We start from the raw sequence: 55,146 nt of genomic DNA on the forward strand, positions 1-55,146 counted from the left end.
CGCAGGTGGTCAATCTCTTGATAGAACTGCAGCAGGAACTGGGCCTGTCCTATCTCTTCATCAGCCACGACATGGGCGTCGTCGAGCGCACCAGCCACCGCGTCGCCGTCATGCGCCACGGCAAAATCGTCGAAACGGGCACGCGCGCGCAGATTTTCGAAGCGCCAAAACACGCCTACACCAAAGCGCTCATCGCCGCTGTTCCCGTCGCCGACGCGACCCGAGGTCGTTCAAGATCAGCAGGAGTGCGAAAGCTTCTTCCCGCGTGAAATCTGACAACGTCTGCTCGCCCAAAAACGTGGCCAAACACGAATGTCCGTGGTTGAGCACGCTCTCCTTGAAGCTGCCGCAGGTCATCTTGAGATAAGGTCGAATTGTCGCTTTGGAATTCTAGAGGACTAAGCCCAAACGGATGGAAATTTCCGCCAGGGCCCCATGCGGATCCGTTTTGGCAGTGTCTATGATAAAGCGGTCGGTTTCCCAGGGAACATAGTCCATCGTTTCTACCCTCTCCCACGTTGGGTGCTGATGACCAACGATCTCCGCGGGTCTCGTCTCAACACGTCGACGATGCTCTTGCTTGTTGCTGCACACGACCTCGATATCAAAGGCAATAGCGTTGGCGTCTTTAGCCGCGGCGTGCCAGCCGTGTCGACTTTCCAACACGGGATTGACGCTATCCGCGACAACCAGATTTCCCAGCAGGAGATTTGAACGGGCAATTGCGAACGATATCACATATCCCATAGGGCCAATATCATTGTCAGGGTATGTGCTCCGCAGTGCATTTTCGATCTCATCGACGCGGATGTAGACAGCAGAATGCTTTTCCGCAAATGCCTTCGCAATTGTAGATTTCCCGGTCCCCGGTAATCCGCTGAAGATCAATAACATGCCATGCCCTCCGAGTGCTTTCATGTTAGCTATCGGGCCAACTCAGCGTTTGGCTAGTGCCTGTGCACTTCCTGAGGGAAGTCCTCTAGCCACTGTAAAACTTGCCGCCGCGTTTCGTATTTTGTCTCGCGCGCATACTCGCCGCAGCCAAAAAAGTTTCTCGATAAATCGCGCATCTTTGTCGCATTTTTCAGAAACCGGGGCTGGCGGGCTTGCCGTTGCTTCTTCGGAATTCACCCGGAGATTGAATCATGCAAAGCAAGACCAGCCTTTCAAGGCGCCATCTGCTCAAGTGGGCAGGGGCGGGCACAACGGTGGCGATCGCGAGTGCCGTGTTGCCCAATTTCGGTATCAGTGCCGCACTGGCCGCCGAATTGGGCGATGGCGACATCGGCGTTCTCAACTATGCCTATGCGCTCGAACAGCTCGAGGCCGCCTTCTACACTCAGGCGCTCGAAAACCCGTTCGGCAATATGCAGGTCAACGACCAGCGCATCCTTCAGCAAATTCGCGACCACGAAATCGCGCATCGCGATTTCCTCAAGCGCGCACTCGGCTCCAACGCCATTCCAGCGCTTGAAGTCGATTTCTCGGCCGTCGATTTCTCAAGCCGTGCCAGCGTGCTTGGAACGGCAGATGTTTTCGAGAACCTGGGTGTCGCGGCCTATAACGGCGCGGGCCAGCTCATCTCAACGCCGGATTATCTTGTGGCCGCCGGTTCGATCGTATCGGTCGAAGCCCGCCACGCAGCCGCTATTGCCGACCTCCTGAGACCGTTCAGCGCCGAGGCCGCTGGTCGAGGCAATGTCGACCACAAGGGGCTCGATAAGGCCTTGCTGCCATCGATGGTTCTGCCCAAGGCTGCCCCCTTCATTGTGACCGAAGTCACCGCTGCAACTCTGCCATAAGGAATTCGATCATGAGCAATGATAACACCATTCTCGGCGCCATCGAGCCTGAGCTGGCAGATACGATCGTCAGCAGCCGTCGTGACGTTTTCGCCCGCTACGCCAAAGCGGCCGGGATCATGACCAGTGCCCCACTCGTGCTGGCGCTCGCGTCCAACCAGGCATTTGGCCAGAGCCTGCCGCAACAGATCACCGATACGCTCAATTTCGCGTTGACGCTCGAATATCTGGAAGCAGCCTTTTACGATCAAGGGAACAAGTCGGGCATTATTCCATCGCAATACCGCTCGGTCTTCCGCACCATCGGTCAGCACGAAAATGCCCACGTGAAGCTCTTGAAGGGCGTGTTGGGTTCGGCTGCGGTCAAAGCCCCGGGCGTCGATTTTACCGCCGGCGGCAAATATGCCGACGTTTGGGAAAATTTCGACACGTTCCTTACCCTTAGCCAGACCTTCGAAGATCTTGGCGTGGCCGCTTACAAAGGGCAGGCGGGCAATCTCATGGGCTCGAAGGAAGTCCTCACGGTCGCTTTGCAGATCCATTCGGTGGAAGCCCGTCACGCCTCCGAAGTCCGCCGTATTGGCCTCAAGTTCGGTTGGGATGGCGCATTCGACAAGCCGCTCAGCAAGAAAGCCGTGCTGGCAGCAGCGACGCCGTTCCTGGCCTAGAGTGTTCGGACGATTTTGGTGACGCGTTGGCCCTTGAGCTCATCTAGCCCAGGGGCCAATTTTTCCGTCACGTCAATTAGCGGGGCGTTGTCGTCTCAGAGCCGTTCTGAGTTGTCCTACTGGATCATACGGCGGAGGGCGCTGATGAGATTGTCGGGATCGTAGGGTTTTGGGACAAACTCGGCTTCTGCGGGGATCTGGTCGCGCCGGACATGCTTATAGCCCGATGTGACGACGATCTTGATGGGGGGCCATCTGTCGCGAACGGCGGCCGCAAGCTTCAAGCCATCCATGCTGCCGGGCATGTCGACATCAGTAAAGACCAGCCTGATATCGAGGTTTTTTGCAAGGATCGCGAGTGCCTCGTCAGCATTGGCGGCTTCGAGCACCAGGAAACCTTCATTCTCAAGGCGGTCGACGATGGCCATTCTGACCAGCGATTCATCCTCAACCACGAGGACTGTGAGCTTTGAGTGCGCCATATGACTCAGCCTTTTTTGCTGGGTGTTTTAGACGCGGTGACGCTAGCCGCATCGGTTTCCAAGACACATCGAACGCCTTGCGGGGCGTAATCGATGCCAACTTGACCGCCGAAATCGGACGCCAACACCTTTGTGATTAATCTTGAGCCAAATCCTGTTCGGCTCGGTTCGCTGACCTGCGGCCCGCCGCTCTCGGCCCAGGTGAAAACGAACTTGCGCTCGTCGGCCAAACCGGAAAAGTCCCAGGAAATAGAAACACTGCCATAGGGGGCAGAGAGCGCCCCGTATTTTGCCGCATTGGTGGCAAGCTCGTGGATCGCGAGAGCCATCGACAGGGCCTGCTTGGGATTAAGGTCGATATCCCGGCCTTGGACGCTGACGCGGTTCTCGCTGGGCAAATGGGGGAGGAGGGCGCCATCTACGACTTCACGCAACGAAGCCGTCGTCCATGTGCTGTTGGTGAGAATGTCATGGGCAGTCGCCAAGGCGCTCAGACGTGAATTAAAGAGCAGCCGTCGATCAGCAATGTCTTCTCCACGCAGGGTCTGCGCGGCGATCGCGGCGACCATGGCGAGGCTGTTCTTGATGCGATGCTGCAATTCGCCGGCGAGGACTTCCTGAGTCGCGATCGACTCCATCAGCGCCAGTTCCGCCTTCTTGATATCCGTGACGTCTCCACCTTCAACGAAGATGCCGCTGATCTCACCGGCCTCATCATACATCGGCTGATATATGAAATTGAGATAGCCATTCTCGACGGGCCCGCCTGGCGTGTGCTGAAGTTCGATCTTCATGCCGCGCCCGACGAAGATTTCGCCTGTCGTAAACACCTTGTCCAGCAGCTCATAAAAGCCCTGGCCCTCAATATCGGGCAGAGCTTCGCGCACGGTTTTTCCGATGATGTCGCGATGTCCAATGAGCTGTCTATAGGCAGCATTGGTGATTTCGAAGCGGTGCTCCGGCCCGGTGAGCACGGCCATGAAGCTCGGCGCTTGTTCCAACAGCGTCCTGAGGCGGTCGAGCTCCTGCCGCCGATGGCGGCCCGCAATCACTTCAGAGGTGATTTCAAGAGCGGTGCAGAACATGCCCGCGACCTGATCGGTCTCATCATGAACAGGCGTATAGCCGAACGAGAAGTGCGTCTCGGTCGGTCGACCGTTTCGCGTCATCTGGAATTCGATATCGTCCATATAGGTTGGGGTGCCGGCATAGGCCGCATCCATGATCGGGCCAACATCCTGGATGATGTCCGACCACACCTCTGCAAACGGCTTGCCCAAGGCCCATGGATGACGGTTGGTGCACATGGGCGCATAACCGTCATTATAAAGCATGGTGCGTTCGGGCCCCCAGGCGATGAACATGGGTTGCTGCGATGTGAGCATGACCTGGACGAGGGTCCGGAGGCTTCCCGGCCAAGTCGACGGAACGCCCAAAGGCGTCGACGCCCAATCGTAACTGCGGATCAGTTCGCCAAGCGCACCACCTCCGGCGAGGAAAGCGGTATTGGAGACGACCCTATGCGCAGCATCTGCGGTCATGACTGTGGTCCAGATTGAAGCAGTGGTCGCTTGTTTGGGAATGCATGGCTTCCGTCAAGCCAAACTTCTTCGGCAAGGCCAATTCTTACGTCTCGTGATCTGGGGCCGGGCGTACTCGCTTACCTGTCCGAAAAGGTGGTCTTTAGAATGGGTGAACGCCAGACCGAGATACTGGGCTTTGCCGAGGTGTGAGCCGTCAGCGATCTATGCTGGTTGTTGTTCAGGTCAACGAGGTTAGAAACGTCGATCGCATTACCTTTAAAAACCTAAAATTAGCGGCAGAATTGGCGGGGTCGCCAGTACGACAATTGCGCCGTACCTCGATATATCCCGAGCATCTGCACAAATTCTGCAAGCCGGATCGTCAGGTTCAGCGTCATGCGCAATCCTGATCGTTCTTCGCCAAGATCCGCCACTGAACTTCCCAGCAGCGTCGTCAATGACGGCTGGTGGCTGGTGGCCGAGTTCCCCATCCCATGCAAGCCGGAGCGACGGCGGTCAGGTTGTGCCTTTCATGTCATTGCTGGAGGCAAGGCCAATGCTGAACACGACAACACCGCTATCGAGACGATCAAGCACCATAATTTGGGTTACGAGCGCGACAGTGCTTCTGGTGACGCTGAGTGATGCTCTACTGTTCGATGTGGATGCTGGGCTCAATGTCTTCTTAGTCTCCTTCGCCATTGCTTCAGCGATCATGGCATTGGCGTGGCGCAAGCGGCGATTTCGGGAGGGGGTAATCGGTTGGGTCACAGCGCTCGTCCTCTCGGTGCCGCTGCTTGAATCAGTCACGCTGATCAGCCTGGCTTTATCGGCGTGCGGCATTGGCCTTACGGCACTGATTGCCGGGCGGCTCGTGCCCCAAAATCTCGAGCGTTTCCCACTTTTGCTGTTGCGCTTCGCTGTACCGGCGCCGATCAGCCTTGCCAAAGATGCCGTGGCCTTGCGTCCGGCGGTTAGCCTGCTAGGAGGACGGAAGACTGCGCGCTGGCTCATCGCCTGGTTCGTGCCGCTCGGTCTCGGCGCCGTCTTTCTCTATCTTTTTGCGGCAGCCAATCCGCTGATCGAGACCTTGCTTTCTGCTGTCCAGCCACACAACTTCTTCAGTCTGTTCAATCCGATCCGCATCATGTTCTAGATCGCCCTTGCGGCAGGGATCTGGGCGGTGTTGCGGCCGAGGCTACTATGCATGCGGCAGCGGCGGGCGCCAGTAGAAAACGTCGTGCCCAGCAACTCGACGTGGTTCGGCAGCGCTGCGATTTTCCGTTCTCTCCTCGTCTTCAATGCGCTTTTTGCCACTCAGACAGGCATGGACCTAGTCTATCTCTGGGGTGGCGCCGCCTTGCCTGACGGGATGAGCCATGCCGAGTATGCGCATCGCGGCGCTTATCTGTTGATCGTGACGGCTCTGCTTGCCGGCGCTTTCGTGCTGTTGGCCATGCGCCGGCGTGGTCCCGTGCGTGACGATCGGGTCATCAAGGCACTGGTCTATCTCTTCATCGCGCAGAATGTGCTACTCTGCCTTTGCGCCATGCTTCGGCTCGAACTTTATGTCGAAGTATATTCCCTGACAGCGCTGCGGCTGGCGGCAGGCATATGGATGGGGTTGGTCGCGGTCGGGCTCGTCCTGATCCTCGCCCGGATCTGGTTGCGAAAGTCGAATGGATTTCTTATCGCCACCAATCTTTTGTCCCTGACGCTCGTGCTCTAAGCGTCATCTACGGTCGATCTTTCGAGCTACATTGCACGCTTCAATGTCGAGCATAGCCTCGAATTGACCGGGGAGGGCATGTCGGCCGATCTCGGTTATCTTCGCGATCTTGGGCCGAGCGCACTACTTGCCCTTGATCGGCTCATTCCGCGGCTGATGCCCGGAACAAATATTTGGGCGCGAGCCATAGCGATCCGCTCGGCACTGGCGGCGCAGTTGCTTTCCATGCAGGGCGATTGGCGTAGCTGGTCCTGGCGCACGCAGCGCCTCAAAGATTACCTGGCAATGGAAGAGGTTGTTTCCGCGCCGCCGACGCGGCACAACGATACGGTTTCCGGCAGAGAAGTGTCATGAGCCGCCGCATCTTAGTCGTCGATGACGAGCCTCATATTCGCGATGTCATCACCTTTGCGCTCGAGCGTGCCGGCATGGCCGTGACCTCAGCGCGCGATGGAGGCGAAGCGCTAGTCGCCTGGCGGCGCTACGCCCCGACCTCATCGTACTGGACATCGGCATGCCGGAGCGCGATGGCCTCGATGTCTGCCGCACCATCCGCAAAACCTCGGATGTGCCTATCCTGTTCCTCTCAGCCCGTGACGAGGAGGTTGACCGCATTATCGGGCTCGAGATCGGCGGCGATGATTATATCAGTAAGCCATTTAGCCCACGCGAACTGGTGGCGCGGGTCAAGGCGATCCTCAAGCGGAAAAGTGCCAGTCTACCGACGGCAGATACTATGCTGGCGAGGGGCGGATTACGGATCGATCGCAGCTCCCATAACGTAATGTGGGACATGGTGCCGGTATCGCTAACGCCGCTTGAGTTTGCGGTGCTGGCGGCGTTGCTCGCTCGGCCGGACATGGTTTTCTCACGCGAGGTTCTGATGGCTGCTGCATATGGCGGTGATGTGCATGTGTCGGACAGAACGATCGACAGCCATATTCGCAACATTCGCGCCAAGTTTATCGCAGCGGGTTGCGCCACTATCGTTGCAACGATCCATGGCGTGGGGTTCAGGCTAGGCTCGCTCGAGACCTCGTCGTGACCGCGCCGCGTGTTCCTGCCAAATGGCGTCCATCCTTGGCTTTGGTCATCTAAGGCGTCCTGCTTGCGATACTCGGTCTTCCATCGGGACTGATCATTTTTGTGCGCCTTCTTGGTGGGCGCAGTCTCTCGAACCTCGAGATCGGCGTACTGGTCGCTTCGCTCATCGCTACGCTCGTGATTGCCTATGTGCTGACGCGCGGTGGCGCGGCCGATCGAGGCGCTGATCGGACGCACACATGAAATTGCATCTGGCGGAAGAAGCGGGATCCGGCCGCCCGATGCCTATGGAACCGCGGAACTGGCGACGCTTTCCCAGGCGTTTCTGGACCTGGCGTCGCGCCTGATGGACCGCACCGAATATATGCGGTCCTTTGCGGCTCACGTCTCGCATGAGCTTAAATCTCCGCTGACGGCGATCCGCGGCTCGGCGGAATTGATGCGTGACGAAGGCGAGGACATGACGCCGGCCGAACGGCGGAAATTTCTGGATAATATCCTGCAAGATACAGACCGGCTCACGCGGCTCGTGGCGCGGCTTCGCGAGTTGGCGCAGGCAGAAATGCCGATCGTGCCGGGAGCGACAAGCCTAGCAGAGACATTAGGGCGGCTGCGCAGTCGGTTCGGTGGGCTCGACATCAGGTTGGTGGGCGAGGACGTGGTCGTGCCTCTTCCCGCAGAAACGTTCGATATCGTCTTTGGGCACCTCTTCGATAATTCGCTGCAGCATGGCGCGACCCGGATTACTCTAGCGACGGTTCGCGAGGAGCAAGGCCTGGGTTTTACCGTCGCCGATAATGGCGCAGGGATTTCCGAGGCCAATCGGGCGCGGATTTTCGAGCCATTCTTTACGACGCGGCGCGATGCTGGGGGCACTGGTATGGGGCTCGATATCGTCCGAGCGCTGCTGCGGGCGCAACATGCCGACATTACTCTTGAGAGCGGGGAAGGCGGGACGACGTTTCTGATCATCGCGCGTGATGGGCAGGGTGGACCGGTCGTCTAGCGTTTACCTATTGCGTTAGGGGGTAGGTAGGTCGATCTCGGTTGGTGGTGGCGGCTCACGCCCTTAAGACCGATTAGCCTGCCCTTTGTGCATTGACCATCAGTTCCACTCCCTGAATTTCAGCCCACCCGGCAGCTTCCAGCGTTCGACCATAAGCCGTTCATCGGTGGAATTTGTTCCGTGGGTGGAACGGTGCGTCCAAATTCATCGTCTCCCGCCCACCTGAGCAACGCCATACCTTGTTCATGTCAACAGGAGAACGACATGACCAACCGCGCAATGACCCTTACCGAATTCGGCGGAAAAGACGCTATCACCCTCTCGACGACGCAGATGCCGGTGGCATTGCCGGGCGTCGCCATCGTCCGCGTCAAGGCCGCAGGTATCAACGGCCTCGACTGGAAAATCCGCGAAGGCTATCTCCGCGACGTCATGCCCGTGCAGTTCCCGACCGTCCTTGGCCTTGAACTCGCCGGCGAGATCGTAGCGACCGGCGCGGATAGCCGCTTCAAAATCGGCGATCGCGTTTTTGGCCTCGCAGCGCCAGGACAAGGCGCTTATGCGGACCAAGTTGCGGTGCCCGGGGCCCTCCTCGCGCCTATTCCTCCAGGCCTGAGCGATGTGCTGGCGGCAGCCTTGCCCGTGGCTAGCCTCACCGCCTGGCAGATGTTGCATGCCGCCGGCGTGCCCAGGGCGGGCCAGACCATTATCGTTCACGGCGCCTCCGGCGGCGTCGGTACGGTGCTGGTGCAATTGGCCAAGAACCTTGGTCTCAAGGTCGTCGCAACCGCCTCAGCCGATAGCCGCATGCATCTTCAAGCACTCGGCGTCGACACCATCATCGATCGCAAGACCGAGTCGTTCGAAAATCTCGTCTCCGATGTTGACCTGGTGATCGATCTCGCTGGGGCTGATGCGCCCGACCGCTCCTGGGCCGTTTTGCGCGAGGGCGGGACGTTGGTCAGCGCCGCCCGCTTCGATGTTGGTGCGCCACGGGCCGACGGGCGCAAGGGCGTCGCCTTCATGATGCAGCCCGATAGCGCCCGGCTCGACGCCATCGCTCAAGCGGCAGCGGCGGGCGAGATCAAGGTCGTCATTGCCGAAACGGTGTCACCCGCCGGCGTGCCCGATGCCATCGAGCGTAACCGCATCGGCCACGCTCCCGGCAAGACCGTCGCCGACTTCACCCGCGCCTGATTTTCAAGCCAAAGGACAAGGACCAAGAAGAAAATGACCGAACAGATTTCCACTCTTCCCGCCGATGACCTGACCCGCACCGCCACCGTTGTTCATGCCGATGATCAAGGGCTCCTGCATCTCGGCATCGGCAACGGCACCTATACCGTGCTGGTTTCGGGCGAGCAGACCGGCGGCCGCTACACCATGATCGATATGCTGATGCCCGCCGGTGGCCCACCGCCGCACCGTCATGATTTCGAAGAGATCTTTTATATTCTAGAAGGCGAGCTCGAAATCACCTTCCGCGATGAAGTCCATCTCGTCGGACCCGGCCAAACGATCAATATTCCTGCCAATGCTCCACACGGCTTCCGTGTCGCCTCGTCAACCCCGGCTCGGTTCCTTTGCATCTGCCTGCCCGCAGGCCAGGACGACTATTTCAAGCTCGTTGGCGAAGTGCTGCCGACCCGCACCACGCCGCCAACACCGCCGACCCCTAACGTGATCGCCGAACGCCGTACGATCATGCTGGCCAATGCAGCGCGCTTCCACAGCGAGTTCCTGCCGCCAAAAGCGTAGAGCGGGACTATCGAAGTCCAACGCCCCCAGGCGGCCGTTGCGCCACGCGCAGCGGCCGCTTTGCCGTTCTATCGCGCCACATAGGCCGCAAGTTCGTCCGGACTACCCTTGGGAAAGGCCTGGCGCAGATGCTCGAGAAATGCCGCAACGCGCGCGCTCAAAAGTCGACGGGATGGATAGAGCGCCCACAGCACGATCTCGGGCGCATCAACCTCGCCCCACGACACCAGCCGGCCAGCGGCGATATCGTGGCTGACGAGTGAAATCGGCAGCCGTCCGACGCCCACGCCTGCCAAGACAGCATCGCGAACCATCGGCAAGGACGCTAGATGCAGGATAGGGTCGACCGCGATCGTCGATTTCCGCTCAGCGCCAACAAGCGTCCACGCAGTCGTCCTGTCGTTGGTGCCCCGGACAATCGCGGACACGGCTTTTCCAACAGAGGGCTGCGCAAGGCCGGGGCTCGCCACAACCACCAGTCGATCGCGCAGAAAAGCTCGTCCGACAAGGCTTTCATCGGTAGCAGGATTGACCCGGATTACCAAGTCGTAGGCCTCTTCGACCATGTCCACCGTGCGATCTTCGGTCGTCACCTCAAGCCGCACGTCGGGATATTTTTTAGAAAACTCCGCCGCCAGTTTCCCCATCGCGGTCTGGGAGAAAAGAAGTGGCGCACTAATCCGCAGGCGGCCCTGAGGTTTCTCGCCGCCCGAAGCAATCGCGGTGGCCGTTTCGTCCAGTTCGGTTAGAAGGGCGCCGGTGCGTTCGTGTAGGGCCCGGCCTTCTTCCGTCAGCTTGAGTGTCCTGCCGCCACGTTCAAAAAGCCGCAGCTGCAAGCTGGCTTCGAGTTCGCTTACCCGGCGGGACAGGGTCGCCTTTGGTCGGCCCGTCTCTCGCGCGGCTTTGCCAAATCCGCCATGTCGGGCAACGAGATTAAAATCGACAAGGGCGAGAAGATCCATCTGTTCAACCTCAGCGGGTGCCCACACATTGATCGGGAGGCGCCCTGACTGAACGCGGTTTGTGCGCTCACAGCCGCCTTCTACCACGGTCTAGATCGCGTCGGCATCCTTGCGTGGAGGCGCGCCGAAGAAGCGTATGTATTCTCGGCCGAATTGGGATGCCCTTTCATACCCCATAGCTAAACCCACGGTTGCCGCTTTGGCCTGGTCCGACACCAATCGCTGCCGCGCCTCATGCAGTCGAATATGCTTCTGGTATTGCAAGAGGCGCGGCCTTCGAGCGGCCCAAGACCAAGATTGGTCGTTATCAGACCGGCAGTGCGGTTCCATTAGCGTCGAACAGGACGACCTTACTGGCCTCGGGGGTGAGGTGCAGGGTGGCGCCGTGGGTTACGGGGAAGTCGCCGTCGAGGGCTGCGACGATGGCTTTGCCGGATGGCAGGCGCAGACTGACGATGGTTTCGTTGCCGAGGTGCTCGACGAGGGCCACCGTCGCGGTGATGGGGCCATGATCGGCTGCCTGCATTTGGTGGGGGCGAGTGCCGAGCGTCAAAGCGGCGCCGACTTTGAGGCCATCGGTGGCGACCGGGATGGATACCGGCTTCATATCCGGACCGGAGACTGTCACCACGCCTGATCCGATTTCGTCGATCGTAACGTCGAGGAAGTTCATCTTGGGCGAGCCGATGAAGCCGGCGACGAAGAGGTTGGCGGGGCGATGATAGAGTTCGAGCGGCGAACCGACCTGTTGGACGACGCCGGCATTGAGGACGACGATCTTGTCGGCCAGGGTCATGGCCTCGACCTGATCATGCGTCACATAGATCATGGTAGCGCCCAGATCCTGATGAAGTTTTGAGATCTCCATGCGCATGTCCATGCGCAGCGACGCATCGAGATTGGAGAGTGGTTCGTCGAAGAGGAACACTTCAGGCTGACGCACGATAGCGCGCCCGATGGCGACGCGCTGGCGCTGGCCGCCCGAGAGCTGGGCTGGCTTGCGATCGAGAAGGTGCTCCATCTGGAGAATACGCGCGGCTTCGCGGATTTTTGCGTCGCGCTCGTCCTTGGGGGTCTTCTTGATGCGAAGCCCGAAGCCGACATTGTCGTAGACTGTCATATGCGGATAGAGCGCATAGGACTGGAACACCATGGCGACGCCGCGGTCGCGCGGCTGCATGGCATTGACCACCTGGCCGCCGATGCTGAGTTCGCCGCCGGTGATATCTTCGAGCCCCGCAATCATGCGGAGCAGGGTGGATTTGCCACAGCCGGACGGGCCGACGAACACGACGAATTCGCCATGTTCGATCTCAAGGTTGACGCCCTTGATGACCTCGACCTTGCCATAGGTCTTCTGGAGGTTTTGCAGGCTCAGTCCAGCCATGATGTTCTCTCCGTTTTCGCTTAGACCTTGGCGCCCGGGGGCAGCTTGTCGAGTTCGGTGTGGAGGAGCCCGTCGGCATCGACGCGCACCGGGATCGGGTCGGACACCTGGCCGATGAAGGAGCCATCGGCGGCGTCGTGGAGGAAGCCCATGAAGACGAGGCCATTGTCGGTTTCGACGATCTTGCCGGCATAGCGGCTGCCCTGGGCCCCATCGAAGAATGGACCGGGCGCAACTTCCCATGGGCCCTGCGGATCATCGGCCATCAGATAGTGCGAGCCGCGGACCGGCGTTTCCGGGTTGAACTTTTTGTAAGCCTCGGACCAGTGCGAGCCGTCGGTGCAGAACAGCATGTACCACTTGCCGTTCACTGCGAAGACCTGCGGCACTTCCATCTGGCCGAACATGCCGCCCTTATAAACGGGGGGCTGCAGCGTCCAGCTATTGAGATCGGGCGAGGTGGCAAAGCCAACGGTGCCACCGGCATTGGGCTCGGTCGTGCCGGGCTGGCGCGCGACCATATACATGATCCAGCCATCGCCACTGGGGTTCTTCATCACCCATGGATCGCGGAAGGCGCGGTCGTGCCAGTGGCCGGGGGTGTATTCTTCGTAATCGGGGCCGGAAATGTCGAGCGCGAGGCCATTGCCGACGCGCGTCCAGTTGTGGCCATCGGTCGAGGTGGCGTGGCCGATGCGCTGCTTCATGCCGTCTTCGGCGTGCTCGGTACCGGTGTAAAAGAGGTGCCAGAGACCGGTGTCATCACGCAGGGTCGAGCCGGTCCAGGTGGTCCAATCGTCCCATGCGGTCGGAGCGGCAGGTGCAAAGGTCGTGCCGAGATGGGTCCAGTTGATCAGGTCTTTGGAAACCGCGTGGCCCTGGGTGACATTGCGGTGGCGCATGTCTGGATGGGCGAGGGTGTTGTCGGCCTGGAGGAAATAGATGTGGTAGTCGTCCCCATCGCGATAGGTCCAGAAATCCCAAATCCATTTGTCTTTAAGTGCGAGAACCAATGTCGTGTCTTTCTAGCTGGAGACGCTCTAACCCTTGATGCCGGTTGAGGCGATCGAGGTGATGAAGGCGCGCTGGAGGAAAAGGTAGAAGGCGAGGACCGGCAGGGTGATCATGGAGAGGTAGGCCATGACCTCGCCCCAGGCGGTGTTGAGCTGGAAGAAGTATTGGAGACCAACCATGACCGGTCGGAACTGCTCGGATTGGGTGACCATGAGCGGCCAGAGATACTGGTTGTACATGGCGAGGAATTTGAGGATGGCGGCCGTTGCAAAGACCGGGCCGGCGATCGGCACGATGACCATGGAATAGACCTGGAACCAGCTTGCCCCATCGAGACGCGCCGCTTCGACCAATTCCTTGGGCAGATCGCGGAAGAACTGGACGAAGAGGAAGATTGTCAGCGCATCGGCGAGAAAGGGGACGATCTGGACGTGATAGGTATTGAGCCAGCCCCAGGTGACGCCATTGCCGCCGATCCAGGGGAGCGAATTGACCACCATCAGCATCGGCACGGCAATGGTTTCGAAGGGCACGATGAGCGTCGCAATTATGATCGAAAGGACGATCTCCTTGCCGCGGAATTCGAGGAAGACGAAGGCGAACGCTGCCATCGAGCAGAGGAAGAGCGAGCCGACGACGGTCAGCGACGTCACGAGGATGGAGTTGAAGACAAAGAGCCCCACCGGCGCACGGCGGAACGCGGCGAAGTAATTGTCGAGCGAGATATCTCCGATCGGCAGGAAAGCGTTGAACGAGGATGTGTCGCGCAGCAATTGCAGGTCGGGCTTGAACGAGCTCACCACCATGAAGACGATGGGGAAGACGAAGACCAGGGCGACAAGGATCAGCAGCAGATATTTGAGGCTGATCTTGAGGCGTTGATTGGGCGAGGTGACAGCAGCCATGTTCTAGCGCTCCCGGGTGAGGTAGCGCTGGACCAGCGAGATCGTGAGCACCATGAGGAACAGCAGCACCGAGATGGCAGAGCCACCGGCAATATTCTGTTGCTCATAACCGCGCTGCACGGCCTGGAAGACCAGCGTCTGGGTGGAATCGAGCGGCCCGCCATTGGTCATGACGTCGATCTGCGAAAAGAGCGCGAAGGCCTGCATGGTGATGACCACAAGGATCAGGACCGCGGTATTGCGCAGGCCTGGCCAGGTGACGAAGCGGAATTTTTGCCAGCTTGAAGCGCCTTCGATATCGGCGGCTTCATAAAGCGTCAGCGGGATGTTCTGGAGGCCCGCCAGCCAGATCACCATATGGAAGCCAACCGCCTGCCAGATCGACATGACGATGATGGCCCACATGGCCGTATCGGGATTGCCCAGCCAATCGACCGGCTGGAAATGGCCGAAGGAGAGGAACTGGAGGAGATTGTTGAGGAGCCCGCTGCGCCCGTCATAGATGAAGCGCCAGAGGAGCGAGACGACGACGATCGAGACGACGACCGGCATAAAATAGACGGTGCGGAAGACGTTTATGCCGCGCAGCTTCTGATTGATCATCAGCGCCAAAAGGAGCGCGATAATGGATTGGAGGGGCGCGACGATGGCGACGAAGAAGAGGGTATTGGTCAGCGCCTTCATGAAGACGAGGTCGCGGGCGAGGACCAGAACCTTGGAATTGCCCCAGTCCCAGCCGAACCATTCGCGCATGCCGTTGAGATGCTGGAAATCGGGATTGTTGCGGGTGAATTCGCGGACGCGCGGATAGCTCAACTCGCCGCTATAGCTGACGATAAGGCTACCGTCTTCGGCCTTTTCCGGCTCCAGCACCAGAGTGCCAACGCCGAGCAATTGCTCGAAATTCGAGGTGCCGACGAATTGGGTCGGATTGGGCGAAATCAGCCGCTGGTTGGTGAAGGAAAACCAGAAGGCCAGAAGAAACGGCACGATCAGGAAAAGCGTGATCAGCAGCAGCGCAGGGCCGCTCATCAGCCATCCGGCGAGCGTATTGGATTGCAGCGATTTGGTCTGTTTGGGGCGCATGTGCGACTGCCTTGAAGACGTGCCGGGAGGCCGGCCCAGAAAAAATCCGGGCCGACCGTGCTCGGGAGGGAGAGGTTACTGCGCGGCAGCGTAATTGTTGTTGCGCGCGATATCGGCGTTGATGGCGTCGGTTGCCGCGTCGAGCGCGTCGACGACGTCAGCGCCATTGGCGATGTCCGAGAGCGCCTTGCGGAATTCGAGCGCTTCGAACACATAGCCCGGGGTCACCGGACGCAGCATGGCCTGCTTTTCAGAGAGCGCGTAGAAGCTTTCGAGCGCGCCGCCGGGAGCGTAGTTCTTGGTGAACGCCGCGGCTTCAGCGGTTGCCGGGATCAGGCCGATGCCATCGGAGAAGGCGGCGAGGTACTTTGGCTGCAGGGCGAACTCGATGAAGGCGCTGGCGCCATCGGGGTGCGCAGAGGTCGCCGACACACCGAACTGCCAGGAAGCGCCGCCGATCTTGGGGCCATTGCCAAAGTCTGGCGCAGGAAGGAAGAGCACGTCGTCGCCGAGGGCTTCGAGCGTCTTGACCGCCACCCAATTGCCGTTCCACTGCAGGGCATAGTCGCCATCGATGAAGCCGGTTTCGTGGCTGGCCATGTCCTGGCTCGTGCCGGGCACATAATTGTTGGTGAAAAGGCTCTGCCACCATTCGCCGAACGCGACGGCGGCATCGCCATTGAGCGCGCCTTCGGCGGTTTCATAGGAGGTGCGATCGACGAGATCGCCGCCGAAGCTCCAGAGGAAGGGCGCGAAGGCATAAGGATACCATTCGCCCTGATCGGCCATGCCGAGGTTGAGCGGATAGTCGAATTCGCCCGAAGCCTTGAGGGTTTCAAGGATGCCGTTGAACTCTTCGCCGGTCCATGGCTGTTCGAGGGTCGGAATGCGGATGTTGAACTTCTCGAGCGTCGACTTGCGGGCATACATGGCGACCGCAGCGTCCCAGAGGCCGACCGAATAGACCTGATCGTTATACTTGCCGATCGCGCCGGGCAGGAAACCATTGAGCGCGCCTTCGGAAAGCTGGAGCGGCTGCATATAGCCGGCCCAGGCCCAGTTCGGCATCACGGGACCATCGACGTCGATGATGTCGGGCAGATTGCCGGCAACGGCGGCGGCGACGACGGAGTCGTTGTAAGCGGCCTGCGGGAATTCCTGCAGCGAGACTTTCCAATCGGTCTGCGAACCGTTGAAATCGGTGATGATGCCGTTGATCAGGTCACGTTCCACCGTGCTGCCGGCGCCATGGTACCACATGGTCAGGTTGGTCTGGGCGAACGCGGCGCCGCCGAAGGCGGTGCTGAAGGCCAGCGTTGCAGCGAGAAGCTTCAGGGATTTCATATGTCTTTCCTCCTGGTCGATAATTGGGTGATGGTTGTGTCGCGCGGCTGGACGCTGTCGCGCCAAGCGACGGGGCCAGAGACCAGCTCCTGGGCTGGCTCGGCCGGGCGTTGCGTGCCGGCGATGAGACGCAAAAGCTTGTCGGCAGCGCGGGCGCCCATGGCGGCATAGGGCAATTGGGCGCTGGTCAGGCCGGGATGCAGGTGCTCCGCGATCATGCGATAATCGTCGTAACCGGCGACCGAGATATCGCGCGGGATGGCCATGCCGCGTTCGCGCAGGAGGCCATAGACCCGCATTGCCATCTTGTCGTTGGCGCAGCAGATCACCGTCGGCTCGGCGCGGAGGACACGGTCGAGTGCATCCCAGAGCAGATCGAATTCGTGCGCGGCATTGGCGAGGGCGCCGACCTGAACAAGTTGCTCGTTGAAGGCGATGCCGTTGCTCGCAAGCGCGCGCCGATAGCCATCCATGCGGAGGCCCGAGGCAATCTGCTGCTCGGGCAGGGTGAGGAAACCGATGCGGCGATGGCCCCGCTTGATCAACCCATCGACCAGGGTGAACTGGCCACCCGCGTCATCGGGCAGAACGGCCGGCGTCTCGTCGGCATCAAAGCAATTGACGAGCACCATGGGCCGATCGCGCAGATTGGCCGGCAGGCTGACTTCGCGGTGATATTCGGCGACGTAAAGCACGCCCTCGACGCGGTGCTCGCGGAAGGTCTGCAAAAGGGCGGGGATGCGATCGACCTGGCCGCCGCTATCGGCGATGAGCAGGGTACGATTGCTCTGGGCGATGACGCGCTGCGCGCCCTGCACGAGATAGATTTCGGGAAGGCCAGTATCTTCGAAATGGTGTGTGGTGCTGATGGCGCCGGTGATCATGCCGATCAGCCCGGAGCGCTGGGAGCGCATGGTGCGGGCGGCGCTCGAGGGCACATAGTTGAGCGAGAGCATGGCTGCTTCGACGACTTCGCGCGTCTTTTCGTTGACGGGCGCGTCCCCGTTCATGACGCGACTGACCGTCTTGGGCGATACACCCGCAACTTTCGCGACGTCATAGATTGTGGCCAAGCGATCCTCCCTTGGTTGGACTGATCCGGCACACCGCGCTGCCAACCAATCCACCCTCGACGTCTCCCCGGTGATTATGACACCGATGTCATGACATCGGTGTCATATATGCATCTTGTGTTTATTCGGTCAATCCCTGTTGCTGAAGGTCTGTTGCGAGCACATCCTAAGCGCCGATTTTTGGGCGATGTTGCAACCAAAAATGCCAACCAACTCCGGTTGACGCCTTCGAGGCGGAGGAGTATCTCGGTTCTCAGGACATCTCGCCCTAACGCGAGACCATAGGCCTGGGAGGGCCGCTAGAGAATGGCTGATACGCCCCTGACCGCACCGGCGGTAAAACCGGCTAATCCAAATTTTTCGTCGGGTCCATGTGCCAAGCGTCCAGGCTGGACGGTTGAGGTGCTTGCTGGCGCGCTGACTGGCCGCTCGCACCGCGCCAAGCCTGCCAAGGCGCGCATTCAGCAGGCTATCGACCTGACGCGCGAACTTCTCGAAGTCCCTGCCGACTATCGGATCGGCATTGTTCCCGCGTCCGATACGGGTGCGGTCGAAATGTTCCTATGGAGCGCGCTTGGTGCTCGGGGCGTCGATATGCTGGCTTGGGAATCGTTTGGTGCCGGTTGGGTAACCGACGTGCAGAAGCAGCTCAAACTTGCTGATTGCCGCGTTCTGGAAGCGCCCTATGGCGAACTGCCTGATCTGACGCAGGTCGATTTCAACCGCGATGTGGTGTTCACCTGGAATGGAACGACTTCGGGCGTGCGCGTGCCGAATGCGGACTGGATCCCGGCTGACCGCGAAGGCCTGACCATCTGCGACGCGACCTCGGCGGCCTTTGCGCAGAAGCTCGATTTTGCGAAGCTCGATGTCGTCACCTTCTCCTGGCAGAAGGCTCTGGGCGGTGAAGCCGCGCATGGTATTCTCATTCTTTCGCCGCGCGCGGTCGAACGTCTCGAAACGTTCAAGCCTGATCGCCCGCTGCCCAAGATTTTCCGCATGACCAAGGGCGGCAAGCTGATCGAAGGGATTTTCAAGGCGGAAACGATCAACACTGTCTCGATGCTCTGCATCGAAGACGCGATCGACGCGATGCAGTGGGGTCTGCAGGTTGGCGGTTTGCAGGCCATGCAGGCTCGTGCCGATGCCAATTATGGGGTATTGGCCGATTGGGTGGAACAGACCGATTGGGTCGATTTCCTCGCCAAGAAGTCCGAACAACGTTCGAACACCTCCGTGTGCCTCTCGATTGTCGATCCGGACATCACCGCGCTCGATGACGATGGTCAGGCCGCTTTTGCCAAGGCGATCGTGGCGCGGCTGGACAAGCTCGGCGTGGGTTATGATTTCGGCTCCTATAAGGACGCGCCCGCTGGCCTGCGTATCTGGGCTGGCTCGACGGTGGAAGCATCCGATCTCGCGGCACTGACGCCGTGGCTCGACTGGGCTTTTGCCGAGGAAAAGGCCGCGCTCAAGGCTGCTGCCTGATTTTTGGCCCCGCCAGCTGGCGGGGGTACACCCCTACATTCACGCGATTCACGCGGCGCTGATCGACCTGCTGCCGCATCCAAATTGGAAAAGCCCAAGCAAATGCCAAAAGTTCTCGTTTCCGACAAACTGAGCCCGACCGCCGTCCAGATCTTCAAGGACAATGGCGTCGAAGTCGACTACCTGCCCGATCTCGGCAAGGACAAGGAAAAGTTCCTCGAAGCCATCGGCCAGTATGATGGCCTTGCCATCCGTTCGGCCTCGAAGGTGACTGAAAAGATCATCGCTGCCGCGACCAATCTGAAGGTTATCGGCCGCGCCGGTATCGGTGTCGACAATGTCGATATTCCGGCGGCGACGAAGAAGGGCATCATCGTGATGAACACGCCCTTCGGCAATTCGATCACGACGGCCGAGCATGCCATCGCCATGATGTTTGCGCTGGCGCGCCAGTTGCCCGAGGCTGACGCTTCGACCCGTGCCTCGAAGTGGGAAAAGAACCGCTTCATGGGTGTGGAAGTCACCAACAAGACGCTTGGCCTGATCGGCGCCGGTAATATCGGTTCGATCGTTGCCGACCGCGCCATTGGTCTGCGGATGAAGGTCATTGCCTTCGATCCGTTCCTGACGCCGGAACGCGCCCAGACGCTGGGTGTCGAAAAGGTCGAGCTCGACGATCTGCTGGCCCGCGCCGATTTCATCACGCTGCACACGCCTTTGATCGATGCGACGCGCAATATTCTCAATGCCGAAAACCTCGCCAAGACCAAGAAGGGCGTGCGCATCATCAATTGCGCCCGTGGCGGTCTGATCGATGAAGAGGCTCTCTACAATGCGCTGAAGTCGGGCCATGTCGCTGGCGCAGCGCTCGACGTGTTCCTCGTCGAGCCCGCGGAAAACAATCCGCTGTTCGAGCTGCCCAACGTCATCTGCACACCGCACCTTGGCGCCTCGACGACAGAAGCGCAGGAGAATGTGGCACTGCAGGTTGCCGAGCAGATTTCGGCTTACCTGATGACCGGCGAGATCACCAATGCGCTCAACTTCCCGTCGATTTCGGCGGAAGAAGCCCCGATCATCACGCCTTGGGTGAAGCTTGCCGAAGCGCTGGGCTCCTTTGCGGGCCAGCTCACGGAAACAGCCATTACCGGCATCAAGATCGAGTTTGAAGGTACGCCGGCTGGGCTCAACACCCGTCCCATGGTCGCTGCCGCCATCAATGGCGTGCTAAAACCGTCGCTTGGGGACATCAACATGGTTTCGGCGCCGCAGATCGCCAAGGATCGCGGTATCACAGTGGAGACCACGACCCGCGACCAGCAAGGTGCCTATGAAGGTTATGTCCGCCTGACCGTGACCACCGAACAGCAGACCCGCGCCGTTGCCGGCACGATTTTCGCCAATGGCAAGTCGCGCGTTATCCAGGTCAAGGACATCAACATGGAAGCGGAACTCACCCCGTCCATGCTCTATGTCACCAATGAGGACAAGCCGGGTCACATCGGTCGCCTCGGTACACTGCTCGGCACGCTTGGCATCAATATCGCCAATTTCAACCTCGGTCGTGCCGACGTTGGTGGCGATGCCATCGCGCTTGTCTCCATCGACGGGACGCTGACTGAAGAGCAATTGGCCAAGATCGCGGCGCTTGAAGGCGTCAAGCAGGCCAAGGCCGTACGCTTCTAAGACAAGTTCAATTATTGACAATTGGCCCCGCCGGCATGCTGGCGGGGCTTTCTTTTTGGGCGTGCGACGCGCTACTCTCCGGCGTCCCCTGCGCCGGCTTCTGGCGCCAATCCCAAAAATTTCGAGGTTCTGATGAAGACCTTCAAGGTGCCCCACACCGATCTGACCGTGTCGAGCGTCGTGCTTGGCTTGATGCGTATCGCCAAGATGAGCGACAGCGAAATCCAGGCGCTGTTTGGCGCGGCGATGGATGCCGGCGTCACGGTTTATGACCATGCCGATATCTATGGCGGCGAGCGTCATCGTTGCGAGGAGCGATTTGGCGAAGCCATCACGCTCACCGCCGCCGATCGCGAAAAGATCCTGATCCAGTCTAAGGTCGGCATCCGCAAAGGATTTTTCGATTTTTCGTCCGAGCATATTTTGCAGACGGTCGATGAATCATTGGCGGCGCTTCGCACCGATTATCTCGATGTGCTGCTGCTGCATCGGCCCGACACCCTGGTCGAGCCCGAAGATGTCGCTGCCGCCTTCGACAAGCTCGCAGCCTCGGGCAAGGTGCGCCATTTCGGCGTTTCCAACCATACGCCCGGCCAGATCGAAGTGCTGAAGACGGCGGTGAAACAGCCGCTGCTGTTCAATCAGGTCCAGCTCAGCGTCACCCATGCCAATCTCTTCGCGCAGGGTGTCGCGGCCAATATGAATGGGCTCGACCAATCGATCAGCCGCGACAATGGCCTGCTCGATTATTCTCGTCTCAAGGGCATGATGCTGCAGGCCTGGTCGCCGTTCCAGAAGGGGTTCTTCGACGGCGTTTTTGTTGGCGATCGGGAAGAGTTTCCCGAACTCAATGAGGCGCTCGATGAGCTGGCTGAGAAATACAGCGTAACGCCGACAGGCATTGCGGTGGCCTGGATCACGCGCCACCCGGCCAATGTCCAGGTGGTTCTTGGTACGACCAAACCTTCGCGCGTTACGGAATGCGCGGCGGGATCATCCGTGCCGCTAACGCGAGAGGAATGGTATCGTCTGTTCCGCACGGCGGGGCATACGCTGCCGTAAGCATGCGTCTAGGCGGCGCTTTTCCGCGCCGCCCACTCCGCCAGGATGATGCCGGTGATGATTATGGCGGCGGCCAGGAAGTGATAGGCCTCAAGGTGCTCGCCTAAAATGATCACCGAGCCCAGCGTGCCGAAAACCGGAATGAGATTGTGGCTCGGTGCGGCACGATTGGCGCCGACCAGTTCGACGCCGCGGGCATAGGCGATCTGGCTGAACATGGATGGGAAGGTCGCGACATAGGCGATGACCAGCCAGACAGTCGGGGACATTTGCGGCAACGTCGCCACCGTTCCGAGCCCGCCGCCGAACAGCGCCAGCATAATCACCGCTGCGGTTGCCGCGCCGAAAAACGATACGGCCATGAAGCTGAAGACATGGACCTTTGGACGAAAGCGCAAAGCAAGCGTATAGGCAGTGTAGGCGAGGCAGGCGAGGATGACGAAACCATCGCCGAGATTGATGTCCATGCGCAGAATCCGCGATGGATCGCCGTGCGTCGCCGTCAGAATGACGCCGAAAATTGCGAGCAGCACGCCAAAAATCTGCAGCCATCTGGCGCGCACGCGAAAAATCAAAAAGTTGGCGCCCAGAATCAGCATGGGCAGTGACGCCTGCTCGATCGCCGAATTGACCGCCGTGGTCATGGTGAGGCCGACGTAAAGCAGCGCATTGAAGAGCGCGTAGCCGATAATGCCGTAGCTCATCAGCACCGGCCACGAGCGTTTCACTTCATCCCAATCGGCGCGCAAATGATGCCAGGAAAAGGGGAGAATGAACAGCGTCGCCAGGACACACCGGCAGGCGAGCAGCAGGAATGGGCTGATTTCGCCGACTACAAGCTTGGCGGCGATGACATTGCCGCCCCAGAAAAGCGGCGCCAGAACCAGCAAAAGATAGGGCTGATCGAGAATTCTGGCGGTTATGCTGCGATTTTCGATGGTCTGCGGCTTTGTCATCGGCGCTTGGGTGATGTAAGGACAGTCGGACTTATCAGTTATTCGGCTGCATTCAAACCCGACACCGGGCGCGGCCGAAAGGACGAATGTCCGCCACTTGGGTAAGGGTGCAGCCTTTCTGGCCGGCCCGATTTCTGTCGTGCCGGGCCTTGGCACGCCTTAAGTTAAGGAAGACTGGACTATGGCGAATGTGGTTGTCGTCGGCTCTCAATGGGGTGACGAGGGCAAGGGCAAGATCGTGGATTGGCTCTCGGAACGCGCCGACGTCGTCGTGCGCTTCCATGGTGGTCACAATGCCGGCCATACCCTTGTGATCGATGGCGTGAGCTACAAGCTCGCGCTGCTACCCTCGGGCCTTGTCCAGGGCAAGCTCTCGGTCATCGGCAATGGCGTCGTCGTCGATCCCCACCATTTCGTCCAGGAAATGGCCAAGCTGCGCGGGCAGGGGGTCGAGATTACCCCGCAGATCCTGCGTATTGCCGATAATGCGCCGCTCATCCTGTCGCTCCATCGCGAGCTCGACGGTATTCGCGAAGACGCCAATTCCGGCCTCAAGATCGGCACCACACGCCGCGGCATTGGCCCAGCTTACGAAGATAAGGTCGGCCGTCGCGCCATCCGCCTTATCGATTTGTCCGAACCCGATACGCTCATGCCCAAGATCGAGCGTCTCCTGTCGCACCATAATGCGCTCCGGCGCGGCATGGGTCTTGGCGAGATCGACGCACAGACGATCTATGACGAGCTGACGTCCATCGCCGGCGAAATCCTGCCCTTCATGGATCAGGTCTGGCGCGTGCTCGATGACAAGCGCCGCGAAGGCGCGCGGATTCTTTTCGAAGGTGCGCAGGGTGCGCTCCTCGATAATGATCATGGCACCTATCCTTTCGTGACCTCGTCCAACACCGTTGCCGGTCAGGCCGCCGCCGGTTCAGGCCTTGGGCCAACGGCGATCGGCTATGTCCTGGGGATCACCAAGGCCTATACGACGCGTGTCGGCAAAGGCCCGTTCCCCTGCGAGCTCGATGATGAAATCGGCCGCCACCTCGCGACGGTCGGCAAGGAAGTCGGCGTCAATACGGGCCGTCCGCGCCGCTGCGGCTGGTTTGATGCGGTCCTCGTCCGCCAGACGGTCAAAACCTCGGGTATTACCGGGATCGCTTTGACCAAGCTCGACGTTCTCGATGGTCTGAAAGAGATCAAGGTCTGCGTCGGCTATGAGCTTGATGGATCACGCATTGATTATTTGCCCGCCTCAATGGGGGCACAAGCCCGCGTTAAGCCTATTTATGAGACGCTTGAGGGCTGGTCCGAAACGACTGCCGGCGCGCGTTCATGGGCCGAGCTGCCGGCCCAAGCCGTCAAATATGTTCGCTATATCGAAGAGCTGATCGGGGCCCCGGTCGCATTGTTGTCCACTAGTCCCGAACGCGCAGATACCATCTTGGTAGTTGACCCGTTCCAAGACTGATAAAACTTGCTAAAAGACGTCGCTGCAATTGTGAGTACCCAGTAGCCAATGGCGGACTATAAGGAGCTGTTGCGCCGAGCAATCTCGGCGCTGCCGGAGAACAATGGAGCTGCGCGCCGCGCAGTTTACGAAAAGGCACGCGCCGCCCTTGTCGGGCAGTTGCGGTCTATCCAGCCTCCTTTGCCGGCTCGCGAAATCACCCAGCACCGCCTGCAGCTCGAAGACTGCATCCGTCAGGTCGAGCAGGAAGCGAGCGAAGCCGTCATCAGCCTTGGGCGCGACGCCATGCTCGCGCCCAAACCGGCAGCGGCGGCTCCTCAGCCCGCGCCACAACCCGCCGAGCCCGATCCAGTCGCGGTCATCAGCCCACGACCAACTGCACCCGAACCGCGCCCTGCACAAAGTTTCGTGCCGCCGCAAGCCGTCGAGCGCCCAGCGCCGCAGCCGGTTTTCGTTCAGTCGGAGCCCGAACCTGAACCAGAGCCGGAATATGTTCCGGAGCCTGAGCCAGAACCGATTGTTGAGGCGGTCGACGAACCTGCCGATGACGATACGCTCACGCAAAGCCCGATGGATGAAACCCTCTCGATCGAGGAAATCATTAGCCAGGCTGCCGATGCGGGTGGCGCCAAGGTCCAGTCCTCGACGCTGCCGTTCGAGCTGCGTCCGGCCGAACGTCCGGGCGTCGCAAAATCCGATGAGCCCGATTTTGTGCCGCCGCCCGCGGTTGCGCCGGTTCCGCTCAAGCGCCCCGATTTCACGCCGCGCCGCGACGTTGCGGCCATTGGTGCCGCTGCTGCTGTCGGATTTGGTGGCACCGCGTCTGCTGTTGCCCGCGTTGAGCCCTCGCTCGGCGGCAGCGCCGCTTTGGCGCGCCAGCCGGTCATCGAGCCCGAGATCACCGTTGTCGAGCGCCCGGTCGAAACCGCGCTCTCGAGCGTGCGCGAAGTCGAGATCGATGACGGCGCCAAGGAAGCCGAAGGCGCCATCGAGCGTGCCATCGAGACGCTTGATCGCGAAGCACGCGGCGAAGTATCGGAAACGACGGCGAGTGGAGAGACTCCAGCTCTCGCCGATGCCGGCCTTGCCGAAGACAATGCCGATCCGAGTGCCTTTGACACGGCTGGCAGCCAGCGTCGCCAGGGTGCAGGTCTGACCATTTTCCTCATCGTCTTTGCCTTGCTGCTCGCGGGTGCCGGTGGCGCCGGTTTCTGGGCGTGGCGCGAAGGTTATGTCGACCTCGACCAGATGTTCGGCCGCGCCGCAGCACCGGTGACCCAGACGGCGGATACACCCATCGCAACGACGCCAACGCTCGATGCGCCGAGCGTCAACGAGACGACGACAGGCCCCGGCAATACGGCGACGACCCCGACGATCGAACCGACAACGTCGATCGACGGCACCGAAGATCGCTTGGAGCCGACACCAGAAGCGGTTACGCCTAATGGCACTGAAACAGCCTTGCCCTCGCTCAATGGCGGTGAGGTCAAGACCGAAGAGCGCCTCTCGGGCGCCGATACCAGCATCGCCGCAACCAACGATCCCGCGAATAGCGTCGATCCGGCCGTGCTCGCTGGCAGCCAGTCGCTGCTGCTTGAGGCCTCGTCCGATGGCCGCACTGGCGCCGTGCCCTTCTCTGGTACCGTCGATTGGGCCAAGGGCGAAGATGAACTCGGTCAGCCGACCCTCGTTGGCAAGGCGAGCATTCCGGCACGTGCGCTCAATGTCTCGGTGACGATCCGCCGGAATACCGATCCAAGCCTGCCGGCCAGCCACCTGATGGAAGTCAATTTCGACGTCAGCGATACCTTTGTCGGCGGCTCGATTTCCAGCCTTCCAGGCGTTCTCCTAAAGAACGAAGAACTTGTGCCCGGCACGCCGCTCGTCGGCGCCTCGGCGCGTATCGTAGGCAATAGCTTCCTCTTTGCCTTGAGTTCATCGCCAGATGACGAGACGGCCAACGTCAACCTTCTCGAAAACCGGCGCTGGCTCGATCTGGCGATCGTCTACGGGACGGGCCGCAACGCCATCCTGACGCTCGAAAAAGACAGCGAGGCGGACGCGCTTTTCAAGGAAGTGTTCGCCGCCTGGGCACAGTAATCAAAAGGCCGCTGGGTGAAACCAGCGGCCTTTTTTTTAGGCCTCGCGAAGACTACCATTCTCTAGTCGATAACGCCGCTGCGCCAGCGCAGTGATGTCATCCTCGTGATGGCTGACGAGGATGGTGTGCCATCCCTCGCTTTTTGTTAGTTCTCCAACCAATGCCCGAATGCCGTGCCGCGTGTCGTCGTCGAGCGCGGAAAACGGCTCGTCGAGGAGAAGAGCCGGCCGGTCGCGTAGCAGCGTTCGCGCCAGAGCTATACGTTGCTTCTGGCCGCCGGAGAGGGTGGCTGCCGTCTGATCGGCAAGGCTTTCAAGCCCCATGCGCTTCAGCACGGCGTCCACGCGCTCGCGCGTTTCCGTCTTGCCGACATTGCGTGCTAGGCCCAAAGCGACATTCTCACGCGCTGAAAGATGTTCGAAGAGATTGTCGGACTGCAGCAGCAGTGAGATGGGGCGCGTCTCCGGCGAGAGCGGCAGAAGATTTTGTCCGTCGAGATCGAGGCTCCCACCTTTTGGGTTCAAGAAACCAGCCAGAAGATCGAACAGCGTCGATTTGCCCGAGCCGCTGGCGCCTGAGATCGCAGTCACGGCGCCAGCTTCAGCCGCAAAGCTGAAATCATAGGTTTGCGTGTCAGCGCCATAGGCGAAGGCGAGGTGGTCAGCGCGAAGCATGGGCTAGTCTTTCGAAAAGGCGGGGCAGAGCCACGAAGGCGATAATGGTGCCGACGAGCAGGATTGCAGCGATGGCCGCAGCATCATTGTTGCGATAGGCGCCAAGCGCGCGGAACATCATCAGCGGCAGCGTTTGAAAATCCTGCGTGCCGAACAGCGCGATGACGCCGAGATCGCCGAGCGAGAAGCAGAAGGCCAGCGCCAGCATCAGGCCGATATCCTTGCCCAGCAGCGGATATTCCACCAGCCGGAACTGCTGCCAGCCGGAAAGGCCCAGAGACCGGATGAGCTTTCCGCGTGACCGCGCGACCGCATCGAGTGGCGGGCCGAGCGTCGCGACGGCGAAGGGCAGGGCAAGGAGGCTGTTGGCGATGATGACGACAACCGGCGCGGCTTGCGCCGGCGCTACGCCGAGATTGCGCACGATCAGGAAAAAGCCGAGCGAGAGCACGACGGCCGGAACAGCGAGATAGGCAAAACTCGGCGTGCCCAGCAGCGTTCGCGCGGCGCGTGACCCGCTAGCAGCGCGGCCCAAGGTCAGCGCCAGAGCCAGAACCAGCGTCAGGGCCGCGGAGGCGCTGCCGATCACGAGGCTCGTGCTCAGCGCCCACCAGAATGTCGCTTGGGCCAACACACGGAGGAGGCCGAAGCCGAGCCCGTCAATCAGCACGGAGACAAGCGGCAGGGCGAAGCCAACGGTGGCGAGAGCCAATATCAGCCCCTGCAGGACGCGCGCGCCAAAACCATCGCGCCAAGTTGGCGGCAGCGAGCGGCCTTGGACGCTGACGACGGGCGTCGTGCTTGATGCGAGGAGGATGACGAGCGCGCAGACCCCGATCTGGGTCAGGGCCAGTCGCACGGCGCCGACAAGATCGAAATCGAGCCGCACCGCCGAATAGATGGCCACCTCTAGCGTTTGGTTTGCTGGTCCGCCGCCGAGCAGCAGCACGATCGGGAAGCTCGTAAAGGCGAGGAGAAAGATGATGGCGCCGAGGCCTGGCAGGCTGGTGCGCATGGCGGGCCAATCGATCAGCCGAAACCGTTGTCTCGCTGATAGGGCCAGCGATTGCCCGACCTTGAGCTTGCTTTGCGGAATGGCATCGAGTCGTGCGAGAAGAATGCGCGCGGCAAAGGCGCCGTCGAGAATGACATGAGCCAACAGAATGCCTGAAAGCCCAAAGGCCGGATTGCCGATCGAAAAGCCGAATAGCGTTTCGCTCGCTTGGTTGATCCAGCCATTGCGGCCCCAGATGGAAAGTAGACCAAACGCGACGACCATGCCGGGCGTAACGATGGCGGCGGCAAAGAGCCCGACCACCAGGTCGCGCCCCAGAAAGCGCAAGCGATTGAGCGCCCAGGCGAGGGCCGTGCCGACGGAGAGCGACAGGATGGTGGTAAAACCCGCCTGGATGGCGGTCATCCGCAGGAGGTGCGGAATATCGACGCGCGAGGAGCCGCTGGCGTCGGTGGCGGCGGAGAAGATGGCCCAGAGCACGGAGGCGATGAGGCCGGCAATGGCAAGGGCGAGGGCTTCGGAGATGGCGATGCGGGTGGGGCGGTGGGGGAGGGTCAGCATGAGTGGCCACACGCACTGAACGGCACCCTCCCCCTTGCGGGGAGGGTTGGGGAGGGGGGAGTGAGCCACAATAGCGTTGTGGCTGCCGACACCCCCTCCCAACCTCCCTCGTCAAGGGGGATGTGCCATATCGAGTTTGTGCAGAGCATTTATTATTGCACCGCTGCCAGCATCTCGTCGATCCACTCGGACGAATGCGCCAGGATATCCTCGTCGCTCAACCGCAAGGTCTTTTCAGGCTGCGGCAAGCTGGCAAAGGCTGGGTTCAGATCAGCTCCAAGATCGACCACCGGGAACATCCAATTGGTCGTCGGGATGATCTTCTGACCCTCCGGCGAAGCGAACCATTCAAGGAACTGCTTGGCGAGCTCCTGATGCTTGGAGGATTTCAAAATCCCGGCGACTTCGATCTGCGGATAATGCCCTTCCTCGAACAGCGCCGCTTTGATCGTGTCGTCGTTTTCTTCGATGATGTGGTAGGCGGGCGAGGTCGTATAGGAGAGCGCCATGTCGGCCTCGCCATCGAGGAAGAGCGAATAGCTCTCGCTCCATTCGCGCGTTACGGTCAGGATATGGGGTTTCAGACCGGCCCAGATTTCCGGCGCGCGGTCGCCATAGGCGGCCTTGATCCAGAGGACGAGCCCAAGGCCCGGCGTTGCCGAACGCGGGTCCTGGATGGCGATCTTGAAATCGTCCGGCATGGCGATGAGCTCTTCAAAGCTCTTGGGCGGGGTCGCGGTCCGGTCGGTGTCATACATGAAGGCGAAATGCGAATAGTCGAACGGCACGAATTGCGCATCCGTCCAGGCTTCCGGCAGGTCGAGCTTGTCGAGCGTCAGGCCATGATCGGCAAAAAGCCCGGTGGCGCGGGCTTCGCCGGCAATGGCGGTGTCGAGCCCGACAATGAGGTCGGCCTCGGTCGTGGCGCCTTCAAGCTGCACGCGGCGGAGGGTGCCGATGGAGGAGTCGGCGGCGACCCAATTGAGCTTGCAGCCGCAGACGGGTTCGAAGGCTGCGGAAAGCTGCAGGCCGGGACCCCATTCGGCCGCAAAGCCGTCATAGGTGTAGATGGTGAGCGTGGGTACATCCTGCGCATGGGCAGAAACGGCAGACAATCCAAAAAGGACCGCAAGCGCGAGGCAAGTGGATTTGACCATTGGGTCATCCCTTCAACGGTTGCGGCCATGGGAGAAGGGATAAGTCAATGGAGAGGACGCGAAGAGACGCCCTTGCCATCTCGAACTTCCTCCGCCAGCATGACCTGGTTCAGGTTCTATGGGTAACTCTCAGCTCCGGACATGATCCGGAACACCCCAGCGAGACGGCTCGGACCATATTGAGAGAATTGTGACAGTGCAAGTGACTTCAGGAAGCGGCGCAGGCGCAGTGCCGCTGGTCTTTCAACGGCCTATGGCCATTGTCGGGGGCGGTGCCGTCGATATCGCGCTTTTGCAGGATCTGGCCGCGCGCGGCATTGCGCTGGTCGGTGCCGATGGCGGCGGCGACGCGATTGGCGCGGCGGGCCTGACGCCCGATGCGATCATCGGCGATCTCGATTCTCTATCCGATCGAGCCGGGTGGGAGCAGCGCACGCGCGTCATCCATATCCCCGAGCAGATCACCACCGATTTCCAAAAGGCGCTCTATTCGACCAGTGCCCCGGTGACCCTTGCCCTTGGGATGACCGGTAAACGCCTCGACCATACGCTCGCCGCGCTCAGCGCGGTCCTCCAATATGCGCAGATGCGCAAATTACTGCTGGTCGATGAAACCGATGTCGCGCTCGCAGTGACCGGCTGCATCGCTTTCGACGCGGCGCAGAAAGAACGTGTGTCGATCCACCCGCTGGTGCAGATCCAGTTCCGCCGATCGACCGGGCTTTATTACCCCATGGATGGCCTCATGCTCGAGCCGGGAGGCCTCATCGGCACATCGAACGAAGGCACAGGTGGAGAGGTGGTGGTCGAGCCTGAGGACGACACGCCGTGGCTCCTTATTCTCGGCAAGGAGCGCCTTTGGGATCTGATCGAAGAGGCGCGCAAGAGTGCGTAGGCGCAGCGTGCTTGCAGGTCTCGCCGCCACTCCGCTTCTGACAGGCGGAGGATTTGCCATGAGCAGTTTTACGCAAGCGATCGCGGCTTCGCTGCCGCCCGGCATGGAACTACCAGAAGCCTTCGTCACCACGATCGACTGGCTCGACGCCAACAATTTTGTCCGCGATGGCAGCATGGCCTTTGTCAAACCGGCCGATGCCCAACTCACCAGTGAAACCGGCTTCAAGCCGGTCGATCCTGGCCATGTCGATGCCTGGCTTGGTACGGATGACAAAGCCTACACCGAGCGCCTTGCGCCCATTATCCCGACCGGCGGCGAAGGCTCCTACGCTGCGCTGTGGCGTCGTGACGATGGCGGTCTCTCCATCGTCCACATGGGCTCAGGGTCCGGGTCCGTGCTGATGGCAACGCTAACCGAGAATCCCGTCGATATGCTGCGGCTTATGGCAATCGGCTATGGCGAACTGTGCTGGCCGGAATATTTTGGCATTACCCCGGAAGAAGAGCATGCCAATCTCGTGGCCGCCGTCGGCGCGGAAAACGTGCCGCCCTACAGCCCGCCAGCCGAGTTCCGGCAATTCGTCAGCAAGACATTTGCCGTCACCATCCCGCGTACGGCGTCGGAAATTCTTGGGCCTCTCGAAAATGCTCCGGCGGACGATCCGTTCACGCTCTGGCTGGCGTCCATTCCTGAAAACTAAAAAGGCGGGCACTTGGCCCGCCTTCGTCATCTCATGATGTCGTCGATCAGTGCGGACGAGCCGCTTCCTTGACCGCTTCCTGAACCTTTTCAAAGGCGCGGACTTCGATCTGGCGGATGCGCTCGCGGCTGACGTCATATTGCTGCGCCAGCTCTTCGAGCGTCGACGGATTGTCCTGCAGGCGGCGAGCCTGGAAGATGGCGCGCTCGCGTTCGTTGAGCACGTCCATAGCCTGGGTAAGAAGGCCCATGCGCTCGTCGAACTCCTGCGTTTCGCCGAGGCTCGTTTCCTGGTCCGGCGTGTCGTCGACGAGCCAATCCTGCCATTCCGACGAGCCTTCGTCAGCCCGCATGGGCGAGTTCAGCGAGGCATCACCCGAAAGGCGAGCGTTCATCGACACGACATCGGCTTCGGTCACCTTGAGCGTCGTCGCGATCTGCTTGATCTGGTCGGGATGAAGGCTGCCCTCTTCCAAAGCCGCGATCTGGCCCTTCACCTTACGCAGGTTGAAGAACAGACGCTTCTGAGCGGCAGTCGTGCCGATTTTGACGAGGCTCCACGAGCGCAGGACATATTCCTGAATCGCGGCGCGGATCCACCACATGGCATAGGTCGCAAGGCGGAAGCCTTTTTCAGGCTCGAAGCGCTTGACCGCATGCATGAGGCCGACATTGCCTTCCGAAATGACTTCGGAAATCGGCAGGCCATAACCGCGATAGCCCATGGCAATCTTGGCGACCAGACGCAGATGGCTGGTGATCAGCTTCTGCGCCGCGCCGGGATCGGCATGTTCCTTGTAGCGCTTGGCAAGCATGTATTCTTCATCGGGTTCCAGCATGGGAAACCGGCGTATTTCCTGAAGGTAACGGCTAAGTCCGCCCTCAGACGAGAGGACAGGCAGATTCGTTTGGGCCATTGTGCACCCCCTTTCGTGATTCCCCCGCATGGCGCGGGCGGAAAATCTCCTCTTGTCCTTGCGGCACAAGACGAGACGCACCGCCATATATAGGCGGCAGTTTGGCGAATTTAAGAGGCAAAAGACGTCCGAACGTTACAATTCGGATAAGGTTCCTGCCAGCATTCGAACTGCCTGATAGGTATACGCCTCAGGTCCCCAGGCAGTTCGATCACCCTTGGGTGAGCGACGCCGCCAACCGCGCGATATTATCGGGCGAATGCCTTGTCGAATGGCTCAAGCGCATCTTCGAGTGCCTGCAGATCATCGGGCAAATCGGCCTCGAAGGTCATCTCTTCGCCGGTGACGGGATGCTCGAAACCGAGTTCGGCAGCGTGCAGCGCCTGCCGGCCCAAAGCCCGGACGGCATCGGCCAATTCTTCGGGCAGGCGATTGAGCTTTGTCGCAAAACCAGACGCGTATACCTGGTCGGCGACCAGTGGATGGCCAATATGAGCCATGTGCACGCGGATCTGGTGCGTGCGTCCGGTTTCGAGCTGGCACTGGATGCGAGTGATATCCCAGCGCTCGTCGCCATAGCGCGCCTCGACCGCATAATGGGTGATTGCCTCGCGTCCATCCTTGCGTACCGCCTGTTTCAAGCGATTGCCGGGGTCGCGGCCGAGGGGCGCATCGACCGTACCGAGCGCGCTTTGCGTCGTGCCCCAGGCAAAGGCAGTATAGGCGCGATGGAGGGGACCGGTGCGACCGTGATCAGCAAACTGGGCCGAAAGGTGCTTATGCGCCCGATCGGTCTTCGCCGCGACCATGACGCCTGACGTGTCGCGGTCGAGCCGATGGACGATGCCCGGCCGCTTTACGCCACCGATGCCTTTGAGGCTTTCGCCGCAATGGTAGATCAGCGCATTGACCAAGGTGCCATTGGGCGAGCCGGGTGCGGGGTGAACCACCATGCCGACGGGCTTGTTGATCACGATGAGTTCGTCATCCTCGTAAAGGATGTCGAGCGGGATATTTTCCGCCACCGGTTCAGGATCTTCCGGGGGTGGGGCAAGAAGGACGATTGTCTCGCCCGCCTTCAGCCGGTATTTGGGTTCGCTGACGGTCTTGCCGTCGATCGTGACAGCGCCTTCAAGGATCAGGTCCTTGATCCGGCTACGGCTCAGGACATCGTGTTCCTTGGCGAGAACGGCATCGAGCCGTCCGCCGGCCACTGTTTCATCGACGACAAGCTCGATCGGCTCGCCCTCGAATTCGGAAATGGTTTCGTCTGCCATGAGTGATCCTGACAAGTCCGGCAATACGCCCTTTCCTGACGAGAGGGAGCTCACGCCGGAGGCTAATGCCGCTATTGGAAAAGCACGCCGCTCGGCGGGTTTCGCCATGGGCATCATGTTGCTCGGCTTTATGGCGGTTGGCTTTGCGATTGTCTATCGCGTCATGCGCGATGCCCCGCCGCCCACGATCGCCGAAACCGTCAGCGTCCCTGCCGGCGCCGAAGTGCTCTCGGCACTCAGTGTCGATGGCACGATCCAGGTGACCTATCAGGCCGGCGGCGCGGTAATGCTCTCAGTCTTTGACGCGAGCACCGGTGAACTGCGGCAGACGACAGCGATTTCGGCGGAGTAGGGCCATGGGCTTTCGCCCCTAGCGCCCCTGAATTTCCCGCAGGGCCTGCAGGCGGTCCGACACCGACCCACGACGCGGACCTTCGCTCGGCGGGGGCTCGAGCGTGCCCATGGATTCACCATCGTCGGCAAAGCGCTGGACGCGGTCAAAGAGGCTTTCTTCGACCTCGTCCTGTAGCGGCGCGTCATTGTCGACCGCATAGACGAGCTTGCTGACGCTAGCTGCGATATCGTTGAGCCGCTCGCGCAGATGGGCCTCTTCCATCCGCTCGGTGTCCCAATCGGCCAGAATGAAGGATTCCACATTAGCGACCTTCTTGCGCAGCTTTTCGACCTCGTCTTCGAGGTTGAGCTTGTCGGCTAGAAGCTGCTCGGCGCGGCCATTGCTTTGTGCAACCGCCTCGCTGCTTTCGGCGAGCAGGGCGTTGAGGCGGTTTTCGGCGCTGGCAATCCGCGCCTCTGCTGCCGTCAACGCCTCGGCGCTTTCTTCCTGATCGGCGTCGCGGCGGGCGAGGGCATTGCGCATGGCGGCAATCGCGGCAGTCGATTCCGTCGAGCGGCGATCGGAATTTTCGAGGCGTTCGATGAGGCTGCGGGCCTGATCTTCCAGGAAAGCCGCGCGCTTGCGCTCGACGGCCAGCGCCGTCATCAGGCGCTCCATGTCTTCTTCATAATCGCCGAGAAGACCGATCTCCTGCGCCATGGTCGAAGCAGGGAGGCCACCACGCAGATTGCTGCGCAGATTTTCGATTTCGCCCTGCCGCGCTTCGGCATCGCGTTCGCGCATGCGCAACCGCTGGGCAAGGTCGGTGCCTTCCTTTTCGAGCTCGAGAATGCGCGCCCGCAGTTCTTCCTGCCGCGCTTCGAGTTCGGTGACGACGGAGAGGTGCTTGTCGCGTTCGGCCTTGAGCGCGCCGAGATCGGTGCGCTTCTGATTGACGTCGCTGAGCTGTTCGGCAAGGCGCTTGCGCAGAGCCTCGACATTCATTTCGAGCCGACGGGTCGAGAGCGCGAATTCGGCGCGCAACTGGTCCTTGTCGGCGCGGAATTCTGAAAGGGTAATCGGGGTCGCTGCCTCGATGCGGCGCTTGGTGAGGCGCACGGCGCGCTTCCACACCGCGGGCATGATGATGAGCGCGATCAACCCCGCAGCTAAGAGGCCCAGCGCAAAATACATCATGTTTTCGATCAGCATCGCGCATACTCCGGCTGCACCGGCAGACCCAACGGATTAATAAGCCGGACCGGTCTAGCCTGACCATCTTTGCCGAAGATTAACCCTAACGGCTTTGGGGCTCACCGTCACGAAAAAGCCGGGGAAAGTGCCCCGGCTTGCCTACACGTTTTATCGCTTGAACCGATCAGAAGGGGTTCCAGGTAGGCTCGTTGGTGAAGTTGAGATAGCCGACATTGATCCCGAGACGCGCGCCGACGCCCGAGCGGATGGGCACCACGACGACATTGCCGCGCTTCGTCACTGTCATGCCGAAGCCGCCGAGCACATAGGCCGAGCCATCAACACCGGGGTAGCGGCCAAGGATTTCCTGGATGGCGTTGAGATTATAGACCAGCATCATGACCTTTGAGCCATCGCCGCCAACGTCGAAGCCGATGCTCGGACCCTGCCAATAGATTGAATATTCTCCCGCATTGCGGGTGAAAAGCTTGCCCTCGCCGTACTTGGCCCCGATGAACAGGGCGCCGCCGGCTTCCTCGCCGAGAATATAGCCATTGGGCAAGCCGAACTGGCTCACGGCCTTTTCAACGACAGAGGCAAGGCCCTGGGAGGCGGAACCGAAAAACTGGTGTCCGCTCTCGACCAGTTCTTGGCCGGAATAGGTATCGCTCAATGAGCCTTGCGCGAAAGCGGGGGCGGCCGCAGGCATGGCGAGCGCCAGAATGAGGGCGCCAATCTTGGCGAGGCGTTTGAACATGGTCTGCTCCCTTGGCGGCTCAGCGTGGTTACGAAGACATTAAGGTCTTTGCGGCACATTTGCCGTCGACGTCGTGCCGTTCCTGAGCCAGATCATGAAGCAAACCTCTAAACAAATCTTAACCATGTTTGCCGTGCTTCTGCCGCTTTTCGGGCCGGTTTCGGCCCAGTTCAGCCCGGCAGTCGCCCAATCGGTCGTGAGCTATATCACCACCGATCCCCTGACCGGCATCGCCATCGGCGGCATGGATCCGGTATCCTATTTCACCGATCCGGCACCGCTGCCCGGCAAGCCCGAGTTCGAATTCTCCTGGAAAGGCGCGCCTTGGCACTTTGCCAACGAGGCCAATATGGAGGTTTTCAAAAAACATCCGGAAATTTATGCGCCTCAATATGGCGGCCATGGGGCCATGAGCATGGCGCGTGGCTTTGTGTCGGATTCCGATCCGCGGATGTACACCGTTTTCAAGGAACGGCTTTTTCTCTTTTATTCCGCCTCCAACCGCGAGGCATTTCTCCTCGCGCCCGATGCTGCGGCGCGCAACGGCGCCAAGAACTGGCCCACTTTATCCAAAACACTGTCGACGCAGTAGTGCTCGGCAACGCTCCCCACTATCCTTTCGCAACACTGATTCCCCTCTGCCTTGCGCGAGGGCGTATGGAGACCGACGATGACCGATATCATTGAGCTCAAGGCAACAGACCTCGCTGCCATGCTCTGCTCGCGGGTTTGCCATGACCTCATCAATCCCATCGGCGCCATCGGCAATGGCCTCGAAGTCCTGGCCGATCCCAACCAGGCCGATATGTCGGAGGGCGCCCGCGACCTGATCGCCAGCGCGGCCAAGCAGAGCCGCGCCAAGCTCGAATTTGCCCGTCTCGCCTATGGAGCGTCCTCGACCGCTGGCACCGATATCGACACACGCGAATGCGAGCGCGTTGCGCGCATCCTCTTTGACATCGAAAAGGCCGATCTTGAATGGGATGTGCCACTGATCCTTCTGCCCAAGCACAAAGCCAAGCTTTTCATGAACATGCTGCTGATTGCAGCAGGTTCGGTGCCGCGCGGCGGCCAGGTTAGCGCGCGTATTTCGGGTCCTGCGGGCGAAGAAAAGTTTGAATTCAGCTCCAAGAGCGATCCAGAAAAGCGCCAGAAGACGCTGGTCCCCTCAGGCTCTGCCGGCCTTTTGTCGGGCATGCCCGATGAAGGCTCGGTCGATGCGCGCGGTATCCAGCCGTTCTACACCGGTCTTCTCGCCCGCATGACCGATATGGAGCTCGATATCGGTATCGAGCAGGACGTTTTCTTCTTTACCGCTCTGCCCAAGTCCAAGGACGCCGTGGAAGCATCGGCCGCTGAAGAAACGAAGGCGGAAGACGTGAAGGTCGAAGAGACCAAGTCCGAAGACGTCAAGGCCGACTAACCGGCGCATCTGTCTGGCGCATGTCGCTTTTTGGGGATCAGTCCCCATTTTCGAGCGGTATGCGCTAACCTTTCTCGAACCAGTTGCGCTGCATACTCCGGGTTGCCCTTGCTGCCCGGAGTTTTTAGATGCCAACCTGCCTGATCATTGACGACTCCAGCGTCGTCCGGAAGGTCGCGCGGCGCATTCTCGAAGATTTGCACTATGAGGTCGAAGAGGCCGAAGACGGGCAGGAAGCCTTCGAAAAGTGCAAGGTCAACATGCCTGACACGATCCTCCTCGATTGGCAGATGCCGATCATGAGCGGGCTCGAATTTCTAAAGCATTTGCGGGCCTATATCGGTGGCGAGACGCCCCATATCGTCTATTGCACAGTCGAGAACGACATCGGCGCCATCGCCATGGCCCGCAAGGCCGGGGCCAACGACTATATGATGAAGCCTTTCGATCGCGCGATCCTGGCCGCCAAATTCGATCCCGCCATCGTCGCGGCCTGATCGTCAGGCCGTCAGCGCTGACATCGCCTCATCGGCGCGTCCGAGGAGATAGGCTTTTTCGCGCTCGTTCCGCGTGAGCTCCGCTGCGCGGCGGAAATCGAGATTGGCTTCTGTGTGCCGCCCGAGCTTGCTCAGGAGATCACCACGGACGCCGTAAAGCAGGTGATAATTGTCGAGCAAACCACCTGACCGGATGGCGTCGACGAGCGTGAGTGCCGGGGCAGGGCCCTCGGCCATTGAAACCGCCACGGCCCGATTGAGCTCGACCACGGGCGAGGGCATCACCTCTACCAAAAGCGCATAGAGCGAGGCGATCCGGCGCCAGTCGGTGTCCTCGGCCCGCCGCGCCCGCGCATGGCAAGCGGCAATCGCCGCCTGGAGGGCATAGGGGCCAGTGTCGCCACCGAGTGCCGTCACGCGTTGCAGCCCGTTCAGGCCGCGGCGGATCATCAATTGATCCCAGAGTGCCCGGTTCTGGTCCGGCAGCAGGATCGGCTCGCCCTTGGCATTGGTGCGGGCAGTGACCCGGCTATGCTGGATTTCCATTAGCGCCAGAAGCCCATGGACTTCGGCTTCCTCCGGCATCAATTGCGTCAGGATACGCCCCATACGCATCGCCTCTTCGCAAAGCTGCGGCCGCATCCAGTCTTCCCCAGCGGTGGCAGAATAACCCTCGTTGAAAATGAGGTAGAGCACACCCAGAACCGAGGCGAGCCGCTCGACCCGCTCGGCGCCGCGCGGCACTTCATAGGGCAGTCCCGCATCGGCAATGGTGCGCTTGGCACGGACGATCCGCTGGCCGATGGTCGTGTCATTGGCAAGGAAGGCCCGGGCGATCTCCTCGGTCGTCAAGCCGCCGATCAGGCGCAGGGTCAGCGCAACGCGGCTTTCAGCCGGCAGGATGGGATGGCAGGAGGTGAAAATCAGGCGCAGGAGATCGTCGCCGACATCGTCGTCCATGCTGTCGTGGATGGCAGTTTCGGCGTCAGGCACGTCTTCCTCCATGGTGCGCCCGACTTCCTCGAGCTTTCCCGCCGCCATTTTGCGGTGGCGGAAATAGTCGATTGCCTTTCGCTTGCCCGCCTGCATCAGCCAGGCGCCGGGATTGCGCGGCACGCCAGTTTCCGGCCAATGCTTGAGCGCAGCCATCAGCGCGTCCTGCGCCAGCTCCTCGGCCAGCGAGATGTCGCGGACGACACGGGTGAGGCTCGCGATGAGCCGCGCCTGTTCCTGCCGCCAGACAGTCGTGATGGCTTTGTCCGTTTCGGTGCGATTGCTCATCGGCTCCTCCAGATCGCTGGGCAAAGTGCCAGCGAAAAGACGCGAGAAAAAGGCCGGACTGCATCTCTCCGGCCCCAACCACTATTGATCGAACATGCCCTTGGGCGTTTCGCCCTTGAGGAAAGGCTCCATGAAGCCCATCAGCGGATCTACCTGATCGATGACGGCCGTGTGCGAGGTCGCCGGGAGAATAGCAAGGCGTGAGGCGGAAAGAGGCTTGCCCATATCGCCGGGCTCGCCGCCGCCAAGCAGGCGGTACATGCTGACGAGATGCTCGAGGGTCATCATGTCGGAATCTCCTCCAATGATCAGCACCGGCATTGTCAGCTTCTTGACGTCCTCGCCCCAGGCCATCGGCTCATGCTCGAGCGCTATCATGCGCTCGACAAATGGCCGGAAGCCTTCAGGATTAGGCGCGAGGGTTTTCCAGGCGTCCTCCATGGGCGTGCCGACGAACATTTCGGGCACCATTGTCGGGATCATGGCGAGGAATGCCGGCTGCGAGCCCGACATGTCATAGCTCACCGAGGCGGTAATCAGGTGATCGACTTTTTCGGGATGGTCGATGGCAAGCCGCAAGGCGGCCGCCGCGCCCATGGAATAGCCAAAGATATCGGCCTTTTGGAGCCCGACATCGTCCATGAACGCCGCGACGTCGCTCGCAAGATTGGGATAGGTCACCGGCCGGTCGATGTCTTCGGTGCGTCCATGGCCCTGAAATTCGAGCGCATAGACGGTGTGGGTCTTGGCGAGTGCGGGGATAATCCCACCCATGGCCGGGATATTCATATAGGCGCCATGCAGAACGACGATCGGCGCGCCTTCGCCCGAAACCTCGTAATACATGCGCATGCCGTTGACGTCGGCATAGTCGCCCTTCGTTTCGGCTTGGGCCTGAGCGCCTAAAGTCGTCAGCAGAATGGCTGCGGCAATGGTCAGGGAACGCAACATCGATCTTCTCCATCGGCTTGGCACTTGAAGTGCGCTTTCGATGAAACGACGAGTGGGCCTAGCTTTGCTCGACACGCCAGATGCGATTTTTTGGGCAATAAAAAACCCCGCCGTTGAGCGGGGTTTTTTACGAATGACGCTGAAGCGATGCGGTCGCTTAGGCGACGTTTTCGCTATAGGCATCGGCCTCGTCAGGCTCGCGCAGCACGTAACCACGGCCCCAGACGGTTTCGATGTAATTCTTGCCTGCAGTTGCGACGCTGAGCTTCTTGCGCAGCTTGCAGATGAAGACGTCGATGATCTTGAGCTCGGGTTCGTCCATCCCACCATAGAGGTGGTTGAGGAACATTTCCTTGGTCAGGGTCGTACCCTTGCGGAGCGAAAGCAGCTCCAGCATCTGGTATTCCTTGCCCGTCAGGTGAACGCGAGCGCCCTGGACTTCGACCGTCTTGGTGTCGAGGTTGACCATGAGATCGCCGGTCGAGATGACCGACTGGGCATGGCCCTTGGAGCGACGGACGATGGCGTGGATGCGGGCCACGAGTTCGTCTTTGTGGAATGGCTTGGTCATGTAGTCATCGGCGCCGAAGCCGAGACCGCGTACCTTGTCCTCGATGCCGGCAAGACCGGAGAGGATCAGGATCGGCGTCTGAACCTTGGCGACGCGCAGGGTCCGCAAGACCTCATAGCCGCTCATGTCAGGCAGGTTCAGATCGAGCAGGATAATATCGTAGTCATAGAGTTTGCCGAGATCGACGCCCTCTTCACCGAGATCGGTGGTGTAGACGTTGAAACTTTCAGACTTGAGCATCAATTCGATGCTCTGCGCCGTGGCGCTATCGTCCTCGATGAGGAGTACCCGCATTATATTCCCCTTGTCATTCGTTCCTGCTGGAACCTGCGCGGTGGATGACAAGTCGTCCCACGCGCTCCAACCCTACTGGATATGACTGAAGCCTAAGCTCAAATAGTTAACAAAGTTTAATTCGGTTCGGCAATACGCAAACGACGTTAGGACGATTTAAGTTTAAGTGTCTGAAATTGCAACATAAAACGGATGAAAATTTCTTAAAGTATTACGTTAAAAGTTGCCTACAAGCGATTCAGTCGACTCATCCATTCGTCGTCGTGCCGGGATTTTGGGCATAGTTCGGCCTTTGCCTGCCTTGGACCCGACCGCTCAGCCAGTAGCGAAATTTGGTTAATGTTCGGTTATCTTGCGATTCGTGACGGGCTCGATTCGAGCTGTCGCGTAAACCATGTCTCTTCCGAACCGGGGTTGCAGGACCACTCATGAAGGCGCTGATTTCAGCCATCGATGCGATAGACGACGTAGAGGTTTTCGGGCGCGTCAAATCGGTCCAGGGCCTTCTTATCGAAGTCGTTGGTCCCGTGCGCGAACTGCGCGTTGGTGGCCGCGTCATGATCGAGGGCAGCGATGGCGATACACTAGCTGCCGAGATCATCGGCTTTCGCGATGGCCATGCGCTCTGTCTGCCCTTTGGTGAATTGAGCGGTGTGCGCCTTGGCTGCAAGGCCGTCTTCAAGCGCCATGACGGGGCGGTCAATCCCTCGATGTCGTGGCTCGGCCGGGTCATCAATGCCAATGGCGAGCCGATCGATGGGCTCGGTCCGCTCCAGCGTGGCGCCAAATCCTATCCTCTTCGTCAATCCCCACTTGCCGCGCATGATCGCGTCCGCGTCGGTGCGCCGCTCGATCTTGGCGTGCGTACGCTCAATACATTCACGACGCTGTGCGAAGGCCAGCGCATGGGCATCTTTGCCGGCTCAGGCGTCGGCAAGTCCGTCCTGATGTCGATGCTGGCGCGCAATACCAATGTGGACGTCTCGGTGATCGGCCTTATCGGCGAGCGTGGCCGCGAGGTGCACGAGTTCATTCAGGAATATCTCGGCGAAGAGGGCCTTCGCCGCGCCGTCGTCGTCGTTGCGACCTCGGACGAAGCCGCGCTCATGCGCCGGCAGGCTGCCTATATTTCCCTCTCGCTCTCGGAATATTTCCGCGACGAGGGCAAGCGTGTTCTGTGTATGATGGACTCGCTCACCCGCTTTGCCATGGCGCAGCGTGAGATCGGTCTTTCCATCGGCGAACCCCCTACCGCCAAGGGTTATCCACCGACAGTTTTCACAGAATTGCCACGTTTGCTCGAAAGAGCCGGCCCAGGGACGCCTACGACCGGTTCTATTACCGGACTTTTTACCGTTTTGGTGGAAGGTGATGATCACAATGAGCCAATTGCGGATGCCGTGCGCGGCATTCTTGATGGGCACATCGTGATGGAGCGCGGAATTGCCGAGCGGGGACGTTATCCTGCCGTCAACGTGCTCCGGTCCATCTCGCGCACCATGCCAGGGTGCGTACCGCCCGATTTTCGGCCGGTACTGGCAAGGGCGAGGGAGCTCATGTCCATATTCTCGGACATGGAGGAGCTGATCCGGTTGGGGGCATACCGCAAAGGGTCGGATCCGAATGTGGACCTTGCTATCGGTATCAACCCGAAGCTGGAGGCGTTTTTGAGCCAGCAGCGGGAAGAGACCACGACGGTTGCCGAAGGCTATCGACGCCTGGCGGAAATCATCGCGGAAGCCGATGCTTAGGGTCGATCGGGAGGGCTTAACGCCTTTTCGGAACTGGCTTGATGTGTAAGGAGTACAGGTCTTGAAATCGCGCAGCGAGAGCCTCATTCGGCTCAAGAAGTTCAATGTCGACGAGAAGCGCCGGCAGGTTATGCAGATCGAAATGATGGTCGCGGACTTCGAGCGCATGGCCTCCGAGCTCGATCAGCAGATCGAGATCGAGCAAACCAAGACCGGCATTTCCGATGTCGCTCATTTTGCTTATTCCACCTTTGCCAAGGCCGCTCTCCAGCGCCGCGACAATCTCTTGGCTTCGGCCAATGATATGCGCGGCAAGCTTGAAAATGCGCAAGATCAGCTCGCCGAAGCGCTCGAAGACCTGAAAAAGGTCGAGCTGCTCGATCAGCGCGAGCATGAGCGCGAGCGCCAGGAACAGAACAAGCTTGAACAAGCAGATTTCGACGAAGTGGCTCGTCAGCGCTTTCTCAAGCGCTAGTGCCCAGCGCTACTTCTGAAGCGCATCTGTTCGTCAGACGAAAAAAGGCCCGCAGAAGCGGGCCTTTTCTTTTTCATGGGTCCTCAGTGAGCAAGGACCTATGAGAAACTTAGTTGGTGGTGGCCGGTGCTGCCGGTGCCATCGTGTCAGCCGGAGCGGCTGGGGTCATGCCGTCAGCAGCAGGGGCCATCGCGTCGTTCGCGCCATCGACGGGCTCATCGTCAGCCCAGACGAAGTCGGGAGCTGCGGTCAGGGCATCAGCCGTGGTCGGAACAACCCAACGTTCGGTGTTGTCGGCAGCAACGGTGAATTCAAGCGCCTTGAAGTCAACGGCAACGCTCTTTTCGCCGATGCCGAGGAAACCACCAACGCCGATCACCACAGCAGTGATCTGGCCATCAGCGTCGAAAACCAGGTCGCTGATATTGCCGATTTCTTCAGCGTCATCACCGGCGCTCGAATAAACGGGCTGGCCGATCAGGCGCGAACCGAGGTTATCGGTATCAGCGGCAGTGTAGCCGGCCGACATATCCCAAGGCTCATTGACGTCGGTTTCTTCCATAGCACCAGATTCAACAGGCGCAGCTTCAACACTCGTTGCCGGAGCAGCTGGGGTTTCAGTGCCCATAGCTGGCGTTTCAGTGGTGGTTGCCGGAGCTTCGGTGCCCATGGCCGGAGTTTCCGTCGTGGCAGGAGCAGGCGTGGTCTGGGCAATAGCAGCGGTACCCATGAGCACGGCAACGGCCGTAGTAGTCAAAAGCGTGCGGATCATTGTAGGCTCCAAAGGTTCATCGTTTTCATGAACAGGCCCATGTGGTGATTACTTGCCGGTAGCACCGCATGGGCCGTTATGATGAGACAACGTCACGTCCCCACGACCCGTTCCCGAGCAATTTTTTCCGATTGTTCGGGAACCATGAAATATTTGCTGCAGAAAAATTGAAAAGGCCGGCTTCCGCCTAGGCGGTGCCGGCCCTTTCCGCCTCCCTGGCGGATTAGTCGCGTCCTGCGAAAAGACAAGAATTCGCGTTCTTGCCGTAGCACCACACATTAGTTGCCGCCCGGCAGGACGCGCTCTATGAGCGACAGATCCACAATAGCGCAGGAATTAGGGCAGGAGTCCGCTGGCCGGGTTAATGCGTTAAATTTGACTTAATTGGATAAGGTTGCGGTATCTTTATCGTAGTCGCGCATCGCCCGATGCGGCATGCCGCCGTCGAGAAATTCGGGCCCGAATTCGACGAAACCTAACTTATGATATAGGCCGAGTTTGTCCGATTGGGCAGTGAGATAGAACCTGTCTCGGCCATCTTGGCGCGCATCTGCCATTGCGGCTTCGATCAACTGGCGCGCGACGCCCCGGCCACGATAATGGAGGCGCACGGCGACACGGCCGATCTTGATGTGCTCGGGATAATCGATGAGCCTTAGGGTGCCGACCACTTCGCCATCGGCAATCGCCACGTAGTGCGTCGCCGTCAGATCGAGTTCGTCGTTCTCCTCTTCCTCCGGCACTTTTTGCTCCCAAACAAACACCTCGCGCCGGAGCGCAAAGGCGGCGTTGCAGAGGGTCGAGAAGGCGGGGACGGTGAGAATGGTAAGGCTGGACATGAACCGGATGTAGCAGGCGGCCGCTGCGCGGTGAAGCGCCAACGACCGCCTGCCTCTCTCATTCCACCGCTTCGAGAGCCGCTAGTTGTTCAAGCGCTGGCGCCTGATGCACCAGATCGTTGACGAAGGCGAGCTTGTCGATCACGGGCGGTGACAGCACGAAGGGATAGGCATCGGTCTGGCCCATAGCCCGGTTGAGATTGTTGAGCAGCGACGCCAGCGGAATCCAGTTATCGACGATCTCGCTCATATCGGGCGCCATATAGGGATCGAAGCGAACAGGCGGCAGCGCGAGACTATCGTCCCCCGTTCTGGGTTTTGCGCGAATGCCAAAAGCGGCAGCCATCTCCACAGTGTCGGTGATGTGGAGATAATGGGCGAAGGTTTCGGCAAAATCTTCCCAAGGGTGGGCGGTCGCATAGGCACTGATATGGGTCGCGGGCCAACCGGCCGGCGCGCCATTGGCGTAATAGGTCTTGAGTGCCTGCCCATAATCGGCGCGCTCGTCCCCGAAAAGTTCGCGATACCGTGCCTCCTGTGGCTTTTCGCGCACGAGCAAATCCCAATAGTGATGCCCGATCTCGTGGCGGAAGTGGCCGAGGAGCGTGCGATAGGGTTCGCCCATGCCGGTGCGCCGCCGCTCGCGTTCTGCATCGTCCGCTTCGGCGAGCGAAATGGTGATGATGCCGTTTTCATGCCCGGTCATCACCGGTGCATTGCCATCGCCATCGGCGAGGAACCGGAAAGCGAGACCATGTTCCGGATTTTCCGCGCGCGTTTCGAGCGGCAAACCCAAGCGGAGCAGCGAGTAAAACAACCGTTTCTTGGCGCGTTCGATCGTCTGCCAGCGCGAGAGATTATGTGGGTCGTCGAGCGAGGGAATGGTCTCATTATGCTGGCAGGCGAGGCAGAAGATCGATCCACCCTCTTCCTTGGTCACCAGCCAATTGCAGGCGGCGTGGCGCGCGTTGTCGCAATAGATATAGGTCTTGCCGGGCATGGCAGGCGCTGTCCACACGTTGTCGCCTGCGGGGTCGAGCGAGACCAGCGCATTTTCCTCCGGCAGATAGCCGAGAGCGTGGCCGCAGTGCTCGCAAAGATTGTTCTCAAAATAGATCGTATTGCCGCAGTGATCGCAGGAAAAAAGCTGCATGGGGCCCTCGCTGTCGCGTCCGGAACAATGTCGGGCGTGCTGGCCCGTTCCGGTCCTTGCAAAATTCTCGTTGCCGGCCGCGCTGTCACGCGGTTGCCGCGTGACTTGTCTAGACCAAAGCCATTTCAGGAGGATTTGACATGGACATCAACGAAAACAGCATCCGCGAACGGGCCCGCTGGCTCTGGAAGCAAGCCGGAGAGCCCGAAGGCCGCGATGTCGAGTTCTGGCTCGATGCGGAAAACAGCCTCCGCGCCGAGGGCAGCGACGGCAATTTCCGCGCCAGTGAAGGCGAGGAGCACAATTCCAATTCCAACGCCTATTCGCCCACTCCATTCGGCACGCAGAGCTGAACCAGATCCAAGGCCTCGGTGGATAAATCTGCCGGGGTCTTGCCCGCGGGCAGCGCAGGCGAGATGGTCGCAGCGCCCAAGGAGGCCGATGCATGACCGTTGAATTCCTGATCACCACCTTGATCGTCGTCGTTTCGCCCGGCGCCGGAGCGCTTTACACCATCGCGGCAGGCCTTGGCCGCGGGGCACGCGCCAGTCTCTGGGCCGCGTTTTTCTGCACGCTCGGCATCGTCCCGCACATGATTGCCGCCATCACAGGTCTCGCCGCGATCCTTCACGCTAGCGCCATGGCCTTTGAGATCATCAAATATCTCGGCGTCGCCTATCTCCTCTACATGGCCTGGGCGACTTTGCGCGAAACCGGATCGCTTGCCGTCAATGCGGATGAGGCGAGGAAGCCACTCAAGGACATGGCGACCGAAATCATCCTCATGAACCTGCTCAATCCAAAACTCTCGATCTTCTTTTTTGCCTTCCTGCCGCAATTCGTGCCGGCGGACGCACCTGGCGCCGTGCCGCAGATGCTGCAATTGAGCGGGGTTTTCATGATGATGACCTTCGTGGTCTTCGCGCTCTATGGGCTCTTTGCTGCTGCCATCCGCAATCAGGTCGTCTCGCGGCCCGCCATCATGGTCTGGATGCGCCGATCCTTTGCCGCCGCCTTTGTGGCGCTTGGTGCCAAGCTCGCTCTCACGCAGCGCTAAGCGGTCGGCAACTCTCGCCTCTGCCCGGCGTTAACCAAAGTCGTCAAGACGAGGAGGGATGCATGGCACATTACGAGGAAGACAAGATCCGCGACCGGGCCTATCAGCTTTGGGATCTGGCCGGTCAGCCCGAGGGCCAGGAGCAGGATTTTTGGTATCAGGCAGAGCGCGAGCTCGCCGAAGAGATCGAGGTCGATACCTCCAAGGAAGCTTCGGTTCTCGATCTACCTCCCATCATTCCGGGCGGCATGACCAAATGAATTAGGGCGACCCTGGGGTCGCCCTTTTTGTTTCCAACTCTGCCTTAGCCCTTAAACGCTGCCCACCGTCTTGAGGCGCACGCGCGGGTGAACCTCGTTCTGGCTCATCACCACCGTCTGCGGGCGGAAGCGTTCGATGATGGCGCGGACATGTGGCCGGATCGAAGGCGAGGTGATCATTACCGGCAATTCGCCCTGCTGAGCGGCGCGCTCAAAGCCCTGGCCGACCGCCGCGATGAACTGCTGCAGGCGGCTCGGTGCCATGGCGAGGTGACGGTATTCGCCTTCGCCAACCATGGCTTCGGCAAAGTCGCGTTCCCATTGCGGCGAGAGTGTCAGGAGCGGCAGGTTGCCGTCCTGGCCGAGATTGGCGGCGCAGATCTGGCGGGCAAGGCGCGAACGCACATGTTCGGTGATCGACTGGATCGAACGGCCGGGGCCGGCGACTTCGGCAATGCCTTCGAGAATGGTCGAAAGATCGCGGATCGAGATACGTTCGGTGAGGAGCGCTTGCAGCACGCGCTGCACACCGGAAACCGAGATCTGGCTCGGGATGATGTCTTCGACAAGCTTCTGCTGGTCCTTCGGCAGACCCGAAAGGAGGCTCTGCACATTGGCGTAGCTGAGGAGTTCAGCAACGTTTGCCTTCAGTACTTCGGTCAGGTGGGTCGAGATAACGGTCGATGGGTCGATGATCGAGAGGCCACGGAGCTCAGCTTCGTCGCGCAGGGCCGGATCGATCCAGGTTGCGGGCAGGCCGAAGGTCGGCTCGGTCGTCTGGTGGCCCGGCAGGTCGATCGGATTGCCATAAGGGTCCATGACCATGAGGAGGTTGGCGTGGATCTGGCCGTGCGCCGATTCCACTTCCTTGATCCGGACCTTATAGTCATTGGGCTCGAGCTGCATGTTGTCGAGAATTCGGACAGGCGGCATGACGAAGCCGAGTTCGAGCGCGAGCTGGCGGCGGAGCGCCTTGATCTGCTCGGTCAGGCGATCGGTGCCGCTGTCGTCTTCCTTGACGAGGCCGAGGAGGCCATAGCCGAGTTCGAGCTTGAGATCGTCGATCTTGAGGCTTTCGCTGATCGGCGGTTCGCCTGCCGGCGCACCACCAGCGGCAGGCTGGCCCGGCGTACCACCCGCAGCCTTGGTCGCGGCATCGGCCACGGCCTTGGCGCGTTCGGCCACATCGCGAACCGTCTTGCTCTTCGAGGCGCGGTAGGCGGCATAACCAACACCGCCCGAAAGCGCCATGAATGGGATGAGCGGCATGCCCGGCAGGAGGGCGAGAGCGGCCATGACGGCCGACGCCATGCCGAGCGCCTTGGGATAGCCGCCGAATTGGCTGGTCAGCGCCTTGTCGGCCGAACCGGTCACACCCGACTTCGACACGAGAATACCGGCAGCGGTCGAAACGATCAGCGCCGGGATCTGCGAGACGAGGCCGTCGCCGATGGTCAGGAGCGTATAGACCTGGCCGGCTTCACCGGCCGAAAGCCCTTCCTGGAAGATGCCGATGGCCATGCCGGCCGAGACGTTGATGAAGGTGATGATGAGGCCGGCAATGGCGTCGCCGCGCACGAATTTGGACGCACCGTCCATGTTACCGAAAAAGGCGCTTTCGCCTTCGAGTTCGGCGCGGCGCTTTTTGGCGGTGTCTTCGTCGATCAGGCCCGCCGAAAGGTCGGCGTCGATGGCCATCTGCTTGCCGGGCATGGCATCCAGGGAGAAACGCGCTGCGACCTCGGCGATACGGCCAGAACCTTTGGTGATGACGATGAAGTTCACGATCACGAGGATAATGAAGATCACGATCCCGATGACGAAGTTGCCGCGCGTCACGAAGTTGCCGAAGGCCTCGATGACGTGACCGGCCGCCGCCGACCCATTGTGACCTTCCGAGAGGATGAGGCGCGTGGTCGCCAGGTTCATGCCGAGACGCAGCATGGTCGCGATCAGCAGCACCGTCGGGAAGGAGGAGAATTCAAGCGGCTTCTGGATGAAGAGTGCCGTCATCAGGATCATCACTGAGAATACGATCGAGATGGCGAGCAGCGCGTCGACCATCAGCGCGGGCAGCGGCACGATCAGGATGACGATCAGACCCATGACGCCGGAGGCCAGGGCGATATCGCCCGAACGCAGCGTATCGAGCACTGTCTTGACGGACGGTGGCTTGAAGCTGAAGCGGGAATTCGAGGCTGAAAGATCGGTCATGGGATCGGGCTACCGGGGAGAAACGGGAAAGGAGGGCGGCGACTTCGCCGTCCTCCCGCCAAATTTGAATTTAAGCGACGTTGCGCCGCTCTCCGGGGTCGGGAATGTTCATTCCCTCGTCCGAATATTGGTTGAGTTTGTTCCGCAGCGTGCGGATCGAGATGCCGAGGATATTGGCCGCATGAGTGCGGTTGCCCCAGGTGTGGTCGAGGGTGTCGAGGATCAGCTCGCGCTCCACATCGGCCACAGTTCGGCCGACAAGGGCGCGGGACATGGCTTCGGCGGTTTCGGCGAGCTGCTGGGCCGGCGAATTGGCGCGGGCGGCTTCATTGAGGCCCATGCCATCAGGCAGGACGATGGCTTCCGAGCCGATCATCGTGCCGGTGGCGAGTAGTACGGCGCGGTGCAGCGTGTTTTCGAGTTCGCGGACATTGCCCGGCCATGGCGCATGGAGGAGGGCGGTGCGGGCATCGTCCGAGAGCTCACGCTTCGGCAGGCCATTAGCCTTGGCATATTTGGTGACGAAGTGGTCGGCCAGCGCCACGATATCGCCTGGACGCTCGCGCAGCGCCGGGAGCTTGAGATTGACGACGTTGAGGCGGAAGAGAAGATCTTCGCGGAACGAACCTTCGCGGACAGCCTCGACGAGGTTGCGGTTCGAGGTGGCGAGGATGCGGATATCGACCGGCACGGGCTTGCTGCCGCCGACGCGATCGATCACCCGCTCCTGGATGGCGCGAAGAAGCTTGGCCTGCAGCCGAACGTCCATTTCCGAGATTTCGTCGAGCAGCAGCGTGCCGCCCGAGGCTTCCTCGAACTTGCCGACGCGGCGCGCGATAGCGCCGGTAAAGGCACCCTTTTCGTGGCCGAACAGTTCGGATTCAAGAAGCGCTTCGGGAATGGCGGCGCAGTTGACAGAAATGAACGGCTTGGCGGCGCGCTTGGACCGCGAGTGGACGTAGCGCGCGATGACTTCCTTGCCGGTGCCGCTTTCGCCGGTGATGAGGATCGAGGCTTCCGAGCCTGCGACCTGCTCGGCCATCTTGACGACGCGCTGCATGGCGGGATCGCGGAAGAGGAAATCTTCGCTGTCGCGCGATACTGCCTGGATCACGGCTGCGATCAGCGCGGCATCGGGGGGCAGGGGGATGTATTCCTTGGCGCCGGCGCGGATGGCGTTGACGGCGGCAGCGGCATTGGTTTCGACGCCGCAGGCGACGACGGGAATGGCGATGCGTTCGGCTTCGAGCGCGGCGATGAGGCCGGCAATGTCCATCATCACATCGACGAGCAGCAGGTCGGCGCCACGCCCGGTGCGGAGCGCTGCCATGGCGATTTCGATGCCCGGCGCGTGAGCGACCTTGGCCCCGCCATCCATGGCCATTTTGGTGGCCTGGCTCAGTTGACCTTCAAGGGTTCCGACGATGAGGAGACGCATACCATTCACTCCCGTTTCTTATTATTGCGGCTTGATGATCTCGGTCATGGTGACGCCGAGCCGATTTTCGACCAGCACGATTTCGCCACGCGCCACGAGGCGGTCATTGACGTAGATTTCGACGGCTTCGCCGACCTGGCGGTCGAGTTCCACCACTGTGCCGGTGTCGAGCTTGAGAAGGTGCGAGACCGGCATCTTGGTGCGGCCAAGCACGACCGACACGCGCACCGGCACGTCGAAGACAGCTTCGAGGTCGTCGGCGGTGCGCTCCACATAGGCTTCCATGCGATCGCCACGCTCGGGCGTCGGCATTTCGTCGAGGCCGAGTTCGCCCATGTCATTGGTATCGAGTTCGGGATCGGTCGGGTTCATTCACCGCTCTCCTTGTTGTGGTGGTTGCCGGTCTTGTTCGCCTTGGCGGCGAGATAGTTGGCAATGGTTCCGTCGATGTCGGTTCCAAGGGCGCCGGTATCGCGGATGAGGCCGCCATCGACCCATTCGAGGCGCCCGTCGCCGAGGCGGATGTCAGGCTCGCCCATCACGACGAGACGCCCGGCATAACCGGAGGTCGCGATCTGGGCAGTGGCGATGTCGCGGATCTGGTCGGCGAGATCGGGGTGGCAGCGGATCACGAGATGCGGCACGCCCGAAAGGCTCGGCATGCATTCGGCGATCAGCGCTTCGAGTTCGCCGGCTGGCTCGCGGTTGATGAGGTGGAAGGCAAGCTTACGGCCGACGCTGACGGCGAGGTCTACGGCGGCGACATGGTTTTCCATGCGCGCATCGTCGAGTGCGGCCGTCATGCTTGCAGCATGGGCGGCAAGCATGCCAGCGGCGGCAGCAACGGTCTGGCTGGCCATGGAGGTGGAATTGCCTTCGCCGGCCATGAGACCTTCGGCATAGCCTTCTTCCCGCGCCTCGCGCACGAGACGGGCCACGACGTCCTCGGGAATGCCGACCGGCTCGGGCGGCAAGTCCGGCATGGCAGTCGCCGCATGGACCGGGCGGTCCGCGAGGTCGAGGTCGAAAGTGAAGCGGGCGAGGGCGGCCATGGTTTAGCCGACCATCTGGTCGTCGCCCTTGGACTTGACGATGAGGATTTCCCCCTTCGCGGCCATGTCCTTGGCGGTTGAAACCATACGGCTCTGAGCCTCGTCGACGTCCTTGAGACGCACCGGACCCATGGCCATCATATCGTCCTGCATCAGCTTGGCAGCGCGGGTCGACATGTTCTTGAGGAAGAAATCCTTGACCTCGTCATTGGCGCCCTTGAGGCAGAGGGCCAGTTCACGCTTGTCGACACGGCTCAGCAGCGTCTGCACCGCGGTCATGTCGAGCTTGGCGAGATCTTCGAAGGTGAACATCAGCGACTTGATGCGCTCGGCATCTTCGCGATTGCGTTCTTCAAGGCTCGTGATGAAACGCGCTTCGGTCTGGCGATCGAACGAGTTGAAGATTTCGGCCATCAGTTCATGGCTGTCGCGGCGCTTCGAGGTATTGAGCGTCGAGATGAATTCGGTGCGGAGGGTCTGCTCGATCTTTTCGAGAATGTCCTTCTGCACCACATCGAGGCCGAGCATGCGCTGCACCACTTCCATGGCGAGTTCTGCCGGAAGCGAAGCCAGCACGTCCGAAGCATGTTCCGGTGCGATCTTGGAGAGGATCACGGCAACCGTCTGGGGATATTCGTTTTTGAGGTAAGCGGCGAGGACGTCTGCCTGAACGTTCGAGAGCTTTTCCCACATGTTGCGGCCGGCCGGGCCGCGAATTTCTTCCATGATGGAATCGACGCGTTCCTGCGGCAGGAACGACAGGAGGAGACGCTCCGTCGAATCGGAATTGCCGGCCACATTGCCGTTGGAAGCAATGTTGGTGACGAATTCGGCCATCAGCTCATCGAGCATGGCTGGAGTAATCGGGCCGAGCTTGACCATGGCGCGCGAGAGCGTCTTGATCTCGTGTTCGTCGAGTTCTTCAAAGATCGGCTTGCCGTGATCGGGACCAAGCGCGAGGAGGAGCGCTGCGGCCTTCTCGTCGCCCTTGAGGGCGCGGTAGCTCGAAGCGCCGCCGATCCTGAGCTGGGGACCGCCGGAGCGGCTATCACTCTCGACAGACTGGGAAACAAGGGCCATGTCAGATCACGCTGCGTTGGAGAGCCAGCCGCGCACGATGAGCGCTGCCTGCTTGGGATTTTCTTCGACCAGCGAGCCGACCGACTTGAGCTGCTGGAGCTGGGCTTCGCCCAGGGCCTTGGCGTCTTCGATCCAGTCGTGATTGGCGAGTGCGGCGCGGGCCTGGTCGGTCATCGGATCTTCGGCCAGCGTCGGGATGACATTCCCTTCGGCATCGAGCGTCGTGCCCTGGCCCAGTTCGACGGCGGCCGGCAGAGCCAGCGTCGTCGGCTCGGGGCTCATGACCTTCTTGAGCAGCGGACGGAGCACGAAGAACATCAGGGCGAGCGCGATGAGGAGGGTCACCGCCATTTCGGCGCCGTTCATGATGTCGTCGCGGGTGAAGTCGAGGAGGCCACCCTGCTGATCGGTGCCCGCCGGAGCGAGGTCCGGACGTTCGGCGAACTGCATGTTGACGACATCGACGGTGTCGCCGCGATCGATCGAATAACCAACTGCCGAGCGAACCAGGGTCTGGATCTGAGTGATTTCGTCGGCCGAGCGCGGGGCATAGGTCATGTTGCCCTGGCCGTCGTCGGTATAGGTGCCATCGACCACCACGGCCACCGAGAGACGCTTGAGCGCACCGGCTTCGGTCACGGCTGTCGCGGTCTTCTTGGAGATCTCGTAGTTGACGACTTCTTCGGTCGAATTGCCCTGTTCGGTGCTGCCGTCGCCGCCATTATTGGCGCTGGCGCCCGGCAGTTCATTGGCAACGGTGGCCTGACCGGCAGCGGCGCCGGACTGGTTCTGGGCTTCACGGGTCTGGGTCGAGCGAACGACCTGGCCATCGGGGTTGAAGGTTTCTTCGGTTGTGGTCGAGCGATTGAAGTCGAGTTCGGCCGACACTTCGACGCGGGCCCGGCCCGGTCCGACGACATTGGCGAGCATGTCTTCGATGCGGGTACGCATGCGGTTTTCAAAGCCGAGCACGCGTTCTTCGGCCTGGCCGGCCATGGCGCCGAGGCCATCGTCTTCGGTACCCGAAGCAAGCAGATTGCCGGCATCGTCGACGATCGACACGCGCTGCGGGGTCAGGCCTTCGATGGCGGAGGCAACGAGGTGCTGGATGGCCTGGATTTCGCCATTCGACAGCGCACCGCGCACGGAAAGAACGATCGATGCCGAGGGGTCCTTGCGTTCGCGGCGGAACAGTTCGCGCTCGGGCAGGACGAGGTGGACGCGAGCGCCCTTGATGCGCGTCAGCGACGAGATGGTGCGGGCCAATTCGCCTTCGAGGGCGCGGACATTGTTGATGTTTTGAACAAAGCTCGTCGCACCCAGCGTCGATTGCTGGTCGAAGATTTCGTAGCCGACCTGGCCCTTGCTCGGCAGACCTTCACCGGCAAGGTTCATGCGGACGGTCGTGATCTGGTCGCGCGGCACGAGAATGGTGTCGCCGTCGCCGCGCAGTTCGTAGGGAACGCTCGAGGCTTCAAGCTGGGTGATGATGGCCGAGGAGTCCTCAAGGCTCAGACCACTATAGAGCGGCGCGAGATTTGGGGTTTGGGAGCGCATCATCAGGAAGACGAAGAAACCCAGGATGAGCACGGCCACAGTCGCCATCGCAGCGAGACGTGCAATGCCGATGCGGTTGATGAGAGTAGTGAGACTATCCACGCTGCCACTCGAGTTTGTTCTAGTGCAGTCGTGGGAGCCCCCGTCGACCGCTGGGCAAAAATTACCCACCAGATGGTAAACAATGTCTTAACCACTCGATGCGAAACGCAAAATCAGGCAAGATTTGCCGGGTAGACAACGAGGATTTCCATGGTTCGAGTTTTGGGGCGCGTCACCTCGATCAATGTGCGCAAAGTGTTGTGGGCGCTGGACGAATTGGGTGAAAGTTATGATCGGGAGGATTGGGGATTGCCCATCCGCGAACCCAAAGTCCCGGAATTCCTGGCTCTTAACCCCAATGCCCAGATCCCGGTCTTCATCGACGATGATGGACTGACGCTTTGGG

At 60.5% G+C, this 55,146-nt stretch carries 59 protein-coding genes, 1 pseudogene and 1 riboswitch (2 of these 61 running past the window's edge); of the genes and pseudogenes, 29 read left to right on the forward strand and 31 right to left on the reverse strand.

Translation table 11 applies throughout. From position 1 onward, the window contains the following. A protein-coding gene (locus DevBK_RS17210; protein ID WP_317186324.1) for an ABC transporter ATP-binding protein crosses the window boundary here: on the forward strand, window positions 1-269 show its end. It extends 1,453 nt beyond the left edge of the window; only the last 269 of its 1,722 coding nucleotides appear in the window; the start codon falls outside the window, past its left edge; it ends in the stop codon at window positions 267-269. 121 nt (window positions 270-390) lie between these two features. Here the strand turns inward: DevBK_RS17210 and DevBK_RS17215 are convergent, their stop codons facing one another. Continuing rightward, the gene (locus DevBK_RS17215; RefSeq protein WP_317186325.1) at window positions 391-894 is read right to left on the reverse strand and encodes an AAA family ATPase; all 504 of its coding nucleotides are present in this window, start codon (window positions 892-894) and stop codon (window positions 391-393) included. Window positions 895-1,145: 251 nt separating this feature from the next. Between DevBK_RS17215 and DevBK_RS17220 the strand changes: the two genes are divergently transcribed. Together DevBK_RS17220 and DevBK_RS17225 are read left to right on the forward strand one after the other, a co-directional pair. After that, on the forward strand, window positions 1,146-1,802 hold the full coding sequence (locus DevBK_RS17220) for a ferritin-like domain-containing protein (protein ID WP_082511708.1): 657 nt from the start codon (window positions 1,146-1,148) through the stop codon (window positions 1,800-1,802). 11 nt (window positions 1,803-1,813) lie between these two features. After that, window positions 1,814-2,470, forward strand: coding sequence for a ferritin-like domain-containing protein (locus DevBK_RS17225; protein ID WP_317186326.1), 657 nt, complete (start codon window positions 1,814-1,816; stop codon window positions 2,468-2,470). A gap of 116 nt (window positions 2,471-2,586) precedes the next feature. Here the strand turns inward: DevBK_RS17225 and DevBK_RS17230 are convergent, their stop codons facing one another. Together DevBK_RS17230 and DevBK_RS17235 are read right to left on the reverse strand one after the other, a co-directional pair. Next, window positions 2,587-2,952 (reverse strand): response regulator, encoded by a 366-nt coding sequence (locus tag DevBK_RS17230; protein ID WP_061909215.1) that lies wholly within the window; start codon window positions 2,950-2,952, stop codon window positions 2,587-2,589. Between the two features lie 5 nt (window positions 2,953-2,957). After that, entirely contained in the window at window positions 2,958-4,493 is a 1,536-nt protein-coding gene (locus tag DevBK_RS17235; protein WP_317186327.1) for a PAS domain-containing sensor histidine kinase, read from the reverse strand. A 378-nt stretch (window positions 4,494-4,871) separates the two neighbouring features. Between DevBK_RS17235 and DevBK_RS17240 the strand changes: the two genes are divergently transcribed. The 9 genes and pseudogenes from DevBK_RS17240 to DevBK_RS17280 all read left to right on the forward strand — a co-directional run bounded on the left by DevBK_RS17240 (window position 4,872) and on the right by DevBK_RS17280 (window position 10,012). After that, entirely contained in the window at window positions 4,872-5,120 is a 249-nt protein-coding gene (locus DevBK_RS17240) for a hypothetical protein (protein ID WP_317186328.1), read from the forward strand. Further along, window positions 5,098-5,631, forward strand: a complete 534-nt coding sequence (locus DevBK_RS17245) for a hypothetical protein (protein WP_317186329.1) — start codon at window positions 5,098-5,100, stop codon at window positions 5,629-5,631. Before DevBK_RS17240 ends, DevBK_RS17245 begins: the two co-directional genes overlap by 23 nt. Window positions 5,632-5,649: 18 nt before the next feature. Then, the gene (locus DevBK_RS17250) at window positions 5,650-6,204 is read left to right on the forward strand and encodes a DUF4173 domain-containing protein (RefSeq protein WP_317186557.1); all 555 of its coding nucleotides are present in this window, start codon (window positions 5,650-5,652) and stop codon (window positions 6,202-6,204) included. A 78-nt stretch (window positions 6,205-6,282) separates the two neighbouring features. After that, window positions 6,283-6,558 carry a hypothetical protein gene (locus tag DevBK_RS17255; protein ID WP_317186330.1) on the forward strand — a complete coding sequence of 92 codons (276 nt, stop codon included), beginning with the start codon at window positions 6,283-6,285 and terminating at the stop codon, window positions 6,556-6,558. Next, window positions 6,555-7,249: pseudogene (locus DevBK_RS17260) on the forward strand (response regulator). Before DevBK_RS17255 ends, DevBK_RS17260 begins: the two are co-directional and overlap by 4 nt. A gap of 101 nt (window positions 7,250-7,350) precedes the next feature. Continuing rightward, window positions 7,351-7,491 (forward strand): hypothetical protein, encoded by a 141-nt coding sequence (locus DevBK_RS17265; protein WP_317186331.1) that lies wholly within the window; start codon window positions 7,351-7,353, stop codon window positions 7,489-7,491. A 103-nt stretch (window positions 7,492-7,594) separates the two neighbouring features. After that, window positions 7,595-8,254, forward strand: coding sequence for a HAMP domain-containing sensor histidine kinase (locus DevBK_RS17270; protein WP_317186332.1), 660 nt, complete (start codon window positions 7,595-7,597; stop codon window positions 8,252-8,254). A gap of 264 nt (window positions 8,255-8,518) precedes the next feature. Beyond that, the gene (locus tag DevBK_RS17275) at window positions 8,519-9,451 is read left to right on the forward strand and encodes an NADP-dependent oxidoreductase (protein WP_317186333.1); all 933 of its coding nucleotides are present in this window, start codon (window positions 8,519-8,521) and stop codon (window positions 9,449-9,451) included. 33 nt (window positions 9,452-9,484) lie between these two features. Next, window positions 9,485-10,012, forward strand: a complete 528-nt coding sequence (locus tag DevBK_RS17280) for a cupin domain-containing protein (protein ID WP_317186334.1) — start codon at window positions 9,485-9,487, stop codon at window positions 10,010-10,012. A 68-nt stretch (window positions 10,013-10,080) separates the two neighbouring features. Here the strand turns inward: DevBK_RS17280 and DevBK_RS17285 are convergent, their stop codons facing one another. From DevBK_RS17285 to DevBK_RS17320, 8 genes are all read right to left on the reverse strand, one after another. After that, window positions 10,081-10,974, reverse strand: a complete 894-nt coding sequence (locus tag DevBK_RS17285; RefSeq protein WP_317186335.1) for a LysR family transcriptional regulator — start codon at window positions 10,972-10,974, stop codon at window positions 10,081-10,083. 90 nt (window positions 10,975-11,064) lie between these two features. Beyond that, window positions 11,065-11,304, reverse strand: a complete 240-nt coding sequence (locus DevBK_RS17290) for a helix-turn-helix domain-containing protein (RefSeq protein WP_410494093.1) — start codon at window positions 11,302-11,304, stop codon at window positions 11,065-11,067. Beyond that, window positions 11,282-12,361, reverse strand: coding sequence for a sn-glycerol-3-phosphate ABC transporter ATP-binding protein UgpC (locus DevBK_RS17295; protein ID WP_317186336.1), 1,080 nt, complete (start codon window positions 12,359-12,361; stop codon window positions 11,282-11,284). Before DevBK_RS17295 ends, DevBK_RS17290 begins: the two co-directional genes overlap by 23 nt. A 20-nt stretch (window positions 12,362-12,381) precedes the next feature. Then, window positions 12,382-13,374: a hypothetical protein gene (locus tag DevBK_RS17300; RefSeq protein ID WP_317186337.1), complete on the reverse strand. Its 993-nt coding sequence runs from the start codon at window positions 13,372-13,374 to the stop codon at window positions 12,382-12,384. Between the two features lie 27 nt (window positions 13,375-13,401). Further along, complete coding sequence (locus DevBK_RS17305) at window positions 13,402-14,280, reverse strand: carbohydrate ABC transporter permease (protein ID WP_317186338.1); 879 nt, start codon at window positions 14,278-14,280, stop codon at window positions 13,402-13,404. Between the two features lie 3 nt (window positions 14,281-14,283). Beyond that, window positions 14,284-15,366 carry a sugar ABC transporter permease gene (locus tag DevBK_RS17310; protein ID WP_317186339.1) on the reverse strand — a complete coding sequence of 361 codons (1,083 nt, stop codon included), beginning with the start codon at window positions 15,364-15,366 and terminating at the stop codon, window positions 14,284-14,286. Window positions 15,367-15,441: 75 nt separating this feature from the next. Further along, a complete protein-coding gene (locus tag DevBK_RS17315) occupies window positions 15,442-16,710 on the reverse strand; it encodes an extracellular solute-binding protein (protein WP_317186340.1) in 1,269 nt (422 codons plus the stop codon). After that, entirely contained in the window at window positions 16,707-17,783 is a 1,077-nt protein-coding gene (locus DevBK_RS17320; RefSeq protein WP_317186341.1) for a LacI family DNA-binding transcriptional regulator, read from the reverse strand. Before DevBK_RS17320 ends, DevBK_RS17315 begins: the two co-directional genes overlap by 4 nt. 306 nt (window positions 17,784-18,089) lie before the next feature. On the opposite strand from DevBK_RS17320, the gene DevBK_RS17325 reads away from it, so the two are divergent. The 3 genes from DevBK_RS17325 to DevBK_RS17335 all read left to right on the forward strand — a co-directional run bounded on the left by DevBK_RS17325 (window position 18,090) and on the right by DevBK_RS17335 (window position 22,019). Next, a complete protein-coding gene (locus DevBK_RS17325; RefSeq protein WP_317186342.1) occupies window positions 18,090-19,271 on the forward strand; it encodes a phosphoserine transaminase in 1,182 nt (393 codons plus the stop codon). 102 nt (window positions 19,272-19,373) lie between these two features. Next, complete coding sequence (gene serA / locus DevBK_RS17330) at window positions 19,374-20,957, forward strand: phosphoglycerate dehydrogenase (protein WP_317186343.1); 1,584 nt, start codon at window positions 19,374-19,376, stop codon at window positions 20,955-20,957. Window positions 20,958-21,089: 132 nt separating this feature from the next. Beyond that, window positions 21,090-22,019: an aldo/keto reductase gene (locus DevBK_RS17335; RefSeq protein WP_317186344.1), complete on the forward strand. Its 930-nt coding sequence runs from the start codon at window positions 21,090-21,092 to the stop codon at window positions 22,017-22,019. 8 nt (window positions 22,020-22,027) lie between these two features. Here the strand turns inward: DevBK_RS17335 and DevBK_RS17340 are convergent, their stop codons facing one another. Then, entirely contained in the window at window positions 22,028-22,975 is a 948-nt protein-coding gene (locus tag DevBK_RS17340; RefSeq protein ID WP_317186345.1) for a DMT family transporter, read from the reverse strand. 181 nt (window positions 22,976-23,156) lie between these two features. On the opposite strand from DevBK_RS17340, the gene DevBK_RS17345 reads away from it, so the two are divergent. Both DevBK_RS17345 and DevBK_RS17350 read left to right on the forward strand, forming a co-directional pair. Then, on the forward strand, window positions 23,157-24,446 hold the full coding sequence (locus tag DevBK_RS17345; protein WP_317186346.1) for an adenylosuccinate synthase: 1,290 nt from the start codon (window positions 23,157-23,159) through the stop codon (window positions 24,444-24,446). 48 nt (window positions 24,447-24,494) lie between these two features. After that, window positions 24,495-26,549, forward strand: coding sequence for a hypothetical protein (locus tag DevBK_RS17350; protein ID WP_317186347.1), 2,055 nt, complete (start codon window positions 24,495-24,497; stop codon window positions 26,547-26,549). Between the two features lie 36 nt (window positions 26,550-26,585). On the opposite strand, the gene DevBK_RS17355 is transcribed toward DevBK_RS17350, so the two are convergent. The 3 genes from DevBK_RS17355 to thiB form a co-directional block, all read right to left on the reverse strand. Further along, window positions 26,586-27,224 carry an ATP-binding cassette domain-containing protein gene (locus tag DevBK_RS17355; protein WP_317186348.1) on the reverse strand — a complete coding sequence of 213 codons (639 nt, stop codon included), beginning with the start codon at window positions 27,222-27,224 and terminating at the stop codon, window positions 26,586-26,588. Continuing rightward, a complete protein-coding gene (locus tag DevBK_RS17360) occupies window positions 27,211-28,800 on the reverse strand; it encodes a hypothetical protein (protein ID WP_317186349.1) in 1,590 nt (529 codons plus the stop codon). Before DevBK_RS17360 ends, DevBK_RS17355 begins: the two co-directional genes overlap by 14 nt. 152 nt (window positions 28,801-28,952) lie before the next feature. Further along, window positions 28,953-29,957: a thiamine ABC transporter substrate binding subunit gene (gene thiB, locus DevBK_RS17365; RefSeq protein WP_317186350.1), complete on the reverse strand. Its 1,005-nt coding sequence runs from the start codon at window positions 29,955-29,957 to the stop codon at window positions 28,953-28,955. Between the two features lie 67 nt (window positions 29,958-30,024). After that, a riboswitch (TPP riboswitch) is annotated at window positions 30,025-30,126 on the reverse strand. A gap of 33 nt (window positions 30,127-30,159) precedes the next feature. Between thiB and DevBK_RS17370 the strand changes: the two genes are divergently transcribed. Further along, window positions 30,160-30,852 (forward strand): thiamine diphosphokinase, encoded by a 693-nt coding sequence (locus DevBK_RS17370; protein ID WP_317186351.1) that lies wholly within the window; start codon window positions 30,160-30,162, stop codon window positions 30,850-30,852. 58 nt (window positions 30,853-30,910) lie between these two features. Continuing rightward, window positions 30,911-31,555, forward strand: coding sequence for a hypothetical protein (locus DevBK_RS17375; protein WP_317186352.1), 645 nt, complete (start codon window positions 30,911-30,913; stop codon window positions 31,553-31,555). A 46-nt stretch (window positions 31,556-31,601) separates the two neighbouring features. Here the strand turns inward: DevBK_RS17375 and rpoH are convergent, their stop codons facing one another. Both rpoH and DevBK_RS17385 read right to left on the reverse strand, forming a co-directional pair. Beyond that, entirely contained in the window at window positions 31,602-32,471 is an 870-nt protein-coding gene (gene rpoH / locus DevBK_RS17380; RefSeq protein WP_061909164.1) for an RNA polymerase sigma factor RpoH, read from the reverse strand. A gap of 248 nt (window positions 32,472-32,719) precedes the next feature. Then, window positions 32,720-33,748: an RluA family pseudouridine synthase gene (locus DevBK_RS17385; RefSeq protein ID WP_061909162.1), complete on the reverse strand. Its 1,029-nt coding sequence runs from the start codon at window positions 33,746-33,748 to the stop codon at window positions 32,720-32,722. Here DevBK_RS17385 and DevBK_RS17390 point away from each other — a divergent pair. Further along, window positions 33,747-34,100, forward strand: a complete 354-nt coding sequence (locus tag DevBK_RS17390; RefSeq protein WP_062629889.1) for a DUF6476 family protein — start codon at window positions 33,747-33,749, stop codon at window positions 34,098-34,100. The genes DevBK_RS17385 and DevBK_RS17390 overlap by 2 nt on opposite strands. Before the next feature lie 18 nt (window positions 34,101-34,118). On the opposite strand, the gene DevBK_RS17395 is transcribed toward DevBK_RS17390, so the two are convergent. Beyond that, entirely contained in the window at window positions 34,119-35,294 is a 1,176-nt protein-coding gene (locus tag DevBK_RS17395; protein WP_317186353.1) for a hypothetical protein, read from the reverse strand. Between the two features lie 166 nt (window positions 35,295-35,460). Next, a complete protein-coding gene (locus DevBK_RS17400) occupies window positions 35,461-36,033 on the reverse strand; it encodes a DUF1134 domain-containing protein (RefSeq protein WP_410494094.1) in 573 nt (190 codons plus the stop codon). Between the two features lie 94 nt (window positions 36,034-36,127). On the opposite strand from DevBK_RS17400, the gene DevBK_RS17405 reads away from it, so the two are divergent. The 3 genes from DevBK_RS17405 to DevBK_RS17415 all read left to right on the forward strand — a co-directional run bounded on the left by DevBK_RS17405 (window position 36,128) and on the right by DevBK_RS17415 (window position 37,953). After that, window positions 36,128-36,625: a YHS domain-containing (seleno)protein gene (locus tag DevBK_RS17405; protein WP_082461057.1), complete on the forward strand. Its 498-nt coding sequence runs from the start codon at window positions 36,128-36,130 to the stop codon at window positions 36,623-36,625. A gap of 78 nt (window positions 36,626-36,703) precedes the next feature. Continuing rightward, entirely contained in the window at window positions 36,704-37,456 is a 753-nt protein-coding gene (gene chpT, locus DevBK_RS17410) for a histidine phosphotransferase ChpT (protein ID WP_317186354.1), read from the forward strand. 128 nt (window positions 37,457-37,584) lie between these two features. Further along, the gene (locus DevBK_RS17415) at window positions 37,585-37,953 is read left to right on the forward strand and encodes a PleD family two-component system response regulator (RefSeq protein ID WP_061909152.1); all 369 of its coding nucleotides are present in this window, start codon (window positions 37,585-37,587) and stop codon (window positions 37,951-37,953) included. A 3-nt stretch (window positions 37,954-37,956) separates the two neighbouring features. Here the strand turns inward: DevBK_RS17415 and DevBK_RS17420 are convergent, their stop codons facing one another. The 3 genes from DevBK_RS17420 to ctrA all read right to left on the reverse strand — a co-directional run bounded on the left by DevBK_RS17420 (window position 37,957) and on the right by ctrA (window position 41,050). After that, window positions 37,957-39,234, reverse strand: coding sequence for an RNA polymerase sigma factor (locus DevBK_RS17420; RefSeq protein ID WP_317186355.1), 1,278 nt, complete (start codon window positions 39,232-39,234; stop codon window positions 37,957-37,959). A gap of 81 nt (window positions 39,235-39,315) precedes the next feature. Further along, complete coding sequence (locus DevBK_RS17425) at window positions 39,316-40,182, reverse strand: alpha/beta fold hydrolase (protein ID WP_410494101.1); 867 nt, start codon at window positions 40,180-40,182, stop codon at window positions 39,316-39,318. Window positions 40,183-40,342: 160 nt separating this feature from the next. Beyond that, entirely contained in the window at window positions 40,343-41,050 is a 708-nt protein-coding gene (gene ctrA / locus DevBK_RS17430) for a response regulator transcription factor CtrA (protein WP_061909146.1), read from the reverse strand. Window positions 41,051-41,478: 428 nt separating this feature from the next. Here ctrA and fliI point away from each other — a divergent pair, with 428 nt between their 5' ends. Both fliI and fliJ read left to right on the forward strand, forming a co-directional pair. Further along, window positions 41,479-42,801, forward strand: a complete 1,323-nt coding sequence (gene fliI / locus DevBK_RS17435; RefSeq protein WP_061909144.1) for a flagellar protein export ATPase FliI — start codon at window positions 41,479-41,481, stop codon at window positions 42,799-42,801. Window positions 42,802-42,862: 61 nt separating this feature from the next. Then, window positions 42,863-43,276 (forward strand): flagellar export protein FliJ, encoded by a 414-nt coding sequence (fliJ, locus tag DevBK_RS17440; protein ID WP_061909142.1) that lies wholly within the window; start codon window positions 42,863-42,865, stop codon window positions 43,274-43,276. A 109-nt stretch (window positions 43,277-43,385) separates the two neighbouring features. Here the strand turns inward: fliJ and DevBK_RS17445 are convergent, their stop codons facing one another. From DevBK_RS17445 to DevBK_RS17455, 3 genes are all read right to left on the reverse strand, one after another. Beyond that, complete coding sequence (locus tag DevBK_RS17445) at window positions 43,386-44,048, reverse strand: PRC-barrel domain-containing protein (protein ID WP_061909140.1); 663 nt, start codon at window positions 44,046-44,048, stop codon at window positions 43,386-43,388. A 380-nt stretch (window positions 44,049-44,428) separates the two neighbouring features. Then, complete coding sequence (locus DevBK_RS17450; RefSeq protein ID WP_062629882.1) at window positions 44,429-44,887, reverse strand: GNAT family N-acetyltransferase; 459 nt, start codon at window positions 44,885-44,887, stop codon at window positions 44,429-44,431. 58 nt (window positions 44,888-44,945) lie between these two features. Beyond that, a complete protein-coding gene (locus DevBK_RS17455; RefSeq protein WP_317186357.1) occupies window positions 44,946-46,040 on the reverse strand; it encodes a putative zinc-binding peptidase in 1,095 nt (364 codons plus the stop codon). A 140-nt stretch (window positions 46,041-46,180) separates the two neighbouring features. Here DevBK_RS17455 and DevBK_RS17460 point away from each other — a divergent pair, with 140 nt between their 5' ends. The 3 genes from DevBK_RS17460 (at window position 46,181) to DevBK_RS17470 (ending at window position 47,357) form a co-directional block, all read left to right on the forward strand. Beyond that, window positions 46,181-46,393 carry a DUF2934 domain-containing protein gene (locus DevBK_RS17460; protein WP_062629880.1) on the forward strand — a complete coding sequence of 71 codons (213 nt, stop codon included), beginning with the start codon at window positions 46,181-46,183 and terminating at the stop codon, window positions 46,391-46,393. Between the two features lie 92 nt (window positions 46,394-46,485). After that, window positions 46,486-47,097 (forward strand): LysE family translocator, encoded by a 612-nt coding sequence (locus tag DevBK_RS17465; RefSeq protein ID WP_317186358.1) that lies wholly within the window; start codon window positions 46,486-46,488, stop codon window positions 47,095-47,097. A 62-nt stretch (window positions 47,098-47,159) separates the two neighbouring features. Beyond that, a complete protein-coding gene (locus DevBK_RS17470; RefSeq protein ID WP_317186359.1) occupies window positions 47,160-47,357 on the forward strand; it encodes a DUF2934 domain-containing protein in 198 nt (65 codons plus the stop codon). Between the two features lie 51 nt (window positions 47,358-47,408). Here the strand turns inward: DevBK_RS17470 and flhA are convergent, their stop codons facing one another. From flhA to fliF, 6 genes are all read right to left on the reverse strand, one after another. Next, window positions 47,409-49,571 carry a flagellar biosynthesis protein FlhA gene (flhA, locus tag DevBK_RS17475; RefSeq protein WP_062629877.1) on the reverse strand — a complete coding sequence of 721 codons (2,163 nt, stop codon included), beginning with the start codon at window positions 49,569-49,571 and terminating at the stop codon, window positions 47,409-47,411. A 70-nt stretch (window positions 49,572-49,641) separates the two neighbouring features. Further along, window positions 49,642-51,009 carry a sigma-54 dependent transcriptional regulator gene (locus DevBK_RS17480; protein WP_317186360.1) on the reverse strand — a complete coding sequence of 456 codons (1,368 nt, stop codon included), beginning with the start codon at window positions 51,007-51,009 and terminating at the stop codon, window positions 49,642-49,644. Between the two features lie 21 nt (window positions 51,010-51,030). Then, window positions 51,031-51,321 (reverse strand): flagellar motor switch protein FliN, encoded by a 291-nt coding sequence (fliN, locus tag DevBK_RS17485; RefSeq protein ID WP_244484006.1) that lies wholly within the window; start codon window positions 51,319-51,321, stop codon window positions 51,031-51,033. A gap of 56 nt (window positions 51,322-51,377) precedes the next feature. After that, window positions 51,378-52,061 (reverse strand): hypothetical protein, encoded by a 684-nt coding sequence (locus DevBK_RS17490; protein WP_317186361.1) that lies wholly within the window; start codon window positions 52,059-52,061, stop codon window positions 51,378-51,380. A gap of 3 nt (window positions 52,062-52,064) precedes the next feature. Next, entirely contained in the window at window positions 52,065-53,141 is a 1,077-nt protein-coding gene (fliG, locus tag DevBK_RS17495; protein WP_061909122.1) for a flagellar motor switch protein FliG, read from the reverse strand. A gap of 6 nt (window positions 53,142-53,147) precedes the next feature. Continuing rightward, complete coding sequence (gene fliF, locus DevBK_RS17500) at window positions 53,148-54,800, reverse strand: flagellar basal-body MS-ring/collar protein FliF (protein WP_062629874.1); 1,653 nt, start codon at window positions 54,798-54,800, stop codon at window positions 53,148-53,150. A 150-nt stretch (window positions 54,801-54,950) separates the two neighbouring features. Between fliF and DevBK_RS17505 the strand changes: the two genes are divergently transcribed. Then, window positions 54,951-55,146: the 5' end (the start) of a glutathione S-transferase family protein gene (locus DevBK_RS17505; RefSeq protein ID WP_317186362.1), read on the forward strand. Its footprint extends 425 nt past the window's final position; the window shows 196 of its 621 coding nt (coding positions 1-196); its start codon is at window positions 54,951-54,953; its stop codon lies beyond the right edge, outside the window.

It is taken from the genome of Devosia sp. BK, assembly GCF_032907385.1.
Lineage (GTDB): Bacteria > Pseudomonadota > Alphaproteobacteria > Rhizobiales > Devosiaceae > Devosia.

Bases quoted from the DNA above. Each gene is read 5' to 3' on its own strand.
- DevBK_RS17450 (WP_062629882.1), bottom strand. From the start codon at position 44,887: ATGTCCAGCCTTACCATTCTCACCGTCCCCGCCTTCTCGACCCTCTGC.
- DevBK_RS17220 (WP_082511708.1), top strand. From the start codon at position 1,146: ATGCAAAGCAAGACCAGCCTTTCAAGGCGCCATCTGCTCAAGTGGGCA.
- DevBK_RS17360 (WP_317186349.1), bottom strand. From the start codon at position 28,800: ATGCTGACCCTCCCCCACCGCCCCACCCGCATCGCCATCTCCGAAGCC.
- DevBK_RS17315 (WP_317186340.1), bottom strand. From the start codon at position 16,710: ATGAAATCCCTGAAGCTTCTCGCTGCAACGCTGGCCTTCAGCACCGCC.
- DevBK_RS17295 (WP_317186336.1), bottom strand. From the start codon at position 12,361: ATGGCTGGACTGAGCCTGCAAAACCTCCAGAAGACCTATGGCAAGGTC.
- flhA (WP_062629877.1), bottom strand. From the start codon at position 49,571: ATGACCGATCTTTCAGCCTCGAATTCCCGCTTCAGCTTCAAGCCACCG.
- chpT (WP_317186354.1), top strand. From the start codon at position 36,704: ATGACCGATATCATTGAGCTCAAGGCAACAGACCTCGCTGCCATGCTC.
- DevBK_RS17395 (WP_317186353.1), bottom strand. From the start codon at position 35,294: ATGCTGATCGAAAACATGATGTATTTTGCGCTGGGCCTCTTAGCTGCG.
- DevBK_RS17235 (WP_317186327.1), bottom strand. From the start codon at position 4,493: ATGACCGCAGATGCTGCGCATAGGGTCGTCTCCAATACCGCTTTCCTC.
- fliI (WP_061909144.1), top strand. From the start codon at position 41,479: ATGAAGGCGCTGATTTCAGCCATCGATGCGATAGACGACGTAGAGGTT.
- DevBK_RS17305 (WP_317186338.1), bottom strand. From the start codon at position 14,280: ATGGCTGCTGTCACCTCGCCCAATCAACGCCTCAAGATCAGCCTCAAA.
- DevBK_RS17255 (WP_317186330.1), top strand. From the start codon at position 6,283: ATGTCGGCCGATCTCGGTTATCTTCGCGATCTTGGGCCGAGCGCACTA.
- DevBK_RS17375 (WP_317186352.1), top strand. From the start codon at position 30,911: ATGAGCAGTTTTACGCAAGCGATCGCGGCTTCGCTGCCGCCCGGCATG.
- DevBK_RS17420 (WP_317186355.1), bottom strand. From the start codon at position 39,234: ATGAGCAATCGCACCGAAACGGACAAAGCCATCACGACTGTCTGGCGG.
- DevBK_RS17280 (WP_317186334.1), top strand. From the start codon at position 9,485: ATGACCGAACAGATTTCCACTCTTCCCGCCGATGACCTGACCCGCACC.
- DevBK_RS17490 (WP_317186361.1), bottom strand. From the start codon at position 52,061: ATGGCCGCCCTCGCCCGCTTCACTTTCGACCTCGACCTCGCGGACCGC.
- DevBK_RS17290 (WP_410494093.1), bottom strand. From the start codon at position 11,304: ATGGAACCGCACTGCCGGTCTGATAACGACCAATCTTGGTCTTGGGCC.
- DevBK_RS17455 (WP_317186357.1), bottom strand. From the start codon at position 46,040: ATGCAGCTTTTTTCCTGCGATCACTGCGGCAATACGATCTATTTTGAG.
- serA (WP_317186343.1), top strand. From the start codon at position 19,374: ATGCCAAAAGTTCTCGTTTCCGACAAACTGAGCCCGACCGCCGTCCAG.
- DevBK_RS17225 (WP_317186326.1), top strand. From the start codon at position 1,814: ATGAGCAATGATAACACCATTCTCGGCGCCATCGAGCCTGAGCTGGCA.
- DevBK_RS17480 (WP_317186360.1), bottom strand. From the start codon at position 51,009: ATGCGTCTCCTCATCGTCGGAACCCTTGAAGGTCAACTGAGCCAGGCC.
- DevBK_RS17240 (WP_317186328.1), top strand. From the start codon at position 4,872: ATGCGCAATCCTGATCGTTCTTCGCCAAGATCCGCCACTGAACTTCCC.
- DevBK_RS17275 (WP_317186333.1), top strand. From the start codon at position 8,519: ATGACCAACCGCGCAATGACCCTTACCGAATTCGGCGGAAAAGACGCT.
- DevBK_RS17215 (WP_317186325.1), bottom strand. From the start codon at position 894: ATGTTATTGATCTTCAGCGGATTACCGGGGACCGGGAAATCTACAATT.
- ctrA (WP_061909146.1), bottom strand. From the start codon at position 41,050: ATGCGGGTACTCCTCATCGAGGACGATAGCGCCACGGCGCAGAGCATC.
- fliN (WP_244484006.1), bottom strand. From the start codon at position 51,321: ATGCCGACGCCCGAGCGTGGCGATCGCATGGAAGCCTATGTGGAGCGC.
- DevBK_RS17350 (WP_317186347.1), top strand. From the start codon at position 24,495: ATGGCGGACTATAAGGAGCTGTTGCGCCGAGCAATCTCGGCGCTGCCG.
- DevBK_RS17310 (WP_317186339.1), bottom strand. From the start codon at position 15,366: ATGCGCCCCAAACAGACCAAATCGCTGCAATCCAATACGCTCGCCGGA.
- DevBK_RS17355 (WP_317186348.1), bottom strand. From the start codon at position 27,224: ATGCTTCGCGCTGACCACCTCGCCTTCGCCTATGGCGCTGACACGCAA.
- DevBK_RS17445 (WP_061909140.1), bottom strand. From the start codon at position 44,048: ATGATCCGCACGCTTTTGACTACTACGGCCGTTGCCGTGCTCATGGGT.
- rpoH (WP_061909164.1), bottom strand. From the start codon at position 32,471: ATGGCCCAAACGAATCTGCCTGTCCTCTCGTCTGAGGGCGGACTTAGC.
- DevBK_RS17285 (WP_317186335.1), bottom strand. From the start codon at position 10,974: ATGGATCTTCTCGCCCTTGTCGATTTTAATCTCGTTGCCCGACATGGC.
- fliG (WP_061909122.1), bottom strand. From the start codon at position 53,141: ATGGCCCTTGTTTCCCAGTCTGTCGAGAGTGATAGCCGCTCCGGCGGT.
- DevBK_RS17470 (WP_317186359.1), top strand. From the start codon at position 47,160: ATGGCACATTACGAGGAAGACAAGATCCGCGACCGGGCCTATCAGCTT.
- DevBK_RS17400 (WP_410494094.1), bottom strand. From the start codon at position 36,033: ATGTTCAAACGCCTCGCCAAGATTGGCGCCCTCATTCTGGCGCTCGCC.
- DevBK_RS17385 (WP_061909162.1), bottom strand. From the start codon at position 33,748: ATGGCAGACGAAACCATTTCCGAATTCGAGGGCGAGCCGATCGAGCTT.
- DevBK_RS17345 (WP_317186346.1), top strand. From the start codon at position 23,157: ATGGCGAATGTGGTTGTCGTCGGCTCTCAATGGGGTGACGAGGGCAAG.
- DevBK_RS17335 (WP_317186344.1), top strand. From the start codon at position 21,090: ATGAAGACCTTCAAGGTGCCCCACACCGATCTGACCGTGTCGAGCGTC.
- thiB (WP_317186350.1), bottom strand. From the start codon at position 29,957: ATGGTCAAATCCACTTGCCTCGCGCTTGCGGTCCTTTTTGGATTGTCT.
- DevBK_RS17415 (WP_061909152.1), top strand. From the start codon at position 37,585: ATGCCAACCTGCCTGATCATTGACGACTCCAGCGTCGTCCGGAAGGTC.
- DevBK_RS17390 (WP_062629889.1), top strand. From the start codon at position 33,747: ATGAGTGATCCTGACAAGTCCGGCAATACGCCCTTTCCTGACGAGAGG.
- DevBK_RS17460 (WP_062629880.1), top strand. From the start codon at position 46,181: ATGGACATCAACGAAAACAGCATCCGCGAACGGGCCCGCTGGCTCTGG.
- DevBK_RS17270 (WP_317186332.1), top strand. From the start codon at position 7,595: ATGGACCGCACCGAATATATGCGGTCCTTTGCGGCTCACGTCTCGCAT.
- DevBK_RS17325 (WP_317186342.1), top strand. From the start codon at position 18,090: ATGGCTGATACGCCCCTGACCGCACCGGCGGTAAAACCGGCTAATCCA.
- DevBK_RS17405 (WP_082461057.1), top strand. From the start codon at position 36,128: ATGAAGCAAACCTCTAAACAAATCTTAACCATGTTTGCCGTGCTTCTG.
- DevBK_RS17340 (WP_317186345.1), bottom strand. From the start codon at position 22,975: ATGACAAAGCCGCAGACCATCGAAAATCGCAGCATAACCGCCAGAATT.
- DevBK_RS17465 (WP_317186358.1), top strand. From the start codon at position 46,486: ATGACCGTTGAATTCCTGATCACCACCTTGATCGTCGTCGTTTCGCCC.
- DevBK_RS17230 (WP_061909215.1), bottom strand. From the start codon at position 2,952: ATGGCGCACTCAAAGCTCACAGTCCTCGTGGTTGAGGATGAATCGCTG.